Raw genomic sequence first — 57671 nt, 5'->3', positions numbered from 1 at the left:
CGACGGGCACCGGCTGACGGGCGGCACGATCAGCGTGGCCTCCGGTCGCGTCGCGTACACCCTCGGGCTCGAAGGTCCCGCCGTCACCGTGGACACGGCCTGCTCCTCCTCCCTGGTCGCCCTGCACTGGGCGGTGCGCTCACTGCGCTCGGGGGAGTGCTCGATGGCCCTGGCGGGCGGTGTGACGGTCATGCCGACACCGGGCATGTTCGTGGAGCTCAGCCGCCAGGGCGCGCTGTCGCCCGACGGGCGCTGCAAGGCGTTCTCGTCGACCGCCGACGGTACCGGCTGGTCCGAGGGCGTCGGCGTGCTGCTGGTGGAACGCCTCTCCGACGCCCGCCGCAACGGCCATCAGGTCCTCGCCGTGATCCGGGGCAGCGCCGTCAACCAGGACGGCGCGAGCAACGGCCTCACCGCCCCGCACGGCCCCGCCCAGCAGCGCGTCATCCGCGCCGCCCTGGCCGACGCGGGCCTGACACCCGGTGATGTCGACGCGGTGGAGGCCCACGGCACCGGCACCAAGCTGGGCGACCCCATCGAAGCGCAGGCTCTGCTCGCCGCGTACGGCCAGGACCGCCCCGCCGACCGGCCGCTGCGGCTCGGCTCCGTCAAGTCCAACATCGGTCACACCCAGGCGGCGGCGGGCGCGGCCGGGGTGATCAAAACGGTGCTCGCGATGCGGCACGGTCTGCTGCCCCGCACCCTGCACGTGGCCGAGCCGTCGCCGCACATCGACTGGTCGGCGGGCTCGATGGAGCTGCTCACCGCCCCCGAGCCGTGGACCCCGGACGGGCGTCCGCGCCGGGCGGGCGTGTCGTCGTTCGGTATCAGCGGCACCAACGCCCACCTGATCCTCGAAGAAGCCCCCACCGGCAGCGGCGATCCGGACTTCACCGACCTGCGGCCGGAGCCGGCGGGCACGCACGGCGGCCCGGGACTCGTCGACGGCGCCGCCGGAAGCCCGGTGCCGTGGGTGCTCTCCGGCTCCTCGCCGCAGGCCCTGCGCGAACAGGCACGTCGGCTGGGCGAGTTCACCGAGGCGACGCCCCTGCTGTCGCCGCTGGACGTGGGCTGGTCGCTGGCCGCGTCGCGTGCCGTACACGACTCCCGCGCCGTGCTGCTGGTCCCGGACCGGGCGGCCGGCCTGGGCGGCCTGACCGCGCTGGCCGAGGGACTCCCCGCCCCGGGCGTCGTCTCCGGCACGGCGGACGTACGCGGCCGGACCGTGTTCGTCTTCCCCGGCCAGGGCTCCCAGTGGGCCGGGATGGCCGCCGAACTCCGCGGCCAATCAGCGGTCTTCGCGGACACGCTCACCGAAGTCGACGCGGCACTGGGCGAGTTCGTGGACTGGTCGGTCGCCGACGTCCTGCGCCAGGACCCGGCCGCCCCCTCCGCCGAGCGCATCGAGATCCTCCAGCCGGTGCTGTTCGCGGTGAACGTGGCACTGGCCGCCGTGTGGCGGGCCTCCGGTGTGCGGCCCGACGCGGTGGTGGGCCACAGCCAGGGCGAGATCGCCGCCGCGTACGTCGCCGGGGCGCTGTCCCTGCGCGACGCGGCCCGGCTCGTCGTGCACCGCAGTGCCCTGTTCGCCCGTGAGCTGGCGGGCCGCGGCGCGGTCGCCTCGGTGGCGCTGCCCGCCGCTGATGTGGCGCAGCGGCTCGCACCGTGGCACGGGCGGCTGGCGGTCGCCGGGCGCAACGGTCCTCGCGCCTCGACCGTGGCCGGGGACGTCCCGGCCCTGGAGGAGTTCGTCGCCGCCTGCCACCAGGACGACGTACGGGCGCGGATCGTGGGATCGACCGTCGCCTCGCACTGCGCCCAGGTCGACCCGCTGCGCGAGGAGATCCTCACCCTCTTCGCCGACATCACCCCGATGAGGGGTGACGTGCCCTTCTACTCCACGGTCACCGCCACCCGCCGCGACCACGCCGAGCTGACGGCCGCGTACTGGTTCGACAACGCCAGGCAGCCGGTCGACTTCGAGGACACCGTACGGGCGCTGCTCGCCGACGGCTTCCGGTTCTTCGTCGAGGTCAGCGCGCACCCCGTGCTGACCACCGGCGTGGAGGCGACCGCCGAGGAGGCGGAGACCGAAGCGGTCGCGATCGGATCGCTGCGCCGTGACGAGGGCGGCCGCGACCGCTTCCTCACCTCCCTCGCCCAGGGCTATGTACGCGGTCTGCCCGGCGTCGACCGCAAGGCCCTCTTCGCGGGCACCGGGGCGCGGCTCGGCGAGCTGCCCACGTACGCCTTCCAGCGCACCCGCCACTGGCTGGAGCCCACCGGCACGGGGGCCGGCGACCCCGCCGGCCTCGGCCTCGGCGCGGTGGACCACCCACTGCTGGGAGCGCTCGCGCACTCCGCGTCCGACGGCGGCGTCCTCCTCACGGGCCGCCTGTCCCTGCACACCCACCCCTGGCTCGCCGACCACACGGCGAGCGGCGTCCCGCTGCTGCCCGGCACCGCGTTCGTGGAGCTCGCCCTGCGGGCGGGGGACGCGGTGGGCTGCGAGCGGATCGAGGAACTCACGCTCCAGGCACCCCTGTTGCTGCCGTCACGCGGTAGCTCCCAGGTGCAGGTGGCCGTCACACGCCCCGACGTCGACGGGCGCAGCCAGGTGGCGGTGTACGCGAGGCCCGGCACGGACCAGGACGACGCCCTCGACGAGCCGTGGACCCTGCACGCCACCGGCCTGCTGGGCCTGCCGGACGCGACGGCCCCCGCCGGGCAGGACGCCTGGCCCCCGCCGGGCGCCGACCGGATCGACGTCGACTCCTTCTACGAGCGGGCGGGCGGAGCGGGCTACGGCTACGGCCCCGCCTTCCAGGGCCTGCGGGCCGCCTGGCGCGTCGGTGACGACATCTGCGCAGAGATCGCCCTGCCCGAGGAACAGGCCTCGGCGGCAGGCGAGTTCGGTATCCACCCGGCCCTGCTCGACGCCGCGCTGCACCCCGCGCTGCTGGACGGCATCGACGCGGCCGACGCCCGGCTGCGGCTGCCGTTCGCCTGGAGCGGCGTCACCCTGTACGCCACCGGCGCCGACACCGTACGCGTACGGGTGTCCCCGGTCGGCGAGGACACGGTGGCCGTGGCCGTCGCCGACGCCTCCGGCGCGCCGGTCGCCTCGGTCGCGTCCCTGACGCTGCGCGAGGTCACGGGCGGGCGGCTCGCGGCGGCCACGGGGGACGTCACGCGCAACGCGCTGTTCCGCACCGAGTGGACCGCCCTGCCCGTCGGCGACACCACGCCTGACCCGGGCGGCTTCGCGGTGCTCGGCACGCCGGAGGCCGGATGGTCCGACACGGCCCGCCACGCCCTCGGCCTGGCGGCCCTGGCCGGGGACGGCGACCTGCCGCCGGTCGTCATCGCCCCGCTCGCCCCGGCCGACGCGGACGCCCCGCTCGCCGCCGCCGCGCATACGGCGACCACCGAGGCGCTGGCCCTCGCCCGGGACTGGCTCGCCGACGAGCGCACCGCCGACTCCCTGCTCGCCGTCGTCACCCGGAAAGCCCTCTGCGCAGGCCCCGGCGAGGACCCCGCGGACCTGGCGCACGCCCCGGTGTGGGGCCTGCTGCGCTCGGCCCAGTCGGAGCACCCCGGCCGCTTCGTCCTGGTGGACACCGACGGCCTCGACGCCTCCGACGACGCCCTGCCCGCAGCGGTCGCGGCGGCGGTCGCCGCGCAGGAACCGCAGATCGCCGTGCGTGAGGGCACGGCCCTGACACCGCGCCTGAGCCGGGCGGCGGACCGGCCGGACACCACCCGGACACCGTTCGGCCCGCACGGCACCGTCCTGATCACCGGCGGCACCGGAGCCCTCGGAAGCCTGCTCGCCCGCCACCTGGTCACCGAGCACGGCGTACGGAACCTGCTGCTGACCAGCCGACGCGGCAAGGACGCACCGGGAGCGGACGCACTCGTCGCGGCGCTCACCGAGGCGGGAGCCGAGCACGTGCGCATCGCCGCGTGCGACGCGGCCGACCGCCGGGCACTGGCCGCCCTGCTCGACACCGTCCCGGCCGACCGCCCGCTGACCGGTGTGATCCACGCCGCCGGAGTCCTCGACGACGGACTACTGACCTCCCTGACCCCCGAACGCCTGTTGCCGGTGCTGCGCCCGAAGGTCGACGCCGCGCTCAACCTGCACGAGCTGACCCGCGACCTCGACCTGTCGGCGTTCGTCCTGTTCTCCTCGGTCGCGGGCACCTTCGGCAACCCGGGACAGGCCAACTACGCGGCCGCCAACGCCTTCCTGGACGCCCTCGCCCAGCACCGCCGCGCCCACGGACTGCCCGCCCATGCTCTGGCCTGGGGCCTGTGGGCCGACTCCGGGGACATGCTCGGCCACCTCGCCGACGACGACCTGGCCTGGATGCGGCGTGCCGGAATCCAGCCGCTGCCCGCCGACCTGGGCCTGGCCCTGCTCGACGAAGCGGTCACCCGGGACGACGCCCATCTGGTTCCCGTACGCCTGGACATGGCCACGCTGCGCACCGAGGCCGCCGCCGGAATGCTGCGGCCCCTCTTCCGCGGCCTCGTGCGGACCCCGGCTCGCAGGACCGCGGCCCCCGCCGACGCCATGGGCGGCACCGGCCTCGCCCGGCAGCTGTCCCGCCTCGGCGAGGACGAACAGCGCCGCACGCTCCTCGACCTCGTCCGCGCGCAGGTCGCGACCGTCCTCGGCCACGCCGACGCTGCGGCGGTCGCCGCGTCCCGCCCGTTCCAGGAACTCGGCTTCGACTCGCTCACCGCCGTCGAACTGCGCAACCGCCTCAACGCGGCCACCGGACAGCGGCTGCCCGCCACACTCGTCTTCGACCGCCCCACCCCCGCGCTGCTCGCCGAATACCTGCGGACCGAGGTCCTCGGCGTGGCGACCGCGGCCCCCACGGCGGAGCGGACTGCGGCGGACACCGCCGAACCGATCGCGATCGTCGGCATGGCCTGCCGCTATCCCGGCGGTGTCGCCTCCCCGGAGGACCTGTGGCGCCTCGTCGAGCAGGGCGGCGACGCGGTGTCCTTCTTCCCCACCGACCGGGGCTGGGACCGGGACCTCTACGACCCGGACCCCGCGGCGACCGGCAAGACGTACGCACGCGAGGGCGGATTCCTGCACGAGGCGGGCGACTTCGACGCGGGCTTCTTCGGGATCTCGCCGCGCGAGGCGCTGGCGATGGACCCGCAGCAGAGGCTGCTCCTGGAGACCTCCTGGGAGGCGGTGGAACGGTCCGGGATCGACCCGAGGACGCTGAAGGGCAGCCCCACGGGCGTGTTCACCGGGGTCATGCACCACGACTACGGGGCCGAATCCGAGACCCCCGAGGGCCTGGAGGGCTACGCGGTCACCAGCACCCAGGGCAGCGTCGCCTCCGGCCGCGTCGCCTACACCTTCGGCCTCGAAGGTCCCGCCGTCACCGTCGACACGGCCTGCTCCTCCTCGCTGGTCGCTCTGCACCTGGCCGTGCAGGCACTGCGCTCGGGTGAGTGCTCCCTGGCACTCGCGGGCGGGGTGGCGGTCATGGCGACGCCCTGGTTGTTCGTCGAGTTCAGCAGGCAGCGGGGCATGGCCCCGGACGGCCGCTGCAAGGCCTTCTCGGCGGCGGCGGACGGCGCGGGCTGGTCCGAGGGCGTCGGCGTGCTGCTGGTGGAACGGCTCTCCGACGCCCGCCGCAACGGCCATCAGGTCCTCGCCGTGATCCGGGGCAGCGCCGTCAACCAGGACGGCGCGAGCAACGGCCTCACCGCGCCCAACGGCCCCGCCCAGCAGCAGGTGATCCGGACCGCCCTGGCCGGCGCCGGGCTGTCGTCCGCCGACGTCGATGCCGTCGAGGCCCACGGCACCGGCACCACCCTCGGCGACCCCATCGAGGCACAGGCGCTCCTGGCCACCTACGGCCAGGACCGTCCCGCCGACCGGCCGCTGCGGCTCGGCTCCGTCAAGTCCAACATCGGGCACGCCCAGGCCGCCGCGGGCGTGGCGGGCGTGGTCAAGATGGTGCAGGCCATGCGGCACGGGGTGCTGCCGCCCACCCTGCACGCGGACGAACCGTCCCCGCACGTCGACTGGAGCGCCGGCGCGGTCGAACTGCTCACCGAGCCGACCCCGTGGACCACCGGCGGCCGCCCCCGCAGGGCGGGCGTCTCCTCCTTCGGCATCAGTGGAACCAACGCGCACGTGATCCTCGAAGAGGCCCCCGAGGAGGGCCAGGTCCCCACGGAGGCCCCGGAGGAGGAGCGGCTCGACGCCACTGCCGGCACCGGCCCGGCCGCCCCGCTGCCCTGGACCCTCTCCGGCCGCACCGAGGCCGCCCTCCGCGCCCAGGCCGAACGGCTCGCCGCCTTCACGGAGGCCGACATCGCCCTGCGGGCGCCCGACATCGGCATCTCCCTTGCCACGACCCGCGCCCATCTCGAACACCGGGGCGTCGTGCTCGCCGCGGACCGCACCGCCGCCCTCGCGGCCCTCACCGCCCTGGCCGACGGGCTGCCCGCCCCCGGAGTGATCACCGGCACCGCCCCCGAGGAGCCGGGCAGGACCGTGTTCGTCTTCCCCGGCCAGGGCTCGCAGTGGCCCGGCATGGCGGCCGGACTCCTCGACAGCTCACCCGTGTTCGCCGCCCGGCTCGCCGCGTGCGACGCCGCGCTCCGCCCGTACGTCGGCTGGTCCGTCACCGATGCCGTGCGCGGCGACGAGGGCGCCCCGTCACTGGACGACGTCGTGGTCGTGCAGTGCGCGCTGTGGGCCGTCATGGTGTCCCTCGCGGCCCTGTGGGAGTCGGTGGGAGTGCGGCCCGCCGCGGTCGTCGGACACAGCCAGGGGGAGATAGCCGCAGCCGTCGTGTCCGGCGCACTGTCCCTGGAGGACGCCGCCAAGGTGCTCGCGCTGCGGGCCCGGGCCATCGCCGCGACGCTGTCGGGCCGGGGCGGCATGGTGTCCGTCCCGCTGCCCGCCGACGAGGTCCGCGAGCGGCTCGTCCGCTGGGACGGGCGGATCTCCGTCGCGTCCGTCAACGGCCCCGGAACCACCGTCGTCTCCGGTGAACCGGACGCCCTGGGCGAGCTGTTGACCGCCTGTGAGGCCGACGGCGTACGGGCACGGCGCATCCCGGTGGACTACGCCTCGCACTCCGCTCAGGTGGAGACCATCCGCGAGCAGATCCTCACCGACCTCGCGGACATCACACCGCGACGCGGCGCGGTCCCGTTCTACTCGACGGTCACCGGCGGTCTGTTCGACACCTCCGGCCTCGATGCCGCGTACTGGTACACGAACCTGCGCCAGGAGGTCCGGTTCGACGCGGCCGTACGCGCCCTGCTGGCGGACGGATTCGGGATCTTCATCGAGTCGAGCGCCCGCCCGGTCCTCACCGTGGGCCTGGAGGAGATCTTCGAGGACACCGGTTCCTCCGCCGTGGCCCTGGGCACCCTGCGCCGCGACGAGGGCGACCGGCAGCGGTTCCTGACCTCCCTCGCCGAAGGACACGTCCGCGGTCTGCCCGTCGACTGGGACGCGGTGTTCGCCGGAACCGGCGGCCGCATCGTCGACCTGCCGACATACGCGTTCCAGCGGGAGCGCTACTGGCTGGACGCGCCCCCGTCCCGGCGTGGCGATGTGACGGGCCTGGGTCTGCTGGCCGCCGAACACCCCCTGCTGGGCGCGGTGGTGACCCTGCCGGACGACCGGGGCGCGGTGTGGACCGGCAGGCTCTCCCTGGCGGAACAGCCGTGGCTCGCCGACCACGCGGTCTTCGGACTCCCCGTGCTGCCCGGCGCGGTCCTCGTCGAACTGGCCCTCCAGGCCGGTGGCCGACTCGGGTGCGGACGCCTGGAGGAACTGGCCCTGCGCAAACCGCTGGTGCTGGGCGAGACGGCGGGCGTACGCCTCCAGATAGCGGTGGCCGGCCCCGACGAGAGCGGCCGACGCGCGGTCACCGTGCACTCCTGCCCCGACGCCGAGGGTACGGACACCGGCGGCGGGCTGCTCGGCGACGAGACCTGGGCCCTGCACGCCACCGGCGTCCTGACCGCCGCCGAAGGGCCGTTCGCCGCCGCCGACCTGGCCGCATGGCCGCCGCGCGACGCAGAGAAGACCGATGTGAGCGACCTGTACGACCGGCTGGCCGACCAGGGTTACGCCTACGGCCCGGCCTTCCAGGGCGTGCGGGCCGTCTGGCGGCGCGGCGCGGAGATCTACGCCGAGATCGCGCCGCCCGCCGCGCCGGACGTCCCGACCGCCGGATTCGGGGTGCACCCCGCCCTGCTGGACGCCGTCTTCCACCCGTCGATCGACCCGGCCGCCGACGAGGTGCGCCTGCCGTTCGTATGGTCCGGGGTCGAGGTGTCCGGCGCGGGCGCGTCCGGTGTGCTGCGGGCGGCCTTCGCGCCCTCGGCGGACGGTGACCTGTCCGTCAGGGTGGTGGACGAGACGGGCACGCCTGTGCTCGCCGTGGACCGGCTGGTCACCCGCCCGGTGGAACGGGAACAGCTGCGCTCGGAGTCCGAGGCGGCACGGGACGCGCTGTTCACCGTGGAGTGGACTGCGGTACGCGGCGGCTCCCCGTCGCCCGTCCCCGACTGGGCCGAGTGGGGCGCCCCCGACGCGGAAGGGACCACCTCCGACGTGCTGCTGTGGCGCGCCGGGGCCCCCGGCCCCGACGACGCCGTTGAGGCGACAACAGTCCACGCACTCAAGGCTGTTCAGGAGTTCCTGGCGGATGAGCGGTTTGCTGATGGGCGGTTGGTGGTGGTGACGCGGGGTGCTGTGGGTGTGGTTGCCGGTGAGCGTGTCCGGGGTCTGGGGGCGGCTTCGGTGTGGGGTCTGGTGCGTTCGGCGCAGGCGGAGCATCCGGGGCGGTTGGTGCTGGTGGATGTGGAGGGGGGTCTTGATGGGGTTGCGGAGGAGGCCGCGGTGCGTACGGCGCTGGGTACGGCGGAGCCTCAGGTTGCGGTGCGGGGCGGGGTGCCGTTTGTTCCTGGTCTTGTGCGGCTCGGGGTTGTTCCGGGGGCTGACCGTCCGGTGGTGTTCGGTTCGGGTGGCACGGTGCTTGTGACGGGTGGCACGAGTGGTCTGGGTGCGTTGGTGGCGCGTCGGCTTGTCGCTGTGTACGGGGTCCGGGATCTGTTGTTGGTCTCGCGGCGCGGTGCGGCGGCTGAGGGTGTGGGTGGCCTGGTCGGGGAGCTTGAGGCGGCGGGTGCGCGTGTCCGTGTCGAGGCGTGTGATGTGGGTGACCGTGAGGCGGTGGCGGCTTTGTTGTCGTCGATCCCGGATGACCGCCCGCTCACGGGTGTGGTGCACAGTGCCGCTGTGCTTGACGACGGTGTGGTCGAGACGCTGACTGCGGACCGGCTGGCCGGTGTTATGCGGCCCAAGGCCGACGCGGCACTGCACCTGCACGAACTGACGGCACACCTCGACCTGTCGGCGTTCGTCCTGTTCTCGTCCTTCGCCGGAGTGGTCGGCAGCCCGGGCCAGGCGGGCTACGCCGCCGCCAACGTCCTCCTGGACGCCCTCGCACACGACCGGCGGGCCCAGGGGCTGCCCGCCGTCGCCCTGGCCTGGGGCTGGTGGGGCTCCGACGGCGGCCTCACCGAAGGACTGTCCCGAGTGGACCGGGACCGGCTCGCCGCCCTCGGCCTCGCCCGGATGTCCGGCGAGGAAGGGCTCGCCCTCTTCGACGCGGCCCTGGGGGCCGACCGCGCCACGGTCGTCCCCGCCCTGCTCGACCTCCCCGGCCTGCGGCGACGCGGCCCGGCGGACGTCCCGGCGGTGCTGCGCCCCCTGGTCGGTGACGCAGCACCGCGCCCCCGGCCCGGCGGCGGGTCCGCGAGCACCACCGAGGGACTCGCGGCACGCGTGACGAGCCTGGACGAAACCGAACGCCGGCGCGTCGTCCTCGACGTCGTACGCGGGCACGTGAGCGGGGTGCTCGGCTACGGTCCAGGCCAACAGGTCGACGTGGACAAGCAGTTCAAGGCGCTCGGCTTCGACTCGCTGATGGCGGTCGAGCTGCGCAACCGACTCAGCGGCGCGATCGGCCTGCGCCTGCCCGCCACCCTCGTCTTCGACCACCCGACCGTCGAGGAACTCAGCCGGTACGTGGACTCCCGGCTCGGCCAGGACACCGCCGCCGGCCCGGCGGGCGACAGCAGCGCCGCACCGATCCTCGCGGACCTCGCACGGATCGAGCAGGCACTGACCGGAGCGGCCCTCGGCGGTGACGCCCGACAGCGCGTCACCGACCGCCTGATGAGCCTGCTGGCCCTGTCGGGCTCCGATGACGGTACGGCTTTCGCCGATGACGACACCGCCTTCGACGACGGCACTGCCTTCGCCGACCAGCTGGACGCGGCGACACCGGACGAGATTCTCGACGTCATCGAGAAGGAGTTCGGCAGTTCCTGACCTGCCCCGACCGCCCCCTACCGGCACCTTTTCCCCCGGCCCCACCCGAACGCACGCTGCGGAGTTACCTCACATGAGCGACGACAAGAACCTGCTGGACAAGTTGAAGTGGGCTGCTCGGGAACTGCACCGGACCCGTGGACTGCTCCAGGACGCGGAGCGGCGCGGGCGGGAGCCGATCGCGATCGTCGGCATGGCCTGCCGCTACCCGGGTGGCGTCGGCTCTCCCGAGGACCTGTGGGAGCTGGTGGACCGGGGCGGGGACGTGGTGTCCGACTTCCCCGAGGACCGGGGCTGGGACACCGACGCCCTCTTCGACCCGGACCCCGACCGGCCCGGCAGGAGCGCGACCCGCAAGGGCGGATTCCTCTACGACGCGGCGGAGTTCGACCCGGGGTTCTTCGGGATCTCGCCGCGTGAGGCGCTGGCGATGGACCCCCAGCAGCGGCTGCTGCTCGAAACCTCCTGGGAGGCGGTGGAACGGTCCGGCATGGACCCCAGGTCGCTGAAGGGCAGCCGCACGGGCGTCTACGCGGGCGTCATGTACCACGATTACGCGGCGGGTCTGTCGACCGTCCCAGAGGAAATCGAGGGGTACTACGGCACCGGAACGGCCGCCAGCGTCGTCTCCGGCCGGATTCCCTACACCCTCGGCCTCACGGGCCCCGCCATCACCGTCGACACCGCGTGCTCGTCGTCGCTCGTCGCCCTCCACCTGGCCGTACAGGCGCTCCGCCGCGACGAGTGCTCCCTCGCACTCGCCGCAGGCGTGTCCGTCATGTCGAGCCCCGTCATGTTCGCCGAGTTCAGCCGCCAGGGCGGACTGTCGGTCGACGGGCGGTGCCGGGCGTTCGGGGCCGGTGCGGACGGCACCGGCTGGTCCGAGGGTGTTGGTGTGCTGGTGCTGGAGCGGTTGTCGGACGCGCGGCGCAACGGGCATCGCGTACTGGCGCTGGTGAAGGGGTCGGCGGTCAATCAGGACGGTGCGAGCAACGGGCTGACCGCTCCCAGCGGCCCGGCCCAGGAGCGGGTCATCCGCGAGGCCCTGGCCGACGCGGACGTGCCGGCGGACGGTGTGGACGCGGTGGAGGCGCACGGCACGGGCACGAAGCTGGGTGATCCGATCGAGGCGCAGGCTCTGCTGGCGACGTACGGGCAGGGACGCGAGCGCGAACAGCCGCTCTGGCTCGGCTCGTTGAAGTCCAACCTGGGCCATGCACAGGCTGCGGCGGGTGTGGGCGGGGTCATCAAGATGGTGATGGCGATGAGGCACGGTGTGCTGCCCCGCACCCTCCACGCGGACGAGCCGACGCCATTGGTGGACTGGGAAGCCGGTGCGGTGGAGGTACTGGCGGAGGCGCGCCGGTGGCCGGGCGGATCGGAGGGCCGTCCGCGTCGGGCGGGTGTGTCCTCGTTCGGGATCAGCGGTACGAACGCGCACGTGATTCTTGAGCAGGCCCCCGAGGAACCTCAGCCGGAGACCGCACCCGAGCCGGAGGCCCCGGGAGGCCTGGTGCCGTGGGTGCTGTCCGGCCGCACGGAGGAGGCGCTGCGGGCGCAGGCGGAGCGGCTGCGGGATCGCGTGAGCACCCAGGACGGTTCGGATGTACGGGCGTTGGGCCGGGCGCTGGCCACCACGCGCTCGGCGTTCGAGAGCCGGGCCGTCGTCCTGGGCGAGACCAGGGGAGACCTTCTCGCCGGTCTCACCGGTGTGGCGACGGGCGAGGGCGCCAGGGGTGTGGTGCGCGGTGTGTCCGGGGGAACTGCCCTTTCTGCGGTGTTGTTTACGGGGCAGGGGAGTCAGCGTGTTGGTGTGGGGCGGGAGTTGGCTGCGGAGTTTCCGGTGTTCGCGGGGGCTTTGGATGAGGTTCTGGGGTGTTTTGAGGGTGAGTTCGAGTGTTCGTTGGGTGAGGTGATGTCGGGGGATTTGGGTGGTGTGTTGGATCGGACGGTGTATGCGCAGGCGGCGATTTTCGCTGTGGAGGTGGCGCTGTTCCGGTTGGTGGGTTCGTGGGGTGTGCGTCCGGATTTTGTGATGGGTCATTCGGTGGGGGAGATCGCGGCTGCTCATGTGGCGGGGGTGTTCTCGTTGCCGGATGCGGTGCGGTTGGTGGCGGCTCGTGGGCGGTTGATGCAGGGCGTTGGGCTTGCGGGTGGTATGGCGGCGGTGGAGGGGACGGAGGAGGAGGTTCTGTCGGCTCTTGTTGGTGGTGTTTTCGCGGGGTGTGTGGAGGTTGCGGCGGTCAATAGTGCGTCGTCGGTGGTGGTTTCGGGTGATGTGGACGCTGTGGAGGAGTTTGTTGTCGAGTGGCGGTCGCGGGGTCGTCGTGCGAAGCGGCTTGCGGTGAGTCATGCGTTTCATTCGCGTCATATGGACGGGATGCTGGATGACTTTCGTCGGGTTGCGGAGACGGTGGATTATCGGGTGCCGAGTATTCCGCTTGTCTCGAATGTGACGGGTGCTGTGGCTGATGCGGGCGAGGTGTGCTCTGCGGATTACTGGGTGCGTCATGTGCGTCGTCCGGTGCGTTTTCTGGACGGGGTGCGGGTGTTGGAGGCGGAGGGCGTTTCGGTGTATTTGGAGTTGGGTCCGGATGCGGTGCTTTCCGCTCTTGGGCCCGACTGTCTGATCACCGACGATGTGGAGAGCCCGGCGGTGTTCGTCTCGGCGCTGCGTGGTGCGGAGGTTCCGGAGTCGCGTGCGGTTCTTGAGGCCCTTGCCCAGGTGTATGTGCGGGGTGGGTCGGTGGACTGGGCGGCGGTGCTGGGGAGCGGCCCGGTTGCCCGGGATCTACCGACGTACGCGTTCCAGCGTGAGCGTTACTGGCTGAACCCGCCGTCCCCCCACGGTGATGCGGCGGGGCTGGGGCTCGAAACGGCCGGGCACCCGCTGCTGGGCGCCGTGGTATCCCTCCCGGACGACCGGGGTGTCGTATGGACCGGCCGACTCTCCCCGGCCGAACAGCCGTGGCTGGCCGACCACGCGGTCCACGGTTCGACGGTGCTGCCCGGTGCGGTGCTGGTGGAGCTGGCCCTCCAGACCGGAGAACGCGCCGGATGCGGCCGTATCGAGGAGCTGACCCTCCAACAGCCCCTGGTGTTCGCCGGAACCTCCGGGGCGCGGCTTCAGGTCTCCGTCGCCGGTCCCGACGACACCGGACGGCGCGCCGTGACCGTGCACTCCTGCCCGGTCGACGGCGGAGCCGCCGGGGCCGCTCTGCCCGGCGCTGAGGTGTGGACCCTGCACGCCTCCGGCCAGTTGGGGCCCGCCACCGAACCTCCGGCTTCCGTAGCTCCGGCGGTGTGGCCACCGCACGGCGCCGAGGAGATCGACCTGGGCGACGACTTCTACGAGCGGCTGGCCGACCGGGGCTACGCGTACGGTCCGGTCTTCCGGGGCCTGCGCCGTGCCTGGCGGCTGGGCGACGAACTGCTCGCCGAGGTCGCGCTCCCCGAGGCGGTGGCCGACGGAGGCGCCTACGGCGTCCATCCGGCCCTCCTCGATGCCGTCTTCCACGCCTCGATCGACCCGGCCGACGACGAAGTGCGCCTGCCGTTCGTGTGGTCCGGCGTCGAACTGGCCCGGACCGGCGCGACCGCCGCACGGGTCCGCCTCACTGGCTCCCCGGGCGGTGAGCTGTCCGTACGGGTGACGGACGAGTCCGGCGCACCGGTCCTGTCGGTCGACCGGCTGCTCGCCCGCCCCGTGGCGCGCGAGCAGCTGCGGGCGGTGGGCGGGGCGTCGCGTGACGGACTGTTCGACGTCGTGTGGAGCCCCGTCCACGCCACCTCTGAGCTCCCGGCGACCCTGGGCGTGTGGGATGCCCTCGTCGAGGGCCGTGAAACCCCCGAACTGGTCGTCTGGTCCTGCGACAGCGGCCCGGGAGCACCCCACGACGCCTCGGCCATTGCCGCCCGCGCCCTGGATGTCGTCCGCGCCTTCCTGGCGGATGAGCGGTTTGCTGATGGGCGGTTGGTGGTGGTGACGCGGGGTGCTGTGGGTGTGGTTGCCGGTGAGCGTGTCCGGGGTCTGGGGGCGGCTTCGGTGTGGGGTCTGGTGCGTTCGGCGCAGGCGGAGCATCCGGGGCGGTTGGTGTTGGTGGATGTGGAGGGGGGTCTTGATGGGGTTGCGGAGGAGGCCGCGGTGCGTACGGCGCTGGGTACGGGGGAGCCTCAGGTTGCGGTGCGGGGCGGGGTGCCGTTTGTTCCTGGTCTTGTGCGGCTCGGGGTTGTTTCGGGGGCTGAGCGGCCGGTGGTGTTCGGTTCGGGTGGCACGGTGCTTGTGACGGGTGGCACGAGTGGTCTGGGTGCGTTGGTGGCGCGTCGGCTTGTCGCTGTGTACGGGGTCCGGGATCTGTTGTTGGTCTCGCGGCGCGGTGCGGCGGCTGAGGGGGTGGGTGGCCTGGTCGGGGAGCTTGAGGCGGCGGGTGCGCGTGTCCGTGTCGAGGCGTGTGATGTGGGTGACCGTGAGGCGGTGGCGGCTTTGTTGTCGTCGATCCCGGATGACCGCCCGCTCACGGGTGTGGTGCACAGTGCCGCTGTGCTTGACGACGGTGTGGTCGAGACGCTGACTGCCGACCGGCTGGCCGGTGTCATGCGGCCCAAGGCCGACGCGGCACTGCACCTGCACGAACTGACGGCACACCTCGACCTGTCGGCGTTCGTCCTGTTCTCGTCCCTCGCAGGGACGCTGGGCGGTGCCGGACAGGCCGGCTACGCCGCCGCGAACACCTTCCTCGACGCTCTCGCACACGACCGGCGGGCCCAGGGGCTGCCCGCCGTCGCCCTGGCCTGGGGCTGGTGGGGCTCCGACGGCGGCCTCACCGAAGACCTGTCCGACGTCGACCGGAGCCGCCTCTCCGCTCTCGGACTGACGGCCATGTCGGCCGAGGAAGGGCTCGCCCTCTTCGATGCGAGCCTGGCGGCCGACCGTGCGCTGGTGGTCCCTGCGTTCTTCGACCCGGCCGCACTGCGGCGGCGCGGAGCGGACGGTGTGCCGCCCGTGCTCAGGTCGCTGGTGCCCGGCGGGACGCGGCGCGGTGGGCGCACCGGGGGGACGGGCGGCGGCGCGAGCCTCGCGGCCCGGGTGGCCGGTCTGGCGGACCACGAGCGGCTCCGCGCCGTCCTGGACACCGTCCGTGCCGTCGCGAGCGAGGTACTGGGCTACGGGCCCCGCCAACTCGTCGGCACCGAAACCCCGTTCAAGGACCTGGGCTTCGACTCGCTGATGTCCGTCGAGTTGCGCAACCGCCTCAACCGCGCCACCGGTCTGCACCTCGCGGCCTCGCTCGTCTTCGACCACCCCACGCCCAAGCGCATCGCCGAACACCTGACGCGTGAACTCGGTGGCCGGTCGGACCGGCAGCCTGCCTCCGCCGTGGCCGCCACGCCCGCCACGGACGACCCGATCGTCATCGTGGGAATGGCCTGCCGCTATCCCGGAGGTGTACGTACCCCCGACGAACTGTGGCAGCTCGTACGCGACGGCCGTGACGCGATCGGCCCTTTCCCCGACGACCGGGGCTGGGGCCCCGAGATCGCCGACGGGGGGTTCGCCGCGCAGGGCGGATTCCTGCACGACGCGGCGGAGTTCGACCCGGGGTTCTTCGGGATCTCGCCGCGTGAGGCGCTGGCGATGGACCCCCAGCAGCGGCTGTTGCTCGAAACCTCCTGGGAGGCGGTGGAACGGTCCGGCATGGACCCCAAGTCGCTCATGGACACGCGGACCGGTGTGTTCGCGGGTGTCATGTACCACGACTACGCCGCGCGTCTGCCGGACATTCCGGAGGGCCTGGAAGGCCTCCTCGGCTACGGCTCCGCGGGCAGCGTGGCGTCCGGCCGGCTGTCCTACTCGCTCGGGCTCTCGGGTCCGTCGATGACGCTGGACACCGCTTGCTCGTCCTCGTTGGTGGCTCTGCACCTGGCGGCGGACTCCCTGCGCCGGGGGGAGAGCGATCTCGCCCTGGCGGGCGGCGTGACCGTGATGGCGTCACCCGGAGCCTTCGTGGAGTTCAGCCGTCAGGGCGGGCTGTCGTCGGACGGGCGGTGCCGGGCGTTCGGGGCCGGTGCGGACGGCACCGGCTGGTCCGAGGGTGTTGGTGTGCTGGTGCTGGAGCGGTTGTCGGACGCGCGGCGCAACGGGCATCGCGTACTGGCGCTGGTGAAGGGGTCGGCGGTCAATCAGGACGGTGCGAGCAACGGGCTGACCGCTCCCAGCGGCCCGGCGCAGGAGCGGGTCATCCGTCAGGCCCTCGTTCATGCGGGGCTCTCGGCCGACCAGATCGACGCGGTGGAGGCGCACGGCACGGGCACGAAGCTGGGTGATCCGATCGAGGCGCAGGCTCTGCTGGCGGCGTACGGGCAGGGGCGTGAGCCCGAACAGCCGCTTTGGCTTGGCTCGTTGAAGTCGAATCTCGGGCACACGCAGGCTGCGGCGGGTGTGGGCGGGGTCATCAAGATGGTGATGGCGATGCACCACGGAGTGCTGCCGCAGACTCTCCATGCCGCGGAGCGAACGCCGTTGGTGGACTGGGAAGCCGGTGCGGTGAAGCTGCTGGACGCGGCCCGCCCGTGGCCGGAAAGGGCGGAGGGCCGTCCGCGTCGGGCGGGTGTGTCCTCGTTCGGGATCAGCGGCACGAACGCCCACGTGATCCTTGAGCAGGCCCCCGACGAAGCTGAGCCGGAGGCGGAAGGCGCGCGGGACGGCGGCCTGGTGCCGGTGCTGGTCTCGGCCCGTACGGAAGAGGCGCTGAGGGCGCAGGCGCGACAGCTGCGGGAGCACGTGACGGGACAGGAAGGTGTGGACGTACGGGCGTTGGGTCGGGCGCTGGTCACCACGCGTTCCGCGTTCGAGCACCGGGCCGTCGTCCTCGCCGACCGCTCCGACACCCTCCTCGCCGGCCTCGACGCCCTCGCGGCGGATGAGAGTGGTGCGGGAGCGGTGCGCGGTGTGTCCGAAGGCGCCGCCCGTTCTGCGGTGTTGTTTACGGGGCAGGGGAGTCAGCGTGTTGGTGTGGGGCGGGAGTTGGCTGCGGAGTTTCCGGTGTTCGCGGGGGCTTTGGATGAGGTTCTGGGGTGTTTTGAGGGTGAGTTCGAGTGTTCGTTGGGTGAGGTGATGTCGGGGGATTTGGGTGGTGTGTTGGATCGGACGGTGTATGCGCAGGCGGCGATTTTCGCTGTGGAGGTGGCGCTGTTCCGGTTGGTGGGTTCGTGGGGTGTGCGTCCGGATTTCGTGATGGGTCATTCGGTGGGGGAGATCGCGGCTGCTCATGTGGCGGGGGTGTTCTCGTTGCCGGATGCGGTGCGGTTGGTGGCGGCTCGTGGGCGGTTGATGCAGGGCGTTGGGCTTGCGGGTGGTATGGCGGCGGTGGAGGGGACGGAGGAGGAGGTTCTGTCGGCTCTTGTTGGTGGTGTTTTCGCTGGGTGTGTGGAGATCGCGGCGGTCAATAGTGCTTCGTCGGTGGTGGTTTCGGGTGATGTGGACGCTGTGGAGGAGTTTGTTGTCGAGTGGCGGTCGCGGGGTCGTCGTGCGAAGCGGCTTGCGGTGAGTCATGCGTTTCATTCGCGTCATATGGACGGGATGCTGGATGACTTCCGTCGGGTCGCGGAGACGGTGGATTATCGGGTGCCGAGTATTCCGCTTGTCTCGAACGTGACGGGTGCTGTGGCTGATGCGGGTGAGGTGTGCTCTGCGGATTACTGGGTGCGTCATGTGCGTCGTCCGGTGCGTTTTCTGGACGGGGTACGGGTGTTGGAGGCGGAGGGTGTTTCGGTGTATTTGGAGTTGGGTCCGGATGCGGTGCTTTCCGCTCTTGGGCCCGACTGTCTGATCGCCGACGATGTGGAGGATCCGGCGGTGTTCGTCTCGGCGCTGCGTGGTGCGGAGGTTCCGGAGTCGCGTGCGGTTCTTGAGGCCCTTGCCCAGGTGTATGTGCGGGGTGGGTTGGTGGACTGGGCGGCGGTGCTGGGGAGCGGCCCGGTTGCCCGGGATCTGCCGACGTACGCGTTCCAGCGTGAGCGTTACTGGCTGAACCCGCCGTCCCCCCACGGTGATGCGGCGGGGCTCGGGCTCGAAACGGCCGGGCACCCGCTGCTGGGCGCCGTGGTACCCCTCCCGGACGGTCGCGGCACCCTGTGGACCGGCCGGCTCTCCGTCGCCGAGCAGCCGTGGCTGGCCGACCACACCGTGCACGGCCGCACCGTCGTGCCCGCCTCCACCCTGGTCGAGCTCGCCCTTCACGCGGGCGAGCACGCGGGCACCCCGCGCCTCGCGGAGCTGACCTGCCACCGGCCCCTGGCGCTGTCGTCCGACGCCGTGTCCGTCCAGGTCCTGGTGGCGGACGCGGACGAGGCGGGCCGGAGCGCGGTGGAGGTCTTCGCACGCGCCGGTGACACGGCGGGCTCCGCACCCTGGACCCGGTACGCCTCCGGCACGCTGACACGTACGGCCGACGGGACGGCGAAGTCCCCGGACGTCCAGGCGGAGTGGCCGCCCTCCAGGGCGATTCCTCAGTCGGCCGACGCCTTGTACGAGCGGGCGGCCCGGTCCGGCGTCGGGCTCGGGCCCGCACTCCACGCCGTACGGGCGCTCTGGCGGCGGGACGGTGCGACGTACGCCGAAGTGGCGCTGCCCGGAGCCATGGCCGACGAGGCGGGGGCGTACGGCATGCACCCCGTCCTCCTCGACGCGGTCGCCCGCGTGGCGGCACCCGACGCGACCGGTGACACGCTCGTGCCCGAGCAGTGGTCGCACGTGGAACTCACCGCAGTGGGAGGCGCGTTCGTCCGGGTGAGCGTCCTGCCGTCGGACGACGGCAGCGTCTCGATCTCCGTCACCGACGAGACCGGCGAGCCGGTCCTCTCGGTCGGCCGCCTGACCACCCGGCCGGTCACACGGGAGGAAATGCGCTCCACGGCAGGTGAGTTGCATGACGCCCTGTTCGATGTGGACTGGGTCCCGGTACGGGCAGGCGGCCCCGCGTCGCCGTCCTCCTGGGGAGAGTGGGACGAGCGCAGTACGCCCGGGGCGGGTACGGAGACGCCCGCGCTCCTCGTCCGGCGTCACACCGGCGGTCCCGGCGAGGACCCGACGGCGGCGACGGAACGTGCGGTGACCGTCCTGCGCGACTTCCTCGCGGACGAGCGGTACGTGGACACCCGGCTGGCCGTGGTCACGCGCGGCGCGGTCGGCGTGGACCCCGGGGAGGGGATCGCCGATCTCGCCGCGGCCCCGGTGTGGGGGCTGGTCCGCGCGGCCCAGTTCGAGCACCCCGACCGACTGCTCCTCGTCGACGTCGAGCCCGGCCTCGAACCGGCCGTAGAGACCGCCGCCCTGCGGGCCGCGCTGGGTGCATCCGAACCCCAGGCCGCGGTGCGCGGCGGCAAGGTCCTGGTCCCGCGCCTGTCCCGTACCACCGCATCCCGCCAACGGGCCGCTCAACCGGAACAGTCGGAACAGCGCGGCCAGTTGCCGGTGTTCGGTGACGGAACCGTCCTCGTGACGGGCGGCACCGGCGGTCTGGGCGCACTGGTCGCCCGCCACCTGGCAGCGGAGCACGGCGTACGTCGCCTGCTCCTCGTCTCCCGCCGCGGCCCGGCCGCCGAGGGCGTGACCGAACTGGTCGCCGAGATCGAGAAGACCGGGGCGGCCGTCCGGGTGGAGGCCTGCGACGTGGGTGACCGCGACGGGCTCGCCGCACTGCTCGCCGCCCTCCCGGACGACGGCCCGCTCACGGGAGTCGTCCACTGCGCGGGAGTCGTCGCCGACGGTGTGATCGACGCACTGGACGCCGAGCGGCTGGCCCGGGTGTTCCGGCCGAAGGCCGAGGCAGCACTCCACCTGCACGAACTGACCCGCGACCTCGACCTGTCGGCATTCGTCCTGTTCTCCTCCGTGGCGGGAGTGTTCGGCGCGGCGGGACGGGCGAACTACGCCGCCGCGAACTCCTTCCTGGACGCCCTGGCCCACGAGCGGCGCGCCCGGGGACTGCCTGCGGTCTCCGCCGCCTGGGGGCTGTGGGAGGAGGAGCGCGGCATGGGCGGCCAGGTGACCGAAGCCGATCTGGCGCGAATCCGGCGCGAAGGCGCGGTCGCGATGTCCGCCGACGAGGGGCTCGCGCTCCTCGACGCGGTCCTCGTCCACGACCGGGCACTCACCGTGCCCGCCCGCCTGGACCTGGCCTCCCTCGCCGGGGCCGACGCCGCCCTGCCCGCCGTGCTGCGGAAGCTGGTGGCGCCCGCGCGACGGCGGCTCGACGCCCGGGCCCCCGCCGTCCGGCAGGACACCGCGGCCCCGGCGAAGGCGGCCGAGCAGCTCACGCGGAGTCTGGCCGGGCTGACCGAGGCCGAGCAGGTGCGCAGCCTGCTGGCACTGGTGCGGGGCGAGGTGGCCGCCGTGCTCGGCCACACGGACCCCGACGCGGTGGCCCCGGACCGGGGCTTCCTGGAGTCCGGGTTCAGCTCGGTGGCCGTGGTCGAACTGCGCAACCGGCTCAGCCGGGCCACCGGCCTGCGCTTCTCCGCGGCGACCCTGTTCGACCACTCAACGCCCCGTGCGGTGGCCCGGCACCTCCGGGAACGGCTCGCCCCCGAGCCCGCGGCCTCCGGCGGGGCCGCCCCCGGAACGGTCGACGGGACGGACTTCCGTACCGCCCTGGCCGCCCTGCCGATCGCCCGCCTCAAGGAGGTCGGCGTCCTGGACGCCCTGCTGCGGCTCACCGGATTCGACGGCGTACCCGACGGAGACGCCCCGTCCCCCGGCGTGTCCCCGGCAGCCGGCGGGCCCGCCGACGACACCGCGAACGCCCGGGCCGGGGCGCCCGGGGACGCCGTGACACCGGAGTCCATCGACGCCATGGACCTGGACAGCCTCGTCGACCTGGCGATCAATACCGACGTCTGAACAACCCTCAGGAGCTGGCTGATGGACACGACCGACGATCGCGTCGTACAGGCGCTGCGTGCGTCGATCAAGGAGACCGAGCGGCTGAAGCAGCAGCATCAGCAGCTCGTGGAATCGCTCAACGAGCCGATCGCCGTCATCGGCATGGCGTGCCGCTTCCCCGGCGGGATCACCTCGCCCGAGGAGCTGTGGCGGCTCGTCGCCGACGACGGCGACGCGATCGGCCCCTTCCCCGACGACCGGGGCTGGAACATGGACGGGCTCTACGACCCGGAACAGCGGCGCAAGGGCACCCTGTACGTGCGGGAGGGCGGCTTCGTCGAGCGTGCCGCCGACTTCGACGCGGCCTTCTTCGGGGTGAGCCCGCGTGAGGCCACGGCCATGGATCCGCAGCAGCGGCTGCTGCTGGAGACCGGCTGGGAGTCCTTCGAGCGGGCGGGCATCGACCCGGCCGCACTGCGCGGCTCGGACGTCGGTGTCTTCTCCGGCACCAACATCCAGGACTACCAGTCCCTGCTGCTCGCCTCGCCCGGAGCGTTCGAGGGACACGTGGGCACCGGCAACGCGGCCGCGGTGCTCTCCGGACGGCTCGCCTACACCTTCGGCTTCGAGGGCCCCGCGGTGACGGTCGACACGGCCTGCTCGTCCTCGCTGGTCGCCCTGCACCTCGCGGCGCAGGCCCTGCGCGCGTCCGAGTGCTCCCTGGCGCTCGCGAGCGGTGTCACCGTGATGTCCACGCCGATGGGCTTCGTCGAGTACAGCGGGCAGCGGGTGCTCGCCAGGGACGGGCGCTGCAAGTCGTTCGCCGGGTCCGCCGACGGCACCGGGTTCTCCGAGGGCGTCGGCATGTTCCTGCTGGAACGGCTCTCCGACGCCCGCCGCAACGGCCACCCCGTCCAGGGCCTGATCCGTGGCAGCGCCGTCAACCAGGACGGGGCCAGCAGCAACCTGACCGCGCCCAACGGCCGCGCCCAGCAGCGCGTGATCCGCCAGGCCCTCGCCGACGCCCGGGTCCCCTCCGACCAGGTCGACGTGCTGGAGGCGCACGGCACCGGAACCGAGCTCGGCGACCCCATCGAGGCGGAAGCCCTGCTGGCCACCTACGGCAAGGACCGCACCGCCGAACACCCCCTGTGGCTCGGCTCGGTGAAGTCCAACATCGGACACACCCAGGCCGCCGCGGGCATCGCCGGCGTCATCAAGATGATCCTGGCCATGCGGCACGGCCTGGTGCCCAGGACCCTCCACGTCGACGAGCCGTCGCCCCACGTGGACTGGGAGACGGGCACGGTACGGGTCGCCACCGAGCCCGTCGCCTGGCCGGAGCGCGGTCGCCCGCGCCGCGCCGGGGTCTCCTCGTTCGGCATCAGCGGCACCAACGCGCACGTCATCGTCGAACAGGCCCCGGTCCTCGAACAGGCCCCGGCTGCCGCGGACCTCCCCGCCCGGCCCGCCGAGCCCGCAGGCCCCTTCGCCTGGGCGGTCTCCGGCCGCAGCGACCAGGCCCTGCGCGCCCAGGCGGAACGGCTCGCCGAGCGGCTGCGCGAGCACCCCGGCCTCGCGCCCGCCGACGTGGCGCTGTCCCTGGCGGGCCGTACCGCCTTCGAACACCGTGCCGTCGTCGTCGGCAGCGACCTCGACGAATTGACGGCCGGGCTCGACGCGCTGGCCGCCGCGCGCGAGGACGACCGCCTCGTCCGGGGCGTGGCCACCGCACCGGGCCAGACCGTGTTCGTCTTCCCCGGCCAGGGGTCGCACTGGCCCGCCATGGCCCGGGACCTCCTCGCCTCCTCCGCCGTGTTCCGCGAACGCGTCGAGGCGTGCGCCGAGGCACTCTCCCGCTACGTGGACTGGTCGCTGACGGACGTCCTCCGCGAGGAGCCCGGAGCGCCCTCGCTGGACCGGCTGGACGTGGTGCAGCCCGTGCTGTTCTCCGTACTGGTGGCGCTCGCCGAGGTGTGGCGTGCGCACGGCGTCGAGCCCGACGCCGTGGTCGGCCACTCGCAGGGAGAGATCGCGGCCGCCCACGTCGCGGGAGCCCTCTCCCTCGACGACGCGGCCCGCATCGTCACCCTCCGCAGCAAGCTGCTCGACCGCCTCACCGGCAAGGGCGCGATGGCCTCGTTCCTGCTCTCCGCCGACGAGGTCGCGCGCCGCATCGAGCCGTACGGCGACCGCCTCTCGATCGCCGCCGTGAACGGGCCCACCTCGGTCATCGTGTGCGGCGAGCCGGACGCCGTCGAAGAGCTGGTGGCCATCTGCATGGCCGAGCGGGTCCGGGCCCGGAAGGTCCCCGGGGCGACCGCGGCCGGGCACTCGGCCCAGGTGGACGCGTTGCGGGAGGAGTTCCTCGCGGGCGTCGGAGCGGTCGCCCCGAACCGGGCGCGCGTCCCGTTCCACTCGACGGTGACCGGGGAGGTCCTCGACACCACGACGCTCGACGCCGGGTACTGGTACCGCAACCTGCGCGAACCGGTGCTCTTCGAGAAGACCGTGCGCCGCCTCCTGGCGGACGAGCACCGGCACTTCATCGAGATCAGCCCGCACCCCGTGCTGACCGTCGGACTCCAGGAGACCTTCGAGCAGGCGGGCCCGGCCGCCACCGTCGTGGGCACCCTGCGCCGGGACGAGGGCGGTGCGGCGCGCTTCCTCACCTCGCTGGCCGAGGCCCACGTACGAGGCCTGCCCCTGGACCTGCGGGGCCTGCCGCAGCTGTCCGGCGCCCGACGGGTCGACCTGCCGACCTACGCCTTCCAGCGCAGGAGGTTCTGGCCGGACGAGCTGCCCGCCGCGCCCGCGCCGCACCTGCCCGCCGGCCCGACGGCCCACGGCGCCCCGGCCGCCGAGCCCGAGGAGCACGCCGCCCCCGCCGGGCAGGTGCTGCGCCAACTCGCCGAACTGCCGCTGGAGGACCACGAGGCGTTCCTCGTGAACCTGGTGTGCGAGCAGGCCGCCGCGGTCCTCGGCCACGGTTCCGCCGAGGAGATGGACCTGACCCGGCCGTTCCAGGAACTCGGGTTCGACTCGCTGACCGCCGTGGAACTGCGCAACCGGCTCAACGCCGCTCTCGACCTGACCCTGCCCGTCAGCCTGGTCTTCGACCGCCCCACGCCGCAGGACCTGGCCGAACACCTGGCGGCGGAGGTCACGGGCGTGCTGAGCGACCCGTCCGCCGCCACCCGCGCCGAGGTCATCGGCCACCTGGACAAGCTGGAGGCCGCGCTCGCCGAACTCGACGCGGGCCCCAGGGAGAACGAGGACGTCGGCCGACGGCTCAGCAACCTCCTGGCCACCTGGACGCAGGCCCGGGAGACCGGCCGGCCGGCCACGGACGGCCCCGCCGAGCTCCGGACGGCCTCCGACGAGGAGATGTTCGACCTCATCGACAAGAAGTTCGGGATCTCGTAGCTCGGTTGCCGCACCGCAGACCGACGGTTCATCAGTGAAGGGCGTGAAGGGTGTGAGGGGCCGACATGGCTGACGAAGAGAAGCTCCGGTACTACGTGCGGCGGCTCACCGCCGAACTGGAGTCGACGCAGCAGAAGTTGCGCGAGGCGGAGGCGCTCCGCGGCGACCCCGTCGCGATCGTGGGCATGGCCTGCCGCTTCCCCGGCGGTGTCGACGGCCCGGAGCGGCTGTGGGACCTGCTGGCGGCGGGCGAGGACGCCGTCGGGGCGTTCCCCGACGACCGGGGCTGGAGCGTCGATCCCGCCGATGTCCCGTACGTCGCCGAGGGCGGATTCCTGCATGACGCGGCGGAGTTCGACCCGGGGTTCTTCGGGATCTCGCCGCGTGAGGCGCTGGCGATGGACCCCCAGCAGCGGCTGCTCCTGGAGACCTCCTGGGAAGCCCTGGAGCGGGCGGGCATCGACCCGCTCTCCCTCAAGGGCACCAGCACCGGGGCGTTCCTGAGCACCAGCTATCAGGAGTACCTCGCCCGGCTTCAGCAGACCGGGGCCGCCGTCGACGCGTTCAAGCTGTCCGGCAACTGCGTGAGCGTGGCCTCCGGCCGGGTCAGTTACGTCCTCGGGCTCACGGGGCCGTCGATGACGCTGGACACCGCGTGCTCGTCGGCTCTGGTCGCCCTGCACCTGGCGGCGGACTCCCTGCGCCGGGGGGAGAGCTCCCTGGCCCTCGCGGGCGCGGCCACGGTCATGGCCACCGAGGGCATGTTCGTGGAGTTCAGCGGCCAGGGCGGGCTGTCGTCGGACGGGCGGTGCCGGGCGTTCGGGGCCGGTGCGGACGGCACCGGCTGGTCCGAGGGTGCCGGTGTGCTGGTGCTGGAGCGGTTGTCGGACGCGCGGCGCAACGGGCATCGCGTACTGGCGCTGGTGAAGGGGTCGGCGGTCAATCAGGACGGTGCGAGCAACGGGCTGACCGCTCCCAGCGGCCCGGCCCAGGAGCGGGTCATCCGTCAGGCCCTCGTTCATGCGGGGCTCTCGGCCGACCAGATCGACGCGGTGGAGGCGCACGGCACGGGCACGAAGCTGGGTGATCCCATCGAGGCGCAGGCGCTCCTGGCGACGTACGGGCAGGGACGCGAGCGCGAACAGCCCCTCTGGCTCGGCTCGTTGAAGTCGAACCTCGGGCACACGCAGACGGCCGCGGGTGTGGGCGGGGTCATCAAGATGGTGATGGCGATGAGGCACGGTGTGCTGCCCCGCACCCTCCACGCGGACGAGCCGACACCATTGGTGGACTGGGAAGCCGGTGCGGTGAAACTGCTGGACGCGGCCCGCCCGTGGCCGGAAAGAGCGGAGGGCCGCCCGCGCCGGGCAGGTGTGTCCTCGTTCGGGATCAGCGGCACGAACGCCCACGTGATCCTTGAGCAGGCCCCCGACGAAGCTGAGCCGGAGGCGGAAGGCGCGCGGGACGGCGGCCTGGTGCCGGTGCTGGTCTCGGCCCGTACGGAAGAGGCGCTGAGGGCGCAGGCGCGACAGCTGCGCGAGCACGTGGAGACTCAAAAAGACTGCGATGTACGGGCGTTGGGCCGGGCGCTGGCCACCACGCGTTCCGCGTTCGAGCACCGGGCCGTCGTCCTCGCCGACCGCTCCGACACCCTCCTCGCCGGCCTCGACGCCCTCGCCACCGGGGAGGAGGACGCGGACCGGGCCGTCACCGGAGTCGCCCCGGGGCGGCCGGGCAAGGGCCGGACGGCGTTCCTGTTCACCGGCCAGGGGAGCCAGCGGCCCGGCATGGGGCGCGAGCTCCACGCGGCCTTCCCCGTCTTCGCCGCGGCCCTGGAGGAGGTCGCCGGGCACCTCGACCCCCACCTCGGCACGCCGCTCCTGCCGGTGATGTTCGCCCCCGCCGACGACCCCCGGGCCCGGCTTCTCGACGGCACCGACTACGCGCAGCCCGCGATCTTCGCTTACGAAGTCGCCCTGTTCCGCCTGCTGGAGGACTGGGGAGTGCGCCCCGACGTCCTTGCCGGACACTCGCTCGGCGAACTGTCGGCCGCCTGCGTGGCCGGGGTGCTCCCGCTGCCCGAGGCGGCCGGGCTCGTCGCCGCGCGTGGCCGCATCATGCACGCACTGCCGGGCGGCGGTGCGATGGTCGCCGTCCAGGCCACCGAGGAGGAGATCCGCGCGTCCCTCACCGGCCGCGAGAGCGTGGTGGACATCGCCGCGGTGAACGGCCCGGCATCGGTGGTCCTGTCCGGTGACGCGGACGCCGTCGAGGAGCTCACGGCACCCTGGGCGGCGCGGGGCCGCAAACGCAGCCGCCTTCAGGTCAGCCACGCCTTCCACTCGCCGCACATGGACGCCATGGCCGAGGAGTTCGGGCGTGTGGCGGCACGGCTGACGTACTCCGCGCCGCGCATCCCCGTCGTCTCCTACGTCACCGGCGAGCTCCTCGGCGACCGGGAGGCCCGCGATCCCGCCTACTGGGTGGCGCACATCCGCCGTACGGTGCGCTTCCACGACCAGATACGGCGGTTGCAGCGGTATGGCGTCGGCACCTTCGTCGAGGTCGGCCCCGATACGGTGCTCAGCACGGCGGGCCGGGGGTGCCTGGCGGACGAGCCGGGCCGCAGGACGCCCGTCCTGGTGTCCACCTCGCAGGCCGGACGCCCCGAGGCCGAAGCGCTGCTGCGGGGGCTGGCCGGGCTGCACGTCCGGGGCGCGGCCGTCGACTGGCGGGCGTGGTTCGGCCCCGGGCCGCTCGCTGCCGATCTGCCGACGTACGCCTTCCAGAAGCAGCACTACTGGCCGCAGGGCCCCACGGGCTGGGGGACCGCGCCCGTCGACGCACCGACGGCACCCGCCCGGGAGGCCGAGGAAGCGCCCGCCCGGGACCGCCTCGACCCGCGCACCGGGGCCGCCGCCCGGCTGGCCCGGTGGCGCGCCCTGCCCCCGGGCGAGCGGCACGACGCCGTGCTGCACACCGTACGGACCGAGGCCGCCGACGTGATGGGCCATGACACCCCGGCGTCGGTCGAGCCGGAGCGCGGCTTCCTCGACCACGGCTTCGACTCCGTCATGGCCGTGAAACTCCGCGACCGTCTCACGGCAGCGGTCGGCCGGGACCTGCCCGCCACCCTGCTCTTCGACCACCCCACCCCCGCCGCCGTCACCGACTTCCTGCTGACCGAGGCGGTCGCCGGGGCGGACGCCGACGCACAGCCCGCCGTGTCCCTGCCGGTCCAGCTCGACCGGCTGGAGGCGGACCTGGCCCGGCTGCCGGCCGACGACCCGGGCCGGGGCCCGGCCGTGGAGCGGCTGAGAGCACTGCTCGCGGCCCACGCCTCACCCGCCCGGAACACCGGGACCGGGGCCTCCCGCGAGGACCCGGACACGCTGGACGCGGCCACCGACGACGAGATGTTCGCGCTGATCGAGGAGGAACTCCGCCGTGGCTGATCACCTGGCCGGAAACGAGGAGGGCGGCGGGGACAACGCGGACCGGCTGCGCGAGTACCTGCGCCGCGTCACCGCCGATCTGCGCCGCACCCGGCGCAGGCTCGCCGAGACCGAGGACGCCGCCCACGAGCCGATCGCCGTCGTCGGCATGGGGTGCCGCTTCCCCGGCGGCGTCACCTCGCCCGATGACCTGTGGGAGCTGGTGGACGAGGGACGTGACGCCGTCACCGCGTTCCCGTCCGACCGGGGCTGGGACGTCGACGCCGTCTACGACCCCGACCCGGACGCGCCGGGCAAGACCTACGCCCGGCACGGCGGATTCCTGGCCGACGCCGCCGAGTTCGACCCGGCGTTCTTCGGGATCTCGCCCCGCGAGGCCCTCGCCATGGACCCCCAGCAGCGCAAGATGCTGGAGGTCTCCTGGGAGGCGTTCGAGTACGCGGGACTCGACGTCAGTACCCTGCGCGGCGAGGAGATCGGGGTCTTCACCGGCTCCAACAGCAACGACTACCTGCTGAACGTGCTGGAGGCGCGCGCCACCGCCGAGGGGTTCATCGGCACCGGGAACTCCGCGAGCATCCTCTCCGGCCGCGTGGCCTACACCTTCGGCTTCGAGGGCCCCGCCGTGTCGATCGACACCGCCTGCTCGTCCTCCCTCGTCGCCGTGCACCTGGCCGCGCAGTCCCTGCGCCGCGGGGAGTGCTCCCTCGCGCTCGCGGGCGGTGCGACGGTCCTCGCCACACCGACCGCGTTCATCGAGTTCAGCCGACAACGGGGGCTCGCCCCCGACGGCCGCTGCAAGTCCTTTTCGGACACGGCCGACGGAACCACCTGGTCCGAGGGGGCGGCCGTGCTGCTCCTGGCCCGGCTCTCCGACGCCCGACGCCTCGGCCGCCCGATCCATGCCGTCATCCGCGGCAGCGCCGTCAACCAGGACGGCGCCAGCGCGGGCCTCACCGCGCCCAACGGCCCCTCACAGCGCCGGGTCATCCGACGGGCCCTGGCCGACGCGCGCCTGACGGCCGACCGTATCGACGCCGTCGAGGCGCACGGCACCGGCACCCCGCTCGGCGACCCGATCGAGGCACAGGCACTGCTCGCCACCTACGGGCGGGCGCGCGCCGAGGGCCGGCCGCTGTGGCTCGGCTCGCTCAAGTCGAACCTCGGGCACACCCAGTCCGCGGCCGGTGTCGGCGGCGTCATCAAGATGGCCATGGCGATGCGCCACGGCATCCTGCCCCGCACCCTCCACGTCACCGAACCCACCGGGCGCGTCGACTGGTCCGCCGGAGACGTCCGGCTGCTCACCGAGGCCCGCAAGTGGCCCGAGACCGACGAGCCCCGCCGCGCCGCTGTGTCGTCCTTCGGCGTGAGCGGCACGAACGCCCACGTCATCCTGGAGAGCCCGCCCACCGACGAAGCGGAGTCGGACCCCGCCCCGGCCGCCGGGCTCGAAGGGCCGCTGGCCTGGACCGTGTCCGGCCGGACCGAGGACGCCCTGCGCGCCCAGGCCGAACGCCTCACCGCCCACCTGACCGCCCGCCCCGAGCTACCCCCGGCCGACCTCGCGAGGCCGCTCGCCACCGCGCGGGCCGCCTTCGAGCACCGGGCCGCCGTCGTCGGCCGGGACCGCGGGGACCTGCTCGCCGGTCTCGACGCCCTGGCATCCGGCCGCCGCGCCCCGGGCCTCATCACCGGCCGCGCCGCGCCCACCGGCGGCCGCACGGCGTTCCTGTTCACCGGACAGGGCAGTCAGCACCCCGGCATGGGGCGCGAACTGGCCGCCGCCGCACCGGTGTTCGCCGAAGCGCTCGACGAGATCTGCGCCGCGTTCGACCGGCACCTCGAAACGCCCCTGCGCACCGTGCTGTCCGCCGCCGAGGGCACCCCCGAGGCCGCCCTCCTGGACACCACGGCCTACACCCAGCCCGCGCTGTTCGCCATCGAGACCGCGCTCCTGCGACTCCTCGCGGAGCAGGGCCTCGCCCCGGACCTGGTGGCGGGCCACTCCATCGGCGAACTGTCAGCCGCGTACGCCGCCGGGGTCTGGTCCCTCGACGACGCGTGCGCCCTGGTCGCGGCCCGGGGCAGGCTGATCCAGGCCCTCCCGGCGGGCGGCGCCATGATCGCCGTACAGGCCACCGAGGACGAGGTGCGGGGCCGACTCGGCGACGGGGCGGCCGGTGTGGACCTGGCGGCCGTCAACGGGCCCCGTTCCGTCGTGCTGTCCGGCGACGAACCCGCCGTCACCGCCCTGGCCGGCCACTGGGCCGGACAGGGCCGCGAGACCAAGCGGCTGCGGGTCAGCCACGCCTTCCACTCGCCCCACATGGACGCCATGACCGAGGAGTTCGCCGGGATCGCCGCCGGGATCGGCTACCGCAGGCCCTCCATCGCCGTGGTCTCCACGCTCACCGGCGCACCGGTCTCCGACGAACTGACCGACCCCGCCTACTGGGTCCGCCATGTGCGCGGCACCGTCCGCTTCCACGACGCCCTGCGCACCCTGCGCGAGCGCGGGGCCACCGCGTTCCTGGAGGTCGGCCCCGGCGGAGTGCTCACCGCGGCAGGCCGCGACTGCCTGCCCGACCTGGACGCCGAGGCGTTCGTACCGCTGCTGCGCCGCCGCACGGCCGAGCCGGACGCCGTGCTGACGGCCCTGGCCCAGCTGCACACGCTCGGCGCGTCCCCCGCCTGGGACCGCGTCCTGCCCGCACCCCGCACCCGCGTCGAGCTGCCCACGTACGCCTTCCGGCGCCGCCGCTACTGGCTGGAGGGCATGGCCGGTGCGGGCGGCCAGCCCGTCGGGCCCGCCGCCGCGGAGCCGGAGAAGGACACCGGGCCGGAAACCCCGCCGTCCGCCCAGCGGCTCGCCCGGGCCGACGCGCAGGAGCGGGAGGCACTGCTCCTGGCACTGGTACGGGAGCAGGCGGCCCGGGTGATGGGCGGCCTCGACACCGCCGAGGTCGAACCAGAGCGGCCCTTCCTGGAGCTGGGGTTCGACTCCCTCATGGGCGTCGAACTGCGGCACGCGCTCGCCGCGGACTGCGCACTCGACCTGCCGCCCGCGCTGATCTTCGACCACCCGACGCCCGCCGCACTGGCCGCGTTCCTCGCCCGGGAGATTGCCGCCGGACCCGCGGCACGCGGGGCCGAGGCCCCCTCGGCGTACTCCCTGGAAGCGCTCTACCGCAACGCCAACGCCCTCGACCGGCCCGAGGACGCCCTCGAACTCACCAAGGTGGCCTCGCGGTTGCGCCCCGTCTTCCACGGACTCGCCGACGCCGGACAGGACCCGGTCACCGTCGAGCTGACCCGGGGGACCGACCGGTCGGGCCTCATCTGCTGCCCCGCGCCCGTGCCGCTGTACGGGGCGCAGCAGTACGCCCGGCTCGCCGCCGCGTTCCGCGGCACGCGCGGTGTCTCGGCGCTCCTCGCCCCCGGGTTCACGGCGGGCGAACTGCTCCCCGCCGACTTCGGGGCGATGCAGGAGTTCCTGGCCGAGGGCGTGCGCCGACAGGCGGGCGACCGGCCGGTCGTGCTCCTCGGGCACTCCTCCGGAGGCTGGTTCGCCCACAGCCTGGCCGCCCACCTCACCGCGGCCGGGCGGCCGCCCCGGGCCGTGGTGCTCCTCGACACCTACCTGCTCGACGACCCGGCACTCCACCGCATGGAGCGCGAACTGGCCCAGGGCGTCCTCGACCGCGAGGACGACTTCGGGGCGATGACGGACGTGCGGCTGACGGCCATGGGCAAGTACTTCGGGTTCTTCTCCGCCTGGACGCCGCGCGAGCCGGGCGTGCCGACCCTGCTGCTGCGGGCGTCACAGCCGCTCGGCCGGGTCGCCGACGGCGAGGAATGGCAACCCGGCTGGACCTTCGACAGCACTGTTCTCGACACGGAAGGCGATCACTTCAGCATGATGGACGACTACGCGCCGCAGACCGCGGCCGCCGTGAACACCTGGCTGGCAGGCCTCCCCGACACCGGGGCGGACGGGCGATGACGAACGGCCCCGCGGGAAGCCCGCGCACCGAGAACGTCCCCGGCGATCAGTGGATACGGCGGTTCCACCCGGCCCCCGAAGCCCCCGTCCGGCTGCTGTGCCTGCCGCACGCCGGAGGCTCCGCCAGCGCCTACTTCGCCCTCTCGCGGGCGCTCGCACCCCGCGTCGAGGTGCTCGCCGTCCAGTACCCGGGCCGTCAGGACCGGCGCGACGAACCGCTGCTGGACTCCATCGCCCGGCTGCGGGAGGGCCTGGCGGAGGCGCTCGTGCCGTGGACCGACCGGCCGATCGCGCTGTTCGGTCACAGCATGGGCGCGCTGCTCGCCTACGAGACGGCCCGGCTGCTCGCCGAGGACGAACGCGTCCGGCTGGCCCACCTGTTCGTCTCCGGACGCGGCGACCCGGCCCGCGAGGTCGAGGTCGCGCTCGACCGGCTCGACGACCGCGCGATGGTCTCGGCGCTCGGCGACCTCGGCGGAACGGACCCCGCCCTGCTGGCCGACGAGGACGTGCTGCGGATGGTCGCGCCCGCGATCCGCAGCGACTACCGGGCGGTCCGCACCTACCACCACGAGCCGGGCCCCCCGCTGCCGTGCCCGGTGACCGCTCTGGTGGGGGAGACGGACGCCATGGCCCCGGTGGACGACGTGGAGAAGTGGGGCGCGTACACCTCGGGCCCCTTCTCGACGACGGTATTCGAGGGCGGCCACTTCTATTTGCTGAATCAGTTCCAGAAAGTGGGCGATCATGTGTACGATAGGCTCAGTAATTCGCCTTCCATCTCGGTGAATGCCTAGCCCGGCCGACGTCTGAGGGTTCCCCTCTCCGTTCGGTCCGCCGCATTCTGCGGAGGGCGCCCCGGCCTTCGCGTCGGCTCTCTGCCGCTTTTCCTCGGCGCTCCTTTCCCGCGCATTCCCTTCGCCTTTATTTCCTTCATCCGGCACCTGACGGTATTGAGACGGTTTTCGCGTGCGAGATTCTCTTTACGAACTGGGGGACGTACCCCCGATCGGCACCGTGCCCCGGCAGATGTACGCCTCGGTCATCCGCCGGGAGCGTTACGGAGCACCCCACCGGGCGTTCCGCAACGAGGTCGTGGACGTGCCGGAGGCCGGCCCCGGCCAGGTCCTCGTCTACGTCATGGCCGCGGGCATCAACTACAACAACGTATGGGCGTCCCTCGGACGGCCCGTCGACGTGATCTCGTCCCGTATGAAGCAGGGCGAGCGCGAGGACTTCCACATCGGCGGCTCCGAGGGCTCCGGTGTCGTGTGGGCCGTCGGCGAGGGCGTCACCCAGGTCGCCGTCGGCGACGAGGTGATCCTGTCCGGCTGCCGGTGGACCGAGTCCTCGCCCGACATCCGGCTCGGGGCCGACCCCATGACCTCGGCCTCCCAGTCGGTGTGGGGATACGAGAGCAACTACGGCTCCTTCGCCCAGTTCGCCCTCGTCGACGACTACCAGTGCCACCCCAAGCCACCTGGCCTGACCTGGGAGGAAGCGGCCTGCTTCCTCCTCACCGGGGCCACCGCCTATCGTCAGCTGCGCGGCTGGGCGCCCCATGAGGTGCGCCCCGGCGACCCCGTCCTCATCTGGGGCGGGGCGGGCGGTCTCGGCTCCATGGCCATCCAGATCACCCGCGCCTGCGGCGGTCTGCCCGTCGCCGTGGTCTCCGACGAGGAGCGGGCCCGCTACTGCCGCGACCTCGGCGCCGTCGGCACCGTGAACCGCCTCGGCTTCGACCACTGGGGCCGACTGCCCGACATCGGCGACCAGGAGGCGATGGGCCGGTGGACCGAGGGCGTACGGGCCTTCGGCCGCGCTTTCTGGGAGGCGCTCGGGGAGCGCCGGGCCCCCCGGATCGTCCTGGAGCACAGCGGACAGGACACCATCCCGACCTCCATGTACCTCTGCGACACCGCGGGCATGGTCGTCATCTGCGGCGGCACCACCGGCTACAACGCCGATATCGACCTCCGTTTCCTGTGGATGCGCCAGAAGCGCCTCCAGGGTTCGCACTTCGCCAATCTCCGGGAGTGCCGCGACGTCATCCACCTGGTCTCCACCGGGCAGCTCGACCCCTGCCTGTCCTGGACCGGTGAATTCGACGACATCGGCAAGGCGCACCAGCTCATGCACGACAACCAGCATCCGCAGGGAAACCAGGCGGTCCTGGTCAACGCGCCACGCACCGGAATGACAGAGCTTTCCTGAAGTCCGGCCGCACCGGCCGGACTCTCCCGACGAACAGCCCAACGAAAGAAGGATTTCCCATGGACCGCAACCAGCTCGACATCCTGTGGAGCGAGCGAGAGATCCGCAACGTCCTCCAGCGCTACTGCCGCGGCCTCGACCGGCTCGACGAGGAACTGGTCAAGTCCGCCTACCACGACGACGCGCACGACGACCGGGGCATCCTCCGCGGCAACGCCCACGACTTCGTCAAGCAGATCGTCCCGATCCTGCGCGACACCTACACCGGCACCCTGCACACCCTGCACGGCACCACCATCGAGATCGACGGCGACACCGCGGGCGTGGAGACCTACTGCACCGCCTACCACCACCGCGAGAACGACGGCGTCAAGCGCGTCGAACAGTTCGCCGGACGCTACATCGACCGTTTCGAACGGCGGGACGGCGCCTGGAGGATCGCCCGCCGGGTGGTCCTGAACGACTTCAGCCTCGTCCAGGAGGTGCCGCTCGACCCCGCCGAGGCCCAGGCCGGCTTCAACCCGTCCCGCCGCGACACCACCGACGTCAGCTACCAGGCGCTCCCGCTGAGCGGCCCGGACGCCCCCTCGGTCTGAGCCGGACCGCCCGGCAGGCCAGCCCCGACCCTCCCCACGTCCCGAGGAGTTCCCGTGTCCGACACCGAGCAGCGTCCGCCGACGCTGCCCAGGCAGCGCACCTGCCCCTTCTCGCCGCCGCCCGAGCTTGCGGAGCTGCGCGAGTCCGACCCCATCAGCCGGATGCGGTTCGCCGACGACTCCGAGGGCTGGCTCCTGACCCGGCACGCCGACGTGCGCGCCGCGCTGGCCGCCCGCGACGTCAGCTCGCACCCCGGCAAGACCCCCCAGCCCTGGCGGAACCTGGCCCCGGAGATGCGTGCCGAGCAGTACCTGCCGGGCTTCCTCATCTTCATGGACCCGCCCCACCACACGCGCTACCGCCGCCTGCTGACCAAGTGGTTCACCATGCGGGCGATCCGCAAGCTGGAGCCGCGCATCGAGCAGATCGTCACCGACACCCTCGACGCGATGGAGGCCGAGGGCGGACCGGCCGACCTGGTCCAGTCGTTCGCCCTGCCCATCCCGCTGCTCGTCATCTGCGAGCTGATGGGCATCCGCTACGACGACCGCGTCGAGTTCATGGACCTGGTGCTGCGGCTCCAGGACCTGGAGGCCACCCCCGAGGAACTGGGGGCGCTCGGCGCCCGGATGAACCAGTTCATGGTCGACCTGTGCGCCGCCAAGCGGAAGAACCCCGGCGACGACCTGCTCAGCCACCTCATCCAGGACCCCGACGCACAGCCGGCCCTCACCGACCTGGAAGTGGCGGGCATCGGCGTGCTGATGCTGATCGCGGGCCACGAGACCTCCGCGAACATGCTCGGCATCGGCACCTACACCCTCCTGCGCAACCCCGACCAGTGGGACCTGCTGCGCAACGACATCGGCCTGATCGACCAGGCCGTCGAGGAACTGCTGCGCCACCAGACCATCGTGCAGCAGGGCCTGCCGCGGGGCGTCACCGCCGACATGGAGATCGCGGACCACCCGGTCAGGCCCGGCGAGACCCTGCTCGCCTCGCTGCCCGCGGCCAACCGCGACCCCGAGGTCTTCCCCGACCCCGACCGCCTCGACATCACCCGCGAGCACAACCCGCACCTCGCCTTCGGCCACGGCATCCACCTGTGCCTGGGCATGGAGCTGGCCCGCGTCGAGATGCGCTGCGCCTGGCGCGGCCTGGTCAAGCGCTTCCCCGACCTGCGCATGGCGGCGGAGATCGAGGACATCCCGTGGCGCGACGACCAGATCGTGTACGGCGTGTACAAGCTCCCCGTGACCTGGGGCGAGGCCCGATGAACGCCCCGCCGACCTGCCCGTTCGCCGCCGGCACGGCCCCCGCCTACCCCTTCCACGCCCCCGACCGGCTGGAGCCGGACCCGTACTGGGAGCCGCTGCGCCGCGAACAGCCCCTGCAGCGCGTCACGTTGCCGTACGGCGGTGAGGCCTGGCTCGCCACCCGGTACGAGGACGTGCGCAAGGTCTTCGCGGACCGGAGGTTCTCCCGGGCCCTGGCCGTCGCCCCCGGCGCCCCCCGGTTCCTGCCGCACCAGCCGCCGCCCGACGCGGTGCTGAGCGTGGAGGGACCCGACCACGCCCGGCTGCGCCGCCTGGTGGGCAAGGTCTTCACGCCACGCCGGGTGGAGGGCATGCGCCCTCTCATCCAGGCCACCGCCGACCGGCTGCTCGACACCATGGAGGAGACCGGGCCGCCCGCGGACCTGGTCGAGGACTTCTCGCTGCCGTTCGCCGTCACGATGATCTGCGAACTGCTCGGTGTACCGCCCGAGGACCGCAAGCGGTTCTGCGTCTGGTCGGACGCGCTGCTCACGACCACCGCGCACACCCCCGCCGAGGTGCGCGACCACATGATGCGGATGCACGACTACCTCGGCGGGCTCGTGGCCCAGCGCCGGGTGCGGCCCACCGAGGACCTGATCGGGTCCCTGGTGACCGCCCGGGACGAGGAGGACAAGCTCACCGAAGGGGAGCTGGTGCGGCTCGCCGAGGCGATCCTCATCGCCGGATACGAGACCTCGGCCAGCCAGATCCCCAACTTCCTCTACCTCCTGTTCCGCAACCCGGATCTTCTGGGGCGCCTGAGGGGCGATCACGACCTGATCCCCGACGCCGTCGAGGAACTGCTGCGCTTCGTTCCGATCGGCACCGTCGACGGCTTCCCCCGCACGGCCACCGAGGACGTCGAACTCGGCGGCGTCCTCGTCGCGGCCGGGGAGACGGTGGTGCCGTCGATGGGCGCCGCCAACCGCGATCCGGAGATCTTCACCGACCCCGACACCCTGGATCCCACCCGCCGCCCGAACCCCCACCTCGGCTTCGGAGCCGGTCCGCACCACTGCCTGGGCGCCCAACTGGCGCGCGTGGAGCTCCAGATCACGCTGAAGACCCTGTTCGTACGCTTCCCGGCGCTGCGTCTGGCCGTCCCGGAGGAGAGCCTCGCGTGGAAGGCGGGACTGATGGTCCGCGGCATGCACACCATGCCGGTCGCCTGGTGAGGCGCACCGCACATGACTCCCCGACAACCATCCGACACCGGTGCAGAAAGGTGGGACGACCCCGATGACCGCCACCCATGAACGGGAACAGGGCCCGAAGGAAACAGGCATGGACCCCGAGGTGCTCCAGCGGCTCACCGATGTGGTGGCGGCGCGGGGCGGAGCCGCGCAACTGTGCGTCCTGCGGCGGGGCGCCGTGGTCCTGGACCGCTCGTTCGGCTGTTCCCCCGACTCGCTCTTCCTCGCGTACGCCGCGACCAAGCCCATCGCCGCGCTCGCCGTGCACGCGCTCGCGGAGCGCGGCCAGATCGCACTGGACCGGCCGGTCGCCTCGTACTGGCCGGAGTTCGCCCAGCACGGCAAGGACGCGGTGACCGTCCGGCACGTCCTTCAGCACCGGGCGGGAGTGCCGGTCGGGCGGGGGATGGTGCGGACCATGCGGACCGCCCGCGACTGGGAGCGCTCCGTGCGCGACCTGGAACAGGCCCGGCCCAAGTGGCCGGGCGGCGAGGTGGCCGCCTACCACTTCATGAGCTTCGGATTCATCCTCGGCGAGCTGGTGCGGCGGGTCAGCGGCCGGTCCTTCCGCGATTTCGTCACCTCCGAGCTCTTCACCCCGATCGGCCTCAATGATTTGCACATGGGATTGCCCGATCATGCATGGTCCCGACATGTTCCGGCAAAGGCTGACCATCCGTCCGAATTGATCAATCAGTGGATGAGCAACGGTCGCCGATACCGGCAGGCCGTCATCCCGTCGGCTGGTCTTTCCGGCACCGCCGCACAGTTCGCCAGCTTTTATCAGATGCTTTTGGAAGGCGGGGTGCTCGACGGTGTCCGGGTGCTGTGCCAGGAGACGGTCGAAGAGGCGCGGAAGCCGTCCAATGACGGCGGAACCGATGCTTCCCTGAAACGTCCCGTCCGCTGGTCCCACGGATTCATGCTCGGCGGCCCGGGTGAACACCCGCAGGACCTGGCCCAGGTCATGGGCGGCGCGAGTTCGGCGACCGCCTTCGGGCACTGCGGCACCACCTCCAGCGTCGTGTGGGCCGACCCCGAACGCGATCTGGTCCTCGCCTACCTGTCCAACCTCCAGCCCGAGTTCGGTGCCGGCATCGGACGACTCCGCGAGGTCAGCGACCTCGTGCTGGCCGCGTGCGACGGGGGGTGACCCGAGCGCCCCGACACCGGCGACATACCGAACCGCGGTGGCGGGCCCGGCCCTTGTGCCCGCGCCCCGCATCGCCCCCGCCCATCCGGCCCGCGCGGGAACGGACTTCCTCCGCCGTTCCCCGCGGGACCGTGCCGCGCGATCCCCGTCCTGCCGCCCGTCGAAATCCGGCCGAAACACAGCCGATCCGCGGCTAACCGCGACCGGGTGATCTATCGCACAACAGGGCCCGCGGTTTCGGAACTCCCTTGATCGCGATGGGAGCCGGTGCAAGTATGTTGACACGCCATCGTATTCCGGCCTGCCGGATGTAGGTGACCCCGGAGGAGGGGCAATGTCGAACATGCCTCATTGGATTCAACATACGCATCCGAGAATCCCGCCACAGGTGGGAGTTCTGGGCCCCCTGGAAGTACGCCTGTCCGAGAATTCCACGCCGGGAGTGCCAGGAGAGCCGGTCGGTGGTATTCGCGTACGCACACTACTTGCGGCGTTAACGGTCCGGCTGGGAGAGGTGATGTCGACCGAGCACATCCTCAAGGAGGTCTGGGCCGACAACCCGCCCGCCACGGCCCGCAAGGCGGTGGCCGTGGCCGTCCTGCGGCTCCGCCGCGTCCTCGGCGACCCCGACGGCCGGTGGCTGCTCACCCGTCCCTCCGGTTACGTCCTGGACATCCCCCCGGACCATCTGGACGCCGTACGGGCCGAGTCCCTGGTGCGTGAGGGGAAGACGGCCCTGGCCACCGGCGCCCCGCAACTCGCCGCCCAGTCCCTCGGGCGCGCACTCGCCCAGTGGCGCGGGGACCCCTACGCGGACGCCAACGCCGCCGCGACGGTCATGCAGCGCACCAGCGAACTGGAAAGCCTCAGGTCGACGGCCGTCCAGGCCCGTATCGACGCCGACCTCGCCCTGGGCCGCCATCAGGAACTCGTCGGCGAGCTCCGCACCCTGACCGCCGCCGACCCGCTGCACGAGCCGCACTGGCTTCAGCTGATGCTCGCCCTCTACCGGTCCGGCCGGCAGGCGGAGGCGCTGGCGGCCTATACGACACTGCGGCGCACACTCGCCGAGAAGCTGGGGGTGGACCCGGGGCGGCAGCTCCAGGAAGCCCACATGGGAATCCTTCAGGCCGACACCGGGCTGCTGCTGCCCGGTCCGGCGGCGGGGGCAGCACGGCAGCTGATGCTGGCCGGGCAGCACGGCAGCTGATGCTGGCCGGCGGTCCCTGATGCCGACGCCGTCTGTCTGGTTCCGCTGCCGCTCCCGCTCCGATTGCGGGCCGGTGGACATCGCGTTTCAGTGGGGGAGATCCTCTTGTCCCTGGAGCTGACATGTCGATGGCGTTCGGTTCACCCCTCGGTCCGTCCGATCCCTTCAACGACCTGCTGAGCCGGTTCTTCGGTATGTCACCGGCCTCGTCGCCCCCCGCCGTGCAGCGGGTCCCCATCGGGCGCCTGCTGACGGAGTCCTCCCGGGAACTCCTCGGCCTGGCCACCCGCAAGGCGGCCGAGGACAAGACCGACGACCTCGACACGGAGCACCTGCTGTGGGCCGCCACCCAGGTCGAGCCCTCCCGCCGGGTGCTGGCCCGGGCCGGGGTGGATCCCGACGCCCTGGCGGCGCAGCTGGACGACGTGCTGCCCAGGGAGTCCGGCGAACCCTCCTCCGAGCCCGGGCTCACCCCGGCCGCCAAGCGCACCCTCACCAGCGCCTACGCCCGCTCACAGGCGGCCGGGGTGTCCTACATCGGCCCCGAGCACATCCTCGGCGCGCTGATCGACGACGCGGGCTCCGGGGCCTCCCGGCTGCTGGGGGCGGACGAGGTGGACATGGGGAAGCTGCGCGGCGCCACGGACGGGGCGTCGCGCCCGGACGGGGCTCCCGCCGCGGCCAAGCAGCCCGACACGGCCCTGGACGAATACGGCCGGGACCTCACCGAGGAGGCGAAGGCGGGCAGGCTGGACCCCGTGGTCGGCCGGGCCGAGGAGATCGAGCAGACCATCGAGATCCTTTCGCGCCGCTCCAAGAACAACCCCGTCCTCATCGGGGAGCCCGGCGTCGGCAAGACCGCCATCGTCGAAGGCCTCGCCCAGCGGATCGTCGCGGGCGAGGTGCCGGACACCCTCAAGGACAAGCGGGTCGTCTCGCTCGACCTGTCCGGCATGGTCGCCGGAGCCCAGTACCGGGGCCAGTTCGAGGAACGGCTGAAGAAGGTCATCGAGGACGTCCAGGGGGCGAGCGGCGAGATCGTCCTCTTCATCGACGAACTCCACACGGTCGTCGGCGCGGGCGCGACCGGCGAAGGCTCGATGGACGCGGGCAACATGCTCAAGCCCGCCCTCGCCCGGGGGGAACTCCACGTCGTCGGCGCGACCACGATCGACGAGTACCGCAAGCACATCGAGAAGGACGCCGCCCTGGAGCGCCGCTTCCAGCCCGTCCTGATCCCGGAACCCACCGTCGAGGAGACGGTACTGATCCTCGAAGGGCTGCGGGACGCCTACGAGGCCCACCACCAGGTCCGCTTCGCCGACGGGGCGCTCACCGCGGCCGCCGAGCTGTCCGACCGCTACATCAGCGACCGCTTCCTGCCCGACAAGGCCATCGACCTGATGGACCAGGCCGGGGCGCGCGTACGGCTGCGCAGCGCCAACCGCTCCACCGAGGTCGTCAGCCGGGAGGACCGCCTCGCGAAGCTGCGGCGCGAGAAGGACGAGGCCGTCGCGGGCGAGGAGTTCGAGAAGGCCTCGGAGCTGAAACGGGAGATCACGGAGGCCGAGGGCGAACTCGCCGGGATCGAGGAGCGCCGCGAGGGCGTCGTCTCGGTCACCGCCTCCGACATCGCCGGTGTCGTCTCCCGCCGCACGGGCATCCCGGTCTCCCAACTCACCGCGGGCGAGAAGGAGAAGCTCCTCAGGCTGGAGGCGGAGATGCACGCCCGGATCGTCGGCCAGGACGAGGCGGTCACCGCGGTCTCCCAAGCCGTACGCCGAAACCGTGCGGGCATGGGAGACCCGAACCGGCCCGTCGGCTCGTTCCTCTTCCTCGGCCCCACCGGCGTCGGCAAGACCGAACTCGCCAAGACCCTCGCCGAGCTGCTGTTCGGCGAGGAGGACCGCATGATCCGGTTCGACATGAGCGAGTTCCAGGAGAAGCACACCGTCGCCCGGCTCGTCGGCGCGCCTCCCGGATACGTCGGCTACGACGAGGCCGGGCAGCTCACCGAGAAGGTCCGGCGCCGGCCCTACAGCGTGGTGCTGTTCGACGAAGTGGAGAAGGCCCACCCCGACGTCTTCAACACCCTGCTCCAGATCCTCGACGACGGCCGGCTCACGGACGGGCAGGGCCGCACGGTCGACTTCCGGCACTGCGTCGTCATCATGACGTCCAACATCGGCGCCCACCGCATCCTCGCCCACGAGGGCGACGCCGCCGAGCTCAAGGGCGAGCTGATGAGGGAACTGCGAGGGCGGTTCCTGCCAGAGTTCCTCAACCGCATCGACGACATCATCGTCTTCCACAGCCTCACCGAGGACGACCTGTCCGAGATCGTCGACCACCTGCTGGACCGCAGCAAGCGCCGCGTGCACGCGCAGGGCCTCACCCTGGAGGTCACCGAAGCGGCGAAGAAGCTCCTGGTCGCGCACGGCTATCAGCCGGAGTTCGGCGCCCGCCCGCTGCGTCGCACGATCCAGACGGAGCTGGACAACCGCGTGGCCTCCCTGCTCCTGGGCGGCGAGGCCGACCCCGGTGACACGATCGTCGCCGACGTGCAGAAGGACACGCTCCACTGCTCGGTACGCAAGGGCGAGGCGAGCGAGGGGCAGGGCGAGCCGGGTGAGGGTCGGGGCGAGCCGAGTCAGTAATCCGTCGCCCAGAACCAGGGCGCCGGTATCGCCGCCGCCGAGACCCTCTTCGCCGTCGCGGGATGGATCGCCCTGTGGCCCATGGACGCCGCCACCACGCACCGCAACGCCCGGCGCGATTCCGGCCCGTCGCCGAGGAACTCGTCGTCGTGGCGGCAGCCCTGTGCGGACTGGTCGGCATCGTGGTGCTGCTCCTGATCGGCGACTCGGACCTGAGCCACGCCGCCGCCGCGACGGCACTCTCCGGCGTGTTCATGCCGTCTTCGGCGCGAGCATCGTGGCCACCACGATCAACCTGGCAGCGGGCATCGTCACCGGCTGAACCGGCGATGGGCCGTGGCCGCCCGGGGCGGTCACCCGGGGAGCGTCAGCTTCCGCGTGATGCGCCGCGCCGACGCCAGCAGTTGCGCCCTGACCTCGGTGGTCCGGTACATCCGGTCCGACCGGAAGGAGATGCCGAGCGAGCCGACCTGGCCACCGCTGTACACGGGAACCGCCGCACAGGTCGTCCCCCGGGAGTACTCCTCCCGGTCCAGGGAGAGCGGCGCGGTGGGCGAGGAGTCGAGCTGCCGCAACAGCTCCTCCCGGCGCGTGATGGTACGGGGGGTGAGGTCGGACAGGACGTGCCGTGACAGGTAGCTGGCGCGCCCCTCCTCGTTCAGCTCGCGCAGCACGCTCTTGCCCAGCGCGGTGGCGTGCCCGGCGTCCTCGAAGCCCACCCAGACGTCCACCCGCGGGGTGCGCGGACTGTCGACGATCTCCACGACCCGGATCTCCCCCTCGTCGTACAGCGTCAGATAGACGGCGGCGGAGACGCTCTCGCGCAGCGAGGACAGCAGCGGGCGGACGCGCTCCTGAAGTGACCGGCCGTCGTCGGTACCCCAGCCGGGTTCCTGGGTCGCGAGGGCGAAGGCGCCGTCGTCCAGCTCCCGCAGATAGCCGTCCCGGGCCAGCTCGTGCAGCAGCCGCCGGGCGGTCGCCTCAGCCAGCCCGGCCTGCCGGGCCAGCTCCGCTACGGAGGCACCGTCCGGGTGCGCCCCTGCGGCCTCCAGCAACCGGAGGTCCTGCTGGACGGACACGGTGGGCTCGGGCCCGGCCTGGTCACCCATGCCCCCAGCATGGACCCGGTACCGGCCACCGGCAACGCGGTCTCCCGGCGGGCGGGAGGGCCCGAACGGGTCTCCGTACGGCGGACCAGCGATGATCGACAGGTGGCGGGAGAGGGCTTGCGGATTCGGTACGCTCTCGACGGACTCCGGGGCGCGGTCCTGTCCCGGTCACCGTAGATCAGGGGGATGGTTCCGTGAGCAACACACCTTCGGCCGAGGCGTTTCAGCCCCTGAGGGACGACGACCCGGCGGTCGTCGGCGGATACCGGCTGGCCGCTGTGCTGGGCGCGGGCGGCATGGGCAAGGTGTACCTCTCGTACACGCCCGGCGGCCGTCCCCTCGCCCTGAAGGTGATCCGCGCCGAGTTCAGCGAGGACCCCGAGTTCCGGCGGCGCCTCCAGCAGGAGGTACGGGCCGCCCAGCGCGTCCAGGGCCTGTACACCGCGCCCGTCATCGACTCGGACACGGAGGGCCCGCAGCCCTGGCTGGCCACCGCCTATGTGCCGGGCCCCTCGCTCGCGCACGCCGTGTCCCGGCACGGCGGGCTGCCGCTGCGCAGCGTCCTGCTGCTGACGGTCGGCGTCGCCGAGGCGCTCGGCGTCATCCACGGCGCGGGCATCGTCCACCGCGACCTGAAGCCCGCCAACGTCCTCCTCGCCGCCGACGGACCCCGCGTCATCGACTTCGGCATCGCCCGCGCCGCCGACAGCACCGCCCTCACCGGCACCGGTGTCAGCGTCGGCACCCCGGCGTTCATGTCCCCCGAGCAGGCGGCGCTCGGCACGGTCACCCCCGCCACCGACATCTTCGCCCTCGGCCAGATCGCGGCCTACGCGGCGATCGGCGCGCCCGCCTTCGGCGATGGGCCCTCGCACGCGGTGCTCTACCGGATCGTCCACGAGGACCCCGACCTCAGCAGGCTGCCCGAGGAGCTCCGGCCCCTGGTCAGCCGGTGCCTCAGCCGCGACCCGGCCGACCGCCCGGACCTGACCGAGGTCATCCGGCTGTGCCACGAGATCTCGCCCGAACCGCTGCGCCAGGGCGAGGACTGGCTGCCGCAGGCGGTCGCCGGGTCGATCACGGAGCGCCTCCGGATGCCCGCCCCCGCACCGACGCCGCCCCCGCAGCCGACCGTCGCGCCCACCCCCACCGAGTTCTCCCCGGGGAACCCTCCGACCCCGCCGCCGGGAGGGGCCCACTACACCCCGACCGGTTACGCGGTGGCCGCGGCGCCCACGCAGACCGGACCGGCCGCACCGGGAGTACCCCCCGCTCCCGGAGCGCCCGGCCCCTGGTCGCAGCACACCCAGCCCCAGGGATACGCCGCACCCCAGGGGCACGCCACCCCGCCGCCGCACCACACATCCGGCTTCCAGCAGCCGGGGTTCCAGCAGCCCGGCTTCCAGCAGCCCGGGTTCCAGCCTCAGGCCCCTCGCCCCAAGCGACGGACAGGCCTGATCGTCGCCGCGTCCGTCGTCGGCGCGCTGGTCGTCCTCGGCGCCATCGGCTCGCTGCTGCCGGACGACGACAAGTCCGGCAAGGGGGACGACAAGGCGCGGTCGTCCTCCTCCGGCGGAAGCGCGAGCGACAGCGGTTCCACGGACCAGTCCCAGGACAAGTCCCAGGACAAGTCCCAGGACAAGTCCCAGGACAAGCCGGTCGATCCCGAGCCCGTCTCCTACGAGGGCATCGACCTGACGGCGAGCTACGAGCTGATGCTCGCCGACAACCCGCCGCGGCCGACGGCGAACGCGGGCAGCCGTGTCATCTACGGCGACGCGGACTTCTACTACTACCGGGACTCCCTCTTCGGCGACGAGCAGGTGGGCAGCGCCAACGGCAAGCTGGTCGTGCTGAAGAACACGCAGAAGGGCTCGTTGGAGGTCTGCCGCAACGAGACCCGCTACACCGAGAAGATCGGCCTCGACCAGCTCTCGTCCGGTTCGCAGGTCTGTGTGCTCAGCGACGCCGGGCACATCGCCGTGGTGACCTACCGAGGCAAGTCGGGTGCCGACGACCCAAGCCGCTACATCAGCATCGACCTGACGGTCTGGCGCAACGCCGAGGAGCCGAAGCAGAACTGACGACGCGTCACGTGCCCCGGCCGACTGGCTGGGTACCCGCTGCGACCAGTCCGGCGACGGGGCGATCGCGCCGCTGTACCCCTGTCGGCCCTCCGCGGCGGCTCCTTGGCGGCCTCGCGCTCCACGAGGCGGGCGCCCCGCGGGTAGCGGCGGTCGACGATGCGCTGCCGGACCGCGTCGCGCGCGTGGTCCGGGGAGCGAGGTGCGTGCGCTCCGGGGCGGCCGCCCGCTCGCTCCCCGGACCGCCCGGTCGCGTTCCGTCCCGCCCTGCGCCGCTGCCCGCCGCGTACGCCACCCTCCGCCCGGTCCGCTCCGGCCCGCTCGGCCCTCCGGCCGAGGGCGCGCGGGGCCCGCGCCGCTCAGGGCGCCCCCGGACTCCGTCCGTCCGGCAGGAACAGAACCGAGTTGATGTACCGCTCCCGGCGCGGTGCGAAGGCCCGGTGCAGCAGGCCCCGGTGCACGAGGTGCTCGGTCCGGCTCTGATGGGCCACCAGGTCGAACCCGTCGAGCGGGACCCAGTCGCGGTCGACGAGGAGCCAGCCCGTATACCCCTGGCCGGTGAGCGTGCCGACCACCGGCTCGATCGGGCCGAGCCGGCTCTCCAGCTCGATCAGCAGCGCCGGACGGTCACGGCGCAGCAGCTCCGCCGCGCCCAGCAGCGCGGCCGCCTCCCCGCCGTCCACGTCCATCTTCACGAAGCCGACCCCGCGCAGCCCCAGGCTGTCGACGGTGATCGACGGTACCTCCAGGCAGTGGGCGTGGATGTCACGGCGGGCCAGCGACGACACCCCCCGGTCGCCCCGGTCGCCCTCCGGGAACCACAGCTGCGCCGTGCCCGCCCGGTCCGTCGCCGCACCCTGGACCACCCGGACGTTCGACGGCAGCGTCCGCCGCAGATGCTCGGCCAGATGCGGCACGGGCTCCACGGTGACCACCTCCGCGCAGCGCGCGGCGAGCCGCCGGGACCAGGGGCCGTACCAGCCCCCGATATCGAGGGCGACGCTGCCCGGCGGGCAGAAGTCCGCGAGCCGCCGGAGCTCAGGCTCGAAGCGCGGATACAGGGCGACGGCGGCGGAGCCCACCAGGCGCCCGGGCAGTCTGGCCGCCACCGCCGCGGCGAGCGTGCTCACGTGGCCGAGGCCTTCAGCGAGGCCAGGAACCGCTCGTGGTCGTCGGCGTCGACCTTTCTGCCCGAGGAGGGCAGAAGCTGGGGTATCCCGTCCACGATCGGGTAACTCAGGTGCAGCCGCGGGTTGTAGAGCGCCTCCTCCTCCGGAAGCAGGGCCAGGGGCCCCTTGTCGAGCGGGCAGGCCAGGATGGCCAGCAGCGGGTCGTCGGGACGCATCAGCGGCTCCTCGGTGTCGTCGGGGCGAAAGGGAAGGGCGAATGGGTGGAAGGGCGAATGGGTGGAAGGGGGGAAGGGTGAAGTGGCGCATGGTGAAGGGGAGCGGGCGGAGGGGAGCGGACGGGCGGGTCAGGACGGTGAGGCGGCGGGCGGCGGATCGTGGCGCGGCATGGCCAGCAGGACGGTCAGGGCCAGAGCCGTCCCCGCCACCCGCAGGGTCAGCAGCAGCGGGTCGTCGGGCAGGCTCTCGCCGAACGCCAGCGTCCCGAGGACCGCGGTGAACAGGCACGTCACCGTCGTGCACACCGGCACGATCAGCGAGGCCCGGCAGCGTTGCAGCGCCGCCTGCGACATCACCAGACCGGCGACCGCGGTGAACAGCAGCAGATACGGATAGGGCGACCCCAGCAGCGACAGCGCCGCCTCACCGAGATCGGTGCTGGTCAAACGGCTGGACGTGCCCTTGATCGCCAGGGAGCTGACCCCGTAGAGCAGCCCGACCGCCACCCCGTAACCGATGCCGCTGGTCGGGACCCGGTGCCGCTTGGCCGCCCGGCTCTCCACCCGTACGTAGAGCCAGACGCCCGCCGCGAGCGCCGGGACGCAGACCAGGAGCACCAGCATCCACGGGGCCCCGCCGCTCACCACGTCCTCGCCCTCGCGCACCGAGGCGACCACCATCAGCAGCGCGAGCAGGACCCCGCCCAGCGCATAGCGTTCGCGCCCCGACGACTCCTCGCCGAGCACCGCCGAGGACAGCAGCAGGAGCAGCACCAGACCCGAGACGAAGATGCCCTGGGCGGCCGCGATCGGCAACGCGCGATACACGATCAGCTGGGCCCCGAACCCGGCCGCCAGCGCCAGCGCACCGACCATCCACAGCGGGCTGGTGAGCAGCACCCGGACCACGTGCAGCGGTCGGCCGGCGGAGAGCGGGGGCAGCGAGCCGAGCGCCCGCTTCTCCACCACGAACCCCACGCTGTACAGCGCGTTGGCCACCAGCGCCGCGCCGACACCCCACCACATCGCGCTACCCGCGCCGCGCGTGGGCCAGCAGGATGGAGGCCGCCCCGGGCACCGAACACGCCGCCCGGTCCAGCAGCCGCAGCGCACGCGGCACCCCGTGGAAGGGCGCACCGGTGATCCGTACGTCCTCGAAACCGGACGCCGTCAGGAACGAGCGCAGGGCGCGGGCGGTGTACAGCCGCAGATGGCCGACCACCTCGGAGCCCGGGCGGCCGTGGATCCCGCGCAGGCTGACCTCCGAGAACACCGGCTGCACCCCGGCCAGCAGCAGCGCCCGGTTGTACCAGGCGGCCAGGTTCGGGGTGGACAGCATCAGATGGCCGCCGGGCCGCAGCACCCGCCGCAGCTCGTCCATCGCCTGGTCCGGGTCGACCAGATGCTCCAGGATCTCGCTGAACAGCACGGCGTCCGCGCACCCGTCGGCCAGTGGCAGCCCGCCGTGCTCCAGTTCGCCGCGGACCACGAGGCCCATCCGGGGCCTGGCCCTGCGCAGCGCGTCCTGCGACCAGTCGACGCCGATCAGCCGGTGCCCGGCGAGGATCGGGGCCGCCGTGGCCGCCGCCGTACCGTCGCCGCACCCCACGTCGACGATCACCTGCCCCGGCGCGTCCAGGGCGTTGGCCAGCAGGCGTGCCTGCCGTCTGCTGCGCCCGTCGCCCGAGGCGACGGGGACGGCCGGGTTCTCGTAGAAGTCCCGCAGCCCGGGCGGGGGAGGAGCGGTGCTGGTCATTCGGCCTCCGAGGACGTCGCGGCCAGATGGCGGGTGAACAGGTCCAGCAGCCGTATGCCGTCCTCGTCGCCCAGCAAAGTGCGCGACCAGCGCAGTGCCAGATGCAGCCGGCCGCCCGTGGACGCCGTCGTGAAGGTCAGCCCCCGGGGCATCCGGGCGGGAGCCGAGAACCAGACGGCCGTCGCCCGGCCCGCGTCACCGAAGTCCAACGGGTACGGAATCCGGCCGATGTTGCTCAGCAGCGTCGTCGAGGTCCACGGGCCGGCCACCACCCGCAGCCCCCGGGTGAGGGCGGCACGGGTCGCGACGGGCAGCAGCGGTGCGGTCAACAGGGACGCGGCCCGGCCCAGTTGGGGGCGCGGCCGCGCCTTGAGCGCCCGGGTCCGCTCGGCCGTCGTCCGCAGCAGAGCCGCAACGTCCGCCCCGGGCGCCACCTCGGACGCGCTGAAGGGGACCTCCACCAGCCGGGTGCCGTTCCCGATCGGCATCTCGGGGCCCCGGCTGCGGTCGTCGACCGGCATGGTGATCCGCAGCGGCCGCCGGTCGGCCCCCGGCGCGCCCTGCGCCCGGTTCCAGTCGGCGACCGTCAGGGCGGTGGCCACCATCAGCTGGTCGTTCACCGTGTAGGGCGCGCCCGACTCTCTTCGCGGCACCGGGAGTTCGGCCAGGAGCTGCGCGTTGCCCGGCACCGGTGCGGGGCCCGGCGAGCCCGGCGCCACCTGGGCGGGCCGGGTCGGCAGCGGGGCCCGGGATTGCCGGGGCGGCGGCGCGGACGGCGGGCGGGCCGGGGCGGGCGGCGGCGGTGTGGGACACGCGCCGTAGATCTCCGCGGCCGTCCCCGCCAGCCGCAGGCACGCCGGGCCGTCGAGGGCGGTGTGGTGCACGGTGAACAGCAGCACACAGCCCTCCCGGTCCGGCTCCCGGACCACGTCGAGCCGCAGCGGCGGCGAGGCCGTCAGCGCCGGGGCCCGCTCCAGCGCCCCGGCCCGCGCCCGCTCCAGTGCCCCGGGAGCGCACGGCGGGAAGGAGACCGGGTCCGTGTCAGGCCCCTCGGTCAGCTCCCACTCGTAACGCCGGGCGAACGGGCCCCGGGGCCGCTCCCGCATCAGCGCCCGGGGGTGCCGGGCGAGCGAGGCGGCGAACGCGGAGCGCAGCCGCTCCTCGTCGACCAGGCCCGGCAGCCGGATCTCGATGAGCACCGTGCTCGGCTCGGCGTCCTGCGCGCAGTGCCGGGCCACCTCGTCGACGACCGGGAACGGCACCCGGGCGAGCCTCCCGGGCGGCTGCCCGCCGCCCGGGGCCCGCTGGTGCTGCGTGGCCGCCATCAGGTGTCGCCTCCCTTCGCCGGGTGCTTGCCGTCGGCGGACAGCGTCCGGCCCGAGGGCGGTGCGGGCTGCGCCGGAAGCTGGAGGGTCCGCCCGTCCCCGGCGGCCGGGACCGGCTCATCCCCGCCCCGGCCGACCCGGACCGCCCGCCTGCCGACCGGCTCCCGGCCCACCGTGACCAGTGCGGCGAACAACCCGATCACGGCGAGGAGTTGAGCGGTGGCGCCGAACGCGCCCTCACCCATCGCCGTACTCTCCCCGGTGCCCACCGCCGCGACGACCCCCGCGGCGGCCATCGCCGTGAACGCGACCGGAACGATCAGCCTCGGCCGGAAGTGCGCGAGCACGGCGAGAAGCGGAACAGCCACGGCGAGGGGACCCGCGATCACCACCCCCACCAGGGTGAGGGCGACCGTGCCCAGGACCAGCCCCGGCCCCGGCGGGACCGGCTGCTCCTCGGCCTCGTACGGTCCGGAGCGCCGGCGCGGTACGAAAGCGAGCGCCACGAGCGCCAGGAACAGCACGCCCGCACCGATCAGGCCCGCCCGGTAGATCTTGGCCGGTTCGTACTCCAGGGTGACCGTGCCGCCCTCGCCCCCGGGCACCAGCCAGGCCTGCTGCCAGCCGTCGATCCGCAGCGGCGTCAGCTCCTTGCCGTCCAGGGTGGCCTTCCAGCCCTTGTTGTGGTTCTCGTGGATCTGGAGGTACGAGGCCTCGCCCGCACCGACGGAGACCGTGCGCCGGTCGCCTTCGCCCTGCTCGACGTCCACCGTCCGCGGTGCCGCCGCCGCGGCCTCGGTGGACCCGTTGCTCAGGGTGACGTCGGTGATGGCCAGCGGGCCCGCGTCGCCCGCCTGGACCGTGGTGGACGAGGCGGCCAGCTCCACCTTGCTGTCCTCGGTGCACAGCGAGACCTGGATGGGCCGGCGCTGGGTCAGATCCCGCACCCGCCCCTCGGCCCGGGTCTCCAGATACGTACCGCCGACGGAGAGGACCGGCCCCCTGCCGCACGGCAGGCTGAACTCCTGGTCCGGCTTCGGCTGCGGCGAACGGAACTCCTCCAGCGCCGGGATGTAGACCTCGCTCAGCCCGACCGGCAGCTGCAACTGGCTGCCGGCCACCGGGTTGTGCACGGTCAGCGGCGCCTGGCGCGAGATGGTGATATCCATCCGGTCGGTGTTGATGGGTGAGAAGCGGGCCATCCCGTTCTCGTCCACCGAGGCCACCGCCGTACCGTCCGGCGAACTGATCTGCACCTGCTCGGGCCGGGTGGACAGCCCCCCGGCCGCCGCGAAGACGATCTCGCCGACCGGCCTCTTCTCCGGCCAGGTCAGATGCAGTACGGGGCGTTCGCCCGCGATCCACGCCGTGGTCAGATCACCGTCGGTCAGGTTGCGGGGGCTGAGGTTCGTGCCGAGCCGGGCCGTGGAGTCGGCACTCACCTCGATCTTGTCCCGCTCCCCGGTCAGCTCGAACAGCAGCTTGTCGAGCGCCTCGCCGGGCACCGGCAGCGCGCTCGCCGCGACCGTGTACTCGCCCGCCTCCCGGGCGGTGAACTGCCGGCTCAGCCCGACCTCGGCGGCCACGGACGACAGACCGCCCGGGTCGCTGCCCCGCCGCAGCGAGAACATCGTCGATTCCGCACCCTCGCGCGGCGCGTCGTTCGGCAGCTCCAGCATCCGGGTCACCTGCACGCCGGGGATGGCGATGTCGGTGAACCCGGCGCCGCTGAGTCCGGGGCGCCCCTGCTGGGACTCCAGGATCGTCACCTTCAGCCAGGACGCCTCCCCGGCGGGAGCGGCCACCGGCTGAGCCGAACCGTCCGGCCGCAGCGGGCTGTCCTTGAAGCCCCGGTCGGTCTGCACCCGGATCACGGTCGCCGCGGCCCGCATGTTCCCGCTGGGCAGCGGAGTCACCTGGAGCGAGCTCGGCAGCTCCGTCGGGGTGGCGAAGTCGACCCGCACCCACTCGCCCTCGGGAGAGCCGGGGGACCCCTCCGCCCAGCCGGTCTCCGGATTGCCGTCGAACGCGTTGACCGGGTCGTACTGCGGCAGATGGAACAGCCAGTTGCCCACCGACGACGCACTGACCGACTTCGCGCCCCGGATCACGGCCGTCGTCTGGTGCTTCGCCCCGGACGTCGGCAGGATCTGCCGCGGTTCGCGACCCGGATCCTGCACCGCGTCCACGGCGTTGCGCTCATCGGCGGTGTACGTGTAGGAGGTGTTGGAGTTGACCAGACCGAACCGGGTGTCGGCGCGGCGCAGCCCGTCGCCCGCCGCGTACAACGACGGCCGTCCCAGACCCGGGTGTGCGTCACCGGCCAGCACGGTCGGCCGCCCGTCCAGCGCACCGGTCGCCGACAGCGGCAGCAGCGACTCGGGACCGCCGCTCACCACGGCCGTCGAGGCGACCGGGGTCGCTTCCGCCCGTCCCGGACGCTCGGTCCCGGCGGGCGGCCGGTAGATCTCCACCGCCTGCTGCCGCGGATACAGGCCCTCGACCTGCACGGGGGTGTCCGCCGCGATCCGGCCGCCGGTCATCACCGGCCCGTAGCCCTTCACCCGCTGGTAGCCGGACGCCTCCAGGGTGCGTTTCACCGTAGTGGTGGGGACGTACCCCAACTGGTCCGGGTCCAGGTCGTTGCGGACCACCACGTAGTGCAGCCCGGCCCGGTTCAGGTACGCGCTGAGCCCGGGAACCTCGCCCCCCGAGGTCAGCGCCTGCTCGACGGCGTCCATCGCCCGCCGGTTGCCCGGCGTGCCGAAGGGGACGTAATCCCGCTGTGCATAGGGCGAGTTGGCCAGCACGTCCAGCGGCTGGTCGATGGGGGAGCCCCAGGTGTAGATGCCGTGCGCGGTCGCCGGGACGACCAGGGCGCGGTCATGGGGCGAATGGTCCTTGAGCCAACCACCGGTCTTCTCCCAGTAGTCGGGCAGCTCCTTGAACGAACCCGGTTGCAGGATCGAGCCGTTGACGTACGGCCAGGCCAGACCGGGCAGCACGATCACGGCGGCGACCACCGGTGCGAGGCGGCGCATCCGGGCCGGGTCGCGGTCCCGGCGGGCGGCCGCCAGAGCGGCGACGGCGGTGATGTGCGCCAGGCCCAGGGCCAGCGCCAGCGCCAGACCCGTCTGGAACTTGTAGATGTTCCGGAACGGCACCAGCCAGGTGTCCAGCCAGTCCTGCACGGTTGCGTGGAACAGCCCGCCCAGCGCACCGCCGTACCCGGCGAGCGTGACGAGCGCGACGGACAGGACGGTCAGCACCAGCCAGCGGCGCTCGGGCAGATCCCGCCGGGCAAGACCCGCGAGTCCCAGGGCGGCGGCGAGGGCCGAGCACAGGACGGTGAGGGTCGCGGTCGCGACGGTCCACCCGGCCGGGAGCCAGGCCTCGCCGAAGTTCAGATAGCCCACCCAGTTGCCGGCGCCGCGCAGCGCTTCGGTCGCCGACATGGTGGTCGTGGTGGTGTACGAGGACTCCACGTACGGCATGAAGTTCTCGCCGAAGGTCCCCAGCAGCAGCAGCGGAACGATCCACCAGGCGGTCGCCAGGACCACGCCCGGTATCCACCAGGCGAGCAGTGCGCGCTTGCGCGGTCCGGGGGGCCGGGACAGCAGATACAGCCCGACCGGCAGCAGCGAGGCCAGCGTGGAGGCGGCGTTGACCCCGCCCATCAGCGGGATCAGCAGCGCGGACCGGGCCGCCGCGATCCTCGGCGCAAGGCGCGGGTCCGTCAGCGGCAGCAGCACCCACGGCAGCAGCGCGCCCGGCAGCGCGGCCGCGGACGTCGAACCCACGACGATGGTGTACGTCGGCCACAGCGCGTAGACGACGGCGCCCAGCAGCCGGGTGGCCGAGGAGCCCACCCGCAGCCGCTCCGCCAGCCGCAGCGCACCCCAGAAGGCGGTCGCCACGATCAGCGACAGCCACAGCCGCTCCGCGAGCCAGGTGGGCACCTTCAGCAGGTCCGCGGCCCCGTAGTACGGCAGCATCGGGACGAGATAGCCGATGTACTGGTCGGCGATCCCGCCGAACCCGGCCCGGCTGTGCCACAGCTCGCCCAGGTCACCGAGGAACCGGCGGGGCGCCGTGACGACGCCGAGCTTCGTGTCGAACGTCATCCGCCCGGGCGACACCGCCAGGAACGCTAGGAGGACGACGGCCCAGAACCCCAGGAGCCAGCGCCGCGACCGCGGCTGCGGCAGGCCGTCAGCGGGGACGGAGGGCTCGGGACCCGGGCCGTCCGGGGCAGCGGGCCGGGGTGGGTGGACAGCGCTGGTCATGAACACCGCCGGAGGATGAGGAGGAGGTTCCAGGTGGCGAATTCCCGCAGTACGGGGATCCGCGGCACGAGCTGGGGAAGGACGGGCCAGTAGCGCGAGCGCGCGGAGACGACGGACACATCGGTACGGGCCCGGACATGGCGCAGCGTCTCGCCGACGCCGATCCGGAAGAGGTTCTCGCCGAGCCGGTGCTTGGCGGGGGAGCCGGTGCGCCGCTCGTAGCGGCCACGGGCGCGCTCGGCTCCGAGATAGTGCCAGGGCGCCCACTCATGGCCGCCCCAGGGGGAGAGCCAGTTGGTGAACGACACGTAGATCAGCCCGCCGGGACGTGTCACCCGCGCCATCTCGCTGAGGAAGGTGTGCGGATCGGCGACGTGCTCCAGCACATTGGAGGAGAAGCAGACGTCGGCCGCGCCGTCGGCGAGCGGCAGCAGATAGCCGTCGGCGACGACGGTGTCCGCGCGCTGCCCCGGGCCGAGCTCCGAGGCGTCCGGCTCGAAGAGATAGCCGTGCGCACCGCGCCGCCGGAACTCCCGGGTGAAGTAGCCGTCGCCGCCGCCGATGTCCACGACGACCTTGCCCCGGAGCGGACCGTGCCGCTCCACCTGGTCCGCCGCATCGCGGGCCAGCAGGGTGTACGCCGTCGCCGGGTCGCCCTGTTCCCGCAGGAAGGCGCGGAACAGGGCGGCCGAGCGCCGGAAGGAAGGGTCTTTCACGCGCTCGCACCGATCGCCGGGGCGTTCGCGCCGCTGGTCGCCTCGGCGGCGACCGCCATGAACTGGCGCACGCTGGAGGTCCACCGGAACGCGGCCGCGCGTTCCCGGGCCGCCTTACCCATCGCCTCGCGCCGCTCGTCGTCCAGCGCCAGCGCGCACCAGGCCGCGGCGAAGGAGGACGCCCCCCGGGCCAGGATGCCGGTGACCCCGTCCTCCACGGAGTCGCGCAGCCCCGGCACGTCGAAGCCCAGCGTCGGGGTGGAGCGCGCACCGGCCTCCGTGACGACCAGCCCCCACCCCTCCACGGCCGCCGGATGCAGCAGCATCCACGCGGCGCAGAGCAGCCGGTGCTTCTCGGCCTCGGTGACATGGCCGGCGAACTCCACACCCGGTCCGGCCAGCCGTTCCAGCCGGGCGCGCTCGGGGCCGTCGCCCACGATGACGAGACGGCCGCCGGTGACCGGCCGGACCCGCTCCCACAGCTGGAGCAGCAGGTCGATGCGCTTGTAGTCGACGAGTCGGCCCAGCGCCAGGAAGAGCGGGGTCCCGGACCGGTCGCTCTGCGGGCTCGGTTCCTCGACACCGTTGTGCACCACCCGTATCCGCCGGTCGGGCACGCCCAGCTCGCGCAGGGCGCCCGCCGTGGACGGGGACACGGCGATCATCAGGTGATCGCGGTAGGCGCGGGACAGCGCCCAGTGCTCCAGCCGCCGCCCGGCACGGGCCACCGGCGTGGGGAAACGCATGTCCCACAGCTCGGTGTGCACATGGTTGACGAGGCACACGGTGGGCCCGCGATGCCACAGGGGGGCCAGATACGGCATGCCGTTGCAGACCTCGACCAGCAGATCGCAGTCGCCGACCTGCCGGGCGAACGCGGAACGCGCACCGAGGTAGTGCCCCAGCGTGCTGCCCGCCGAGACGACCCGGTAGGGCCTGCGGGGGGCCTGACCGCCGCACAGGAGCGTCACGTCATGGCCCTCCTCGGTGAGGCCCAGGGCAAGCCGGTCGATCAGCAGCTCGGAGCCGCCGGCGGCCGGATTGCCCAGGTCGCGGTGGGCGAGGAACACGATGCGTCTCGGAGCGGCCGGGACCCTGGAGGGCGCCGGGCCCTGACCCTGGCGCGTGGCTGCGTCGAGCAGTGGGGGAGGTACGTGCTGGGGCATGGGCGCTCCAACTCGGCTCTGGGTGCGGGGACTCGGGGATGAGCGGTACGAGGGGGGAGGGGAACCGCGGAAAGGACGGGGAGAAGCGGGAGGGGCGAACCAGAAAGGGCGGGGAAGAAGGGGTGGTGAACGCGAACGACGGAACGGAAGGGCGAGACCGGGGGGCCGTGCTCTGGTGGGGATAGACAGTTTTCGGCACGGGTTACCGACCGGCTACTCACCGGCGCAACAACTTGCGAGTAACTCAGGTGTGCATACTCGTCATCATGTGAGTGCTCGGGGCTTCCGGCTCCGTCCGCCGCCCCCGCACGACGAGGACGACCCCCGCCGCCGTGAGTACGCCCCCGAGCCCGGCCGCCCCGATCGGCACGGTCTCACCGAGCATCGCCAGCCGGTCGCTGTCCGCCGAGGCAAGCGCGACCTGCTTCTTCTGGGTCCCCTCGGTGAACTCCACCCGCTTGCTCTCCAGCAGCACCACGGCGTCCCTCTTCGAGCCCGGTGCGCGCAGCGTCTTCCTCGGCCCGATCGCCGCGTTGATGATGCGGCCGGTGCGCCGGTCCACGACCAGCTCGATGCCGCTGTTCGAATACCACTCCTCGGCCAGCACCTGGGGCGTCTTCTTCCGGCCCACGAGCACGCCGGGCACCTGGCGCACCCCGGTCCTGGTGGGCTCGACCCGGCCCTTGAAGAGGTAGCCCGAATAGCCCTGGACCTCCTGCTCACCCGCGTAGGAGAGCCGCACGACCCCGCCGAGCGTGCTGTCCCACCAGCGGTAGGCGCGCTTCTCGACGTCGAAGGGAAACTTCAGGTACGCCTCCCCGTCGAATGTCGGGGACTCCTCGCAGCAGTGCACCGGCTCGTTCGTCGTCCGGTCGGTCACCCAGCGTTCCAGCGTCCACTGGAGGGCGTCGCGGGGATCGGCGGCGGGCAGTGTCCCGTCGTGGTCCACGGAGGTGGACACGTCCCAGACGGCGTTGCCGCTCTTCTCGCTGTCGGCCACGTCCCCGCGCACCTGCCGGGTGATCGTGATCGTCTCGCCGTCGACCGTCTCCACCTCGCCGGTGTCGAAGAAGCTGCCGGTCCCGGTGAAGACGGTGGTGGTGTCGATGTCGATGGGGGTGCGCTTGGCCTGCGGCTGGACGTACCAGACGAGCAGCGGAGCGAGCACGAGAAGGAAGACCCCCGCCCCCAGCAGGACGAGCGAGAGGGGTGAAGTATTGCGGCGCATCCGGGCACTCCTGGGTCGAATCTCTTCGCGGAGGTGCACGGGCCCCGGGCCGGTCAGCCCTTGATTGGCGTGAACGGTAGGCAAGGCCTTGACGGATGTCAATGACCTGTCGACACTGTGTGCCAGCCGGAGGGGCCCGGCT

General features: G+C 72.9%; 24 protein-coding genes and 2 pseudogenes (1 of these 26 cut by a window edge). 15 read left to right on the top strand and 11 right to left on the bottom strand.

The genetic code is table 11. The features are described from left to right. The 14 genes and pseudogenes from ACZ5WC_RS28960 to ACZ5WC_RS28895 form a co-directional block, all read left to right on the top strand. Positions 1–10402 carry the 3' portion of a type I polyketide synthase gene (locus tag ACZ5WC_RS28960; protein WP_468543580.1) on the top strand. The gene continues 3464 nt to the left of window position 1, outside the view, so only the last 10402 of its 13866 coding nucleotides appear in the window; its start codon lies off the left edge, out of view; the stop codon is at positions 10400–10402. Between the two features lie 73 nt (positions 10403–10475). Continuing rightward, positions 10476–21302, top strand: a complete 10827-nt coding sequence (locus tag ACZ5WC_RS28955) for a type I polyketide synthase (protein ID WP_468543579.1) — start codon at positions 10476–10478, stop codon at positions 21300–21302. 21 nt (positions 21303–21323) lie between these two features. Beyond that, entirely contained in the window at positions 21324–24710 is a 3387-nt protein-coding gene (locus ACZ5WC_RS28950; protein ID WP_468543578.1) for a type I polyketide synthase, read from the top strand. Between the two features lie 65 nt (positions 24711–24775). Further along, positions 24776–28165 carry a type I polyketide synthase gene (locus tag ACZ5WC_RS28945; protein WP_468543577.1) on the top strand — a complete coding sequence of 1130 codons (3390 nt, stop codon included), beginning with the start codon at positions 24776–24778 and terminating at the stop codon, positions 28163–28165. Further along, positions 28158–32171, top strand: a complete 4014-nt coding sequence (locus ACZ5WC_RS28940; RefSeq protein ID WP_468543576.1) for a type I polyketide synthase — start codon at positions 28158–28160, stop codon at positions 32169–32171. The genes ACZ5WC_RS28945 and ACZ5WC_RS28940 overlap by 8 nt, the downstream gene beginning before the upstream one ends. Then, on the top strand, positions 32168–32968 hold the full coding sequence (locus tag ACZ5WC_RS28935) for a thioesterase II family protein (protein WP_468543575.1): 801 nt from the start codon (positions 32168–32170) through the stop codon (positions 32966–32968). Before ACZ5WC_RS28940 ends, ACZ5WC_RS28935 begins: the two co-directional genes overlap by 4 nt. A gap of 172 nt (positions 32969–33140) precedes the next feature. After that, positions 33141–34385, top strand: a complete 1245-nt coding sequence (gene ccrA, locus ACZ5WC_RS28930; RefSeq protein ID WP_468543574.1) for a crotonyl-CoA carboxylase/reductase — start codon at positions 33141–33143, stop codon at positions 34383–34385. Between the two features lie 59 nt (positions 34386–34444). Beyond that, complete coding sequence (locus ACZ5WC_RS28925; protein ID WP_468543573.1) at positions 34445–34981, top strand: nuclear transport factor 2 family protein; 537 nt, start codon at positions 34445–34447, stop codon at positions 34979–34981. A gap of 54 nt (positions 34982–35035) precedes the next feature. After that, a complete protein-coding gene (locus tag ACZ5WC_RS28920) occupies positions 35036–36259 on the top strand; it encodes a cytochrome P450 (RefSeq protein ID WP_468543572.1) in 1224 nt (407 codons plus the stop codon). Continuing rightward, positions 36256–37476 carry a cytochrome P450 gene (locus ACZ5WC_RS28915; protein WP_468543571.1) on the top strand — a complete coding sequence of 407 codons (1221 nt, stop codon included), beginning with the start codon at positions 36256–36258 and terminating at the stop codon, positions 37474–37476. The genes ACZ5WC_RS28920 and ACZ5WC_RS28915 overlap by 4 nt, the downstream gene beginning before the upstream one ends. A 64-nt stretch (positions 37477–37540) precedes the next feature. After that, positions 37541–38647: a serine hydrolase domain-containing protein gene (locus ACZ5WC_RS28910; RefSeq protein ID WP_468543570.1), complete on the top strand. Its 1107-nt coding sequence runs from the start codon at positions 37541–37543 to the stop codon at positions 38645–38647. Positions 38648–38981: 334 nt separating this feature from the next. Next, positions 38982–39857, top strand: coding sequence for an AfsR/SARP family transcriptional regulator (locus tag ACZ5WC_RS28905; RefSeq protein ID WP_468543569.1), 876 nt, complete (start codon positions 38982–38984; stop codon positions 39855–39857). A gap of 122 nt (positions 39858–39979) precedes the next feature. Beyond that, on the top strand, positions 39980–42514 hold the full coding sequence (locus ACZ5WC_RS28900) for an ATP-dependent Clp protease ATP-binding subunit (RefSeq protein ID WP_468543568.1): 2535 nt from the start codon (positions 39980–39982) through the stop codon (positions 42512–42514). 21 nt (positions 42515–42535) lie between these two features. After that, positions 42536–42783, top strand: a pseudogene (locus ACZ5WC_RS28895) (DUF1345 domain-containing protein); the annotation flags it as partial. Positions 42784–42867: 84 nt separating this feature from the next. Here the strand turns inward: ACZ5WC_RS28895 and ACZ5WC_RS28890 are convergent. After that, the gene (locus tag ACZ5WC_RS28890; protein ID WP_468543567.1) at positions 42868–43623 is read right to left on the bottom strand and encodes an IclR family transcriptional regulator; all 756 of its coding nucleotides are present in this window, start codon (positions 43621–43623) and stop codon (positions 42868–42870) included. 194 nt (positions 43624–43817) lie between these two features. On the opposite strand from ACZ5WC_RS28890, the gene ACZ5WC_RS28885 reads away from it, so the two are divergent. Next, positions 43818–45707, top strand: a complete 1890-nt coding sequence (locus ACZ5WC_RS28885) for a serine/threonine-protein kinase (protein WP_468543566.1) — start codon at positions 43818–43820, stop codon at positions 45705–45707. 101 nt (positions 45708–45808) lie between these two features. On the opposite strand, the pseudogene ACZ5WC_RS28880 reads toward ACZ5WC_RS28885, so the two are convergent. The 10 genes and pseudogenes from ACZ5WC_RS28880 to pgfA form a co-directional block, all read right to left on the bottom strand. Next, a pseudogene (locus ACZ5WC_RS28880) lies at positions 45809–46002 on the bottom strand (GntR family transcriptional regulator); the annotation flags it as partial. Between the two features lie 64 nt (positions 46003–46066). Beyond that, positions 46067–46837 carry an FkbM family methyltransferase gene (locus ACZ5WC_RS28875; protein WP_468543565.1) on the bottom strand — a complete coding sequence of 257 codons (771 nt, stop codon included), beginning with the start codon at positions 46835–46837 and terminating at the stop codon, positions 46067–46069. After that, on the bottom strand, positions 46834–47052 hold the full coding sequence (locus ACZ5WC_RS28870; protein WP_468543564.1) for a Trm112 family protein: 219 nt from the start codon (positions 47050–47052) through the stop codon (positions 46834–46836). Before ACZ5WC_RS28870 ends, ACZ5WC_RS28875 begins: the two co-directional genes overlap by 4 nt. A gap of 129 nt (positions 47053–47181) precedes the next feature. After that, positions 47182–48078: a hypothetical protein gene (locus ACZ5WC_RS28865; RefSeq protein WP_468543563.1), complete on the bottom strand. Its 897-nt coding sequence runs from the start codon at positions 48076–48078 to the stop codon at positions 47182–47184. 4 nt (positions 48079–48082) lie between these two features. Beyond that, entirely contained in the window at positions 48083–48808 is a 726-nt protein-coding gene (locus ACZ5WC_RS28860) for a class I SAM-dependent methyltransferase (protein WP_468543562.1), read from the bottom strand. Continuing rightward, positions 48805–50133 carry a condensation protein gene (locus ACZ5WC_RS28855; protein WP_468543561.1) on the bottom strand — a complete coding sequence of 443 codons (1329 nt, stop codon included), beginning with the start codon at positions 50131–50133 and terminating at the stop codon, positions 48805–48807. Before ACZ5WC_RS28855 ends, ACZ5WC_RS28860 begins: the two co-directional genes overlap by 4 nt. Beyond that, positions 50133–54419, bottom strand: a complete 4287-nt coding sequence (locus ACZ5WC_RS28850) for an alpha-(1->3)-arabinofuranosyltransferase domain-containing protein (RefSeq protein ID WP_468543560.1) — start codon at positions 54417–54419, stop codon at positions 50133–50135. The genes ACZ5WC_RS28855 and ACZ5WC_RS28850 overlap by 1 nt, the downstream gene beginning before the upstream one ends. Continuing rightward, on the bottom strand, positions 54416–55135 hold the full coding sequence (locus tag ACZ5WC_RS28845) for a class I SAM-dependent methyltransferase (protein ID WP_311118520.1): 720 nt from the start codon (positions 55133–55135) through the stop codon (positions 54416–54418). The genes ACZ5WC_RS28850 and ACZ5WC_RS28845 overlap by 4 nt, the downstream gene beginning before the upstream one ends. Continuing rightward, positions 55132–56301: a glycosyltransferase family 4 protein gene (locus ACZ5WC_RS28840; protein WP_468543559.1), complete on the bottom strand. Its 1170-nt coding sequence runs from the start codon at positions 56299–56301 to the stop codon at positions 55132–55134. Before ACZ5WC_RS28840 ends, ACZ5WC_RS28845 begins: the two co-directional genes overlap by 4 nt. Before the next feature lie 244 nt (positions 56302–56545). Further along, the gene (gene pgfA / locus ACZ5WC_RS28835) at positions 56546–57529 is read right to left on the bottom strand and encodes a cell envelope lipid trafficking protein PgfA (protein WP_468543558.1); all 984 of its coding nucleotides are present in this window, start codon (positions 57527–57529) and stop codon (positions 56546–56548) included. Positions 57530–57671 lie beyond the last annotated feature (142 nt).

Source organism: Streptomyces sp. NPDC033165 (assembly GCF_055577965.1).
Note: the sequence above shows the minus strand (reverse complement) of the source record. Positions and strands in the feature narration are given on the sequence as shown.

Bases quoted from the DNA above. Each gene is read 5' to 3' on its own strand.
- ACZ5WC_RS28955 (WP_468543579.1), top strand. From the start codon at position 10,476: ATGAGCGACGACAAGAACCTGCTGGACAAGTTGAAGTGGGCTGCTCGG.
- ACZ5WC_RS28950 (WP_468543578.1), top strand. From the start codon at position 21,324: ATGGACACGACCGACGATCGCGTCGTACAGGCGCTGCGTGCGTCGATC.
- ACZ5WC_RS28945 (WP_468543577.1), top strand. From the start codon at position 24,776: ATGGCTGACGAAGAGAAGCTCCGGTACTACGTGCGGCGGCTCACCGCC.
- ACZ5WC_RS28935 (WP_468543575.1), top strand. From the start codon at position 32,168: ATGACGAACGGCCCCGCGGGAAGCCCGCGCACCGAGAACGTCCCCGGC.
- ACZ5WC_RS28925 (WP_468543573.1), top strand. From the start codon at position 34,445: ATGGACCGCAACCAGCTCGACATCCTGTGGAGCGAGCGAGAGATCCGC.
- ACZ5WC_RS28915 (WP_468543571.1), top strand. From the start codon at position 36,256: ATGAACGCCCCGCCGACCTGCCCGTTCGCCGCCGGCACGGCCCCCGCC.
- ACZ5WC_RS28910 (WP_468543570.1), top strand. From the start codon at position 37,541: ATGACCGCCACCCATGAACGGGAACAGGGCCCGAAGGAAACAGGCATG.
- ACZ5WC_RS28905 (WP_468543569.1), top strand. From the start codon at position 38,982: ATGTCGAACATGCCTCATTGGATTCAACATACGCATCCGAGAATCCCG.
- ACZ5WC_RS28900 (WP_468543568.1), top strand. From the start codon at position 39,980: ATGTCGATGGCGTTCGGTTCACCCCTCGGTCCGTCCGATCCCTTCAAC.
- ACZ5WC_RS28890 (WP_468543567.1), bottom strand. From the start codon at position 43,623: ATGGGTGACCAGGCCGGGCCCGAGCCCACCGTGTCCGTCCAGCAGGAC.
- ACZ5WC_RS28870 (WP_468543564.1), bottom strand. From the start codon at position 47,052: ATGCGTCCCGACGACCCGCTGCTGGCCATCCTGGCCTGCCCGCTCGAC.
- ACZ5WC_RS28865 (WP_468543563.1), bottom strand. From the start codon at position 48,078: ATGTGGTGGGGTGTCGGCGCGGCGCTGGTGGCCAACGCGCTGTACAGC.
- ACZ5WC_RS28860 (WP_468543562.1), bottom strand. From the start codon at position 48,808: ATGACCAGCACCGCTCCTCCCCCGCCCGGGCTGCGGGACTTCTACGAG.
- ACZ5WC_RS28855 (WP_468543561.1), bottom strand. From the start codon at position 50,133: ATGGCGGCCACGCAGCACCAGCGGGCCCCGGGCGGCGGGCAGCCGCCC.
- ACZ5WC_RS28850 (WP_468543560.1), bottom strand. From the start codon at position 54,419: ATGACCAGCGCTGTCCACCCACCCCGGCCCGCTGCCCCGGACGGCCCG.
- ACZ5WC_RS28840 (WP_468543559.1), bottom strand. From the start codon at position 56,301: ATGCCCCAGCACGTACCTCCCCCACTGCTCGACGCAGCCACGCGCCAG.
- pgfA (WP_468543558.1), bottom strand. From the start codon at position 57,529: ATGCGCCGCAATACTTCACCCCTCTCGCTCGTCCTGCTGGGGGCGGGG.